This window comes from Ruegeria sp. AK4 (genome assembly GCF_056541025.1).
This window is the reverse complement of record NZ_JBQFXS010000009.1, coordinates 1-54836: the sequence shown is the minus strand read 5'-3', so window position 1 is coordinate 54836 and position 54836 is coordinate 1. Positions and strand designations below refer to the sequence as shown.

Here is a 54836-nt window from a genome sequence, read left to right as displayed (position 1 = left end):
CTGATCGGCCTGTCCAGCAAGCCCGAAAGCACGCTGATGAAACAGGCCGATGTGCATCTGCTGATCCCGTCGCTGGGCGAGGCCTGCGGCTTTGGCATGGTGCCCTCGATCTCGACCACGCTGACGCTGGCGATGGGGGATGCGCTGGCAATTGCGCTGATGAAACATCGCGACTTCAAGCCGGAAGATTTCCGCGCCTACCACCCCGGCGGCAAGCTGGGGGCGCAGCTGTCCACCGTGCGCGACCTGATGCATCAGGACCTGCCGCTGGTCCCTGCCGGTACCCCGATGAGCGAGGCGCTGCTGGTCATGAGCCAGAAAAGCTTTGGGGTTGTCGGCGTCACCGATGAGGCGGGCCGCCTGCTGGGCATCGTGACCGATGGCGACCTGCGCCGGAACATGGATGGCCTGCTGGAAAAACGCACCGAAGATGTGATGACCGAGAACCCTCTGACCATCGCGCCCAATGCCATGGCGGAAGAGGCGGTGGCGATCATGAATGACCGCAAGATCACCTCGCTGTTTGTCGTCGACCCTGAAACGCAGGGTCCGGCACAGGGCTTGCTGCACATCCACGACTGCCTGCGCGTCGGTCTGGGCTGAGGGGAGGGCCGCCGGTGGACCGCCATTCCCGATGGGTGCAGTTCCTGAAAGTGGTGTTGCCTCTGGCCGCCATTCTGCTGCTGTCCACCGTCTTCCTGCTGTCGCGCAGCATCGAAACCAACGTCTCGGTGCCCTTCACGCAAACGGACATCAATGAGCGTCTGGCCGAACAGGTGGTCACGCAGCCGAATTATCGCGGCACCACGCGCAAGGGCGAAGATGTGCGGATCGAGGCCGTGCAGGCGACCCAGGGCGCCAGCGGTTCGATTCCCACGGCCTCGGAATTCCGGGGGCGGTTCGGGTTGCTCAATGGCGGGGTGATTACGCTGGATTCGAACTCGGGCCTGATCCGGCCCGACAAGGCAACGGCGACCTTTGTGGGCGATGTGGTCATCACCACCACCGATGGCATTCAGGTGACGACCGATTTGCTGAACACCGCGCTGGACGAAATCCGCGGCGATACGCCCGGTCAGGTACAGGGGACCGGGGTGATCGGCAATTTCTCCGCCGGGCGCATGACCTTCGGCACGGAAAAAAAAGATGGCCCGGTCCATATTCTTTTTACAGATGGTGTGAAGCTGGTATATGAGCCAGCAAAAGCAGAAAGATAACCTGTGTTTGATTTTCGATGTGTCCTTTTGTGTATCGCCCTGACAGCGGGTTCCGTTTCTGCAAACGCGCAGGAAGCGCAGGTCGCGTTCGGCTCGGTCAAGGCAGATCCCAGCCTGCCGGTCGAGGTGACATCGGACACGCTGAACGTGAATCAGGAAGACGGGTCCGCTGAATTTGTCGGCAACGTGCTGGTCGTGCAGGGCGAAATGCGCCTGACCGCCGCGCGGGTGCTGGTGATCTACAATCAGGAACGCTCGGCCATCGAACGGATGGAAGCGACCGAAGATGTGGTTCTGGTCAGCCCACCCGACGCGGCCGAAGGCGACTGGGCCGAATACACCATCGATTCCGGCGTGATCGTGATGCGGGGCAACGTGCTGCTGACGCAAGGCCCCAGCGTGATCAGCGGCGATCAGCTGAACGCCAACCTGACAACCGGCACCGCGACCATGACGGGCCGGGTCAAGACGATCCTGCAGCAGGGCAACAACTGATGGCGCGCCCCAACCTGTCTGTTGCCGAAGGCGACTCGGGCCTCAGGATCGAAAAGCTGCGGAAGTCTTACAAGAAAAAGACGGTGATCCGCGACGTTTCGATGACGCTGAACCGGTCCGAGGTGGTGGCCCTGCTGGGGCCGAACGGATCGGGCAAGACCACGACCTTTTATTCCGTGGCCGGTCTGGTGTTCCCAGAGGCGGGCACGGTCACGATCGACGGGCAGACGGTCACGACCCTGCCGATGTACCGCCGCGCGCGGCTTGGCATCGGTTATCTGCCGCAGGAAATGTCGATTTTCCGGGGCATGAGCGTCGAAGACAACATCTCGGCCGTTCTGGACATCACGGTAAGCCACGTTCACCGCCGCAAAGAGCGTCTGGAAGAACTGCTGTCGGATTTCTCGATCGAGCACCTGCGCCGCGCCCCCGCGCTGGCTTTGTCGGGCGGTGAGCGGCGGCGGGTGGAAATCGCCCGCTGTCTGGCGGCAGACCCGAAATACCTGTTGCTGGACGAACCTTTTGCCGGTGTCGATCCGATCAGCGTGGGCGATATCCGCCATCTGGTGGCCGATCTGAAGAAACGCGGCATCGGCGTTCTGATCACCGATCACAACGTGCGGGAAACGCTGGAAATTGTCGACCGGGCCTATATCCTGCATGACGGGCAGGTTCTGATGTCCGGGACGCCGGACGAAGTGGTCGAAAACGAAAACGTGCGTCGGGTTTATCTGGGCGAAAACTTCCGGATTTCATAAGGTTGCGCGGAAATGCGCCAGCGTCATGGCGGAAATCGCGTATATACACACCTGTTTTGATTGACTCTGCCGCCGTCTCTTGCCTCAATTGAGTCATGGCGTTTCTTCGGTTCCAGTCTGGATCTCGATGTCCCTTCTTCGAAGGGCCGGGTCAGGGGCAATCGCGGATCGCGCCACTATCCCCCACCCTATAAAAACACGTATGTTGCGCGACGCAACGTCAGAATGGGTGTGAATTGTGAAGGAGATCACATGCGTTACCAAATCAGCGGAAAACAGATCGACATCGGCGCGGCCCTGCAGACCCACGTGCAGACCGAGCTGGGCGAGGTCGTGGGCAAATATGCCCAGCGGCCGACAGACGCCAACGTCGTCTTTTCCCGTTCAGCGCATGAATATGTATGCGAAACCACCGTGCATCTTTCCACCGGCCTGACGGCGCAGGCCAAGGCCCATGCGGTCGAAATCTATGCTGCGTTCGAGGCATGCTGCGACAAGATGGAAACACAACTGCGGCGGTACAAGCGCCGTCTGAAGGACCACCACAAGGATCGGTCCGAGCCGGTTGAACTTTTCGGGGCGTCCTCCTATATCCTCGCCTCTGACGAATCGGACACGGCAGCCGAACCTGAATCGCTGCAGCCCATGATTGTGGCTGAGATGGAAACAAAGATCCCATCCCTCAGCGTCGGTGAGGCCGTCATGCAAATGGAACTTGCCGGTGCCCCGGTGCTGGTGTTCAGAAATGAAAACAAAGACGGGTTGAATGTCGTTTATCGTCGGGATGACGGTAATATCGGATGGATTGATCCGTAACAGGCAAGGATAACAATACGGGTCCCGGCTGATGCCGGGACGTCGTCATGGAGCGTGATGATGGAGCTGTCGAGCATACTCAAGCCCGAAGCAGTGCGTGTACTGTCCGCTGCTTCCAGCAAGAAGCGGCTGTTTCAGGAAATCGGCGACGTGGCCGCGGCGACCCTTGGTCTGGCGCCGCAATCCGTGGTCGACAACCTGTTGGAGCGCGAAAGCCTGGGCCCCACCGGCGTTGGCCATGGCGTGGCGCTGCCCCATGCGCGGCTGACCGAGATCGAAGTGGTTTCGGGCGTGTTCGTGATGCTGGAAAAGCCGATCGATTTTGGATCGGTTGATCGCCAGCCTGTGGACATTGCCTTTGCCCTGTTTGCCCCGGAAGAGGCAGGCGTGGACCATCTGAAAGCGCTGGCACTGGTGTCGCGGACGCTGCGCGACACGACGGTGTGCTCGAAGCTGCGTGCGAACCCCGATCCGGTCAAGCTTTACGCGATTCTGACCGAAGCACAGTCGATGCAGGCGGCGTAAACAAAAAAAGCCCCCGAAAAGCGGGGGCTTTGAACTTTGGCGAACTTGGGCGGATCAGCCGCCGGTTCCCATCTCCAGCGTCCACCAGATTTTCCCGCCGCCTTCCTGATGCCAGGCAAAGCCCATCTGCGTGGCCTTGGGGTCCATTATCACCGAGCGCGGTCCCGGTTCCTGCATCCAGGCGGCCAGGGTTTCGGTCTCGGTCTCGTAGGTTTCCGAGATGGCCTCGCCAATATATGTCCCGAAATATCCGACGCGCTGGGCGCGTTCTGGCGGTGACGATCCGTCGGACCCGAAATGCCAGGGGCGGTTCTGCCGGGCCATATCCTTGGAATGGGTGGCTGCCGCCGCATTCAGCTGTGAATTCAACTGCACCGGCTGCAGGCCCTGCGCCTGCCGCAGCGCGTTGACCGAATCAAGCATGCGGAACTGCAGCTTTTCCGGGTTGCCGCGAATTTTGTAGACCGTCGGCAGCGGGCGGCCATCTGCCCCCAGTGACGTGGGCCGGGTATCGGTGCATGCCGCCAGGGCGACAAGGCAAGCAAACAGTAAAGAAACGAGACGCGTCATGATCGACCTGATTATTGTATCGCAACCGGGCATAGCGTGCCTGACGGTTCTGAGCAAACGCACAATGGCCACAGCCCGCGTGAATCTGCCGGTTTGATTTGCGACTGAAGCATTCTGGCAATAATATGCCCTAGATTTTTAAGTTCGCCATAGCAAAGGACCGGTTGTCATGGTCAAGAAACGCATTCCTGCATCGACCCGCCGTGGATTTCTGGCTGGCGCGTCGGCTATGCTGGCCTCGCCCGCGATTGCGCAATACATCCCGGGCGACCCCCTGCGCCCCGCGCCCGAGCCCGAGCCGCCGGTGCGCCGCAATGTATCGGGCTTCCGTGCGCAGGACTGGCGGCCCTACTTCTCGAACACCAATAACGGGGCCATTCTGGTCGATACCGTCTCGCGCGCGCTGCATTATTGGTCAGATGATCAAACAATCTACAAACTTTACCCCTCATCGGTGCCTCTGACCGAGGAAATGACCCGCCGCGGACGCACCAGCGTCATCCGCAAGGTCGAAGGGCCAAGCTGGTCGCCGACGCCTTCGATGAAGAAACGAAATCCCGAATGGCCGGATTATATTCCGCCGGGTCCCGATAACCCCTTGGGAACGCACGCTTTGTACCTGAGCTGGAAGTATTATCGCATCCACGGCACCCATGATACGCGCAAAATCGGGCGCCGGTCGTCAAACGGCTGCATCGGCCTGTTTAATGAGGACATCCAAGAGCTGTTCTCGATGGCGAAGGTTGGCACGCAAGTGTTGCTAATATGACGACATTTTCGCGCGCGAACCCGCTTAGCGGCGAAGTTGCAATTGCAATCCCGCCGCATTGCTGCTTAGAAAAAGTCACGAGGTAAGTCTTAGATGTGTGGTTCCGGGAATTGGAACTGCGCAAATTCTGGAGGTTAATATGAAAAAACTCGTTCTCGCCGCTGCACTGACCGCTGCTGCTTCGACCGCATATGCGGGCAACCTGGAAGAGCCGGTTGTTGAGGCACCTGTTGTTGTTGAAGAAACTCAGGGTTCCTCGCAGGGCATCATCCTGCCGCTGATCCTGCTGGTCGTTGTTGCCGCAGCTGTTGCAGCAAGCTAATTCGACGAGATTTATCCAGGAAAAAGGCGGTGGAGTTTTCCACCGCCTTTTTTCATGCCTGATCGGCAGCGCAATTCGACAGGTCTGGCCCGGCTAACAAGCCTTAGTCCAGCCAGCCGCGCAGATTGTCTTCGATCACCTTGCCCAGTGCGGCGATGTGCGAATCATCGTCGTTCAGACAGGGAATGTAGGTAAAGCTTTCGCCGCCTGCCTCTTCGAAGCTTTCCTTGATCTCTTCGTTGATCTCTTCCAGCGTTTCGATGCAATCGGCGGAAAAGGCCGGTGCGATCACGGCGATGTTCTTTTTCCCCTGCCGCGCCAGATCGGCCACGTGATCGACGGTATAGGGTTTCAGCCATTCCTCGGGGCCAAAACGGGACTGGAAGGTTGAAACAAGCTGGTCGTTCGACCAGCCTAGGCGATCCTTCAGCAAGCGGGTCGTTTTCGCGCATTGGCAGTGATAGGGGTCTCCCTGCTGCAGATAGCGCTCGGGCATCCCGTGGTAGGAGCAGACAAGAATGTCCGGCTTCGTCTCCATCGCCGCATAGGCGTTTTGCACCGACCCGGCCAGCGCGTCGATATAGGCGGGCTCATCGAAATAGGCCGGAACGGTGCGGGCCGCGGGTTGCCAGGTTTCCTCCATCAGCGCGCGGAAGAACTGATCGTTGGCCGTTGCGGTCGTGGCCCCGGCGTATTGCGGGTAGAGCGGGAAGAACAGCAGGCGGTCACAGCCCTCGCCCACCATCTGCCGCACTTTCGATTTGGTCGAGGGATTGCCGTAGCGCATGCAGAAATCGACCATCACCCGGTCGCCATAGCGCGCCTGCATCGCCTCGCGCAGTTTGGCGGTCTGATCCTTGGTGATCGTCATCAGCGGGCTTTCGCCCTTGTCGTGGTTCCAGATCGACTTGTAGGCCTCGCCCGAGCTGAAGGGGCGTTTCGAAAGGATGATGCCCTGCAGAATCGGTTGCCATTTCCATTTCGGATAGTCGATCACCCGCTGGTCCGACAGAAACTCATTCAGATAGCGCCGCATCGGCCAGTAAGAGTAATCGTCCGGCGTGCCCAGATTGGCCAGCAGGATACCGACGCGTCCCATTTTCACTTTGGGATGGTCGGCGGGCGCATGTGCTGGGCGGGTGGCGTCAAACATGTGGGCTGTCCTGATGTTAGCTGTTCCGGCCTGAGATAACGGGAAATGCCCGGTCGTCAATCGGGCAGTTTGCCCTCATCCGTGCCAAGGGCTTCCGCAAGGCGCATCCGGGCCGATCCGGGGCGCAGCGGTTTCGGCTGGCTGTCATCGGGAGACCAGCCCGTCAGGCAGATCAACTCGAACGTGGCGGGCAGCCGCCCCTCGGGTGTTGCGAAGTGATTGCTGTAAATTTGCTGCGCGCGGTCGAACACATGGCGGCGGGTCGGTGTTTTCAGGCGGTTTTCCAGCGCGTTGGTTTCCGCCATGGCGCGCAGATCGTGCATCAGGTGGAAGATGTCGCGATACTCCGCTGTCACCGGCAGGGCATCCGCCACGGGCAGGGTCAGCCCGGCCCGTTGCAGCAACCCGCCCAGATCGCGCAGCTCGCCCATCGGCGCGATGCGGGGGCTGAGCCCGCCTGTGACCTCGATCTCGGCCTGACCGAGTGCTGCGCGCAACTGATGCAGAGTCTCACCACCCAGACAGACCGCCAGCATCAGCCCGTCCGGTTTCAGCGCGCGGCGACATTGGATCAACTGGCCCACCGGGTCGTTGGCCCAGTGCAGCGCCATGGCGTGAATCACCAGATCATGCGCGCCTTCGGTCAGGGGCAGCGTGTCGTCATCACCTACGATGGCCGCGTCAGGCAGCACCCCCTGCCAGATCCGCGGAAAGGGGGTCACAATCGCAGGTGCTGTAAAGGGTCTGTTAACCAGCGACAGCCGATCCTGCACCTCGTCAACGGCGGCGCGGTGCAGGAACAGCGCCTCATCTTTCGCGCGGGCGCGGCGGCGGCTCAGGGCCGCGCGGTCAAACAGAGAGGGTGCAGTGGGTTCAGGCAGTTTCATAGGCCGCAACTACCGCATTTGGCGGCGCGTTCAAAGCGCTGTCGAACTGATCTATCCGCCAAGATGTCTAAGCTGCGGCGAACTGACCGAGTCTGACTTTGGCCTGTGCGGTCCCTGCTGGCGCGACACGCCCTTTATCGGCGGTACCGTATGCGACAGTTGCGGCATGCCCGTACCGGGCGAGGCGGATGGCCACCGGATCGAATGTGACGACTGCCTCAAGACCCTGCGCCCCTGGCGCGACGGGCGCGCGGCGCTGCTGTATCAGGGGCGCGCCAGATCGCTGGTCCTGGCGCTGAAACACGCGGACCGGCCCGAACTGGCCCGCCCCGCCGCACGCTGGATGGCGCAGACGGGGCGCGCGCTGATTCGACCGGGCATGCTGATCGCGCCGGTGCCGCTGCATTGGTCGCGCCTGATCAAGCGGCGGTACAATCAATCGGCGCTGCTGGCGCACCACCTTAGCCGCGAAACCGGCCTGCAGACCTGCCCCGACCTTCTGGTCCGGCGGGCGCGAACGCCCGTGCTGGACGGCAAGACGGCGGCCGAGCGCACGCAGACGCTGGCGGGGGTGATCCACCCCCATCCCAAACGGGTGGACCGGCTGCGGGGGCGGGATGTTCTGCTGGTGGACGACGTCATGACCTCGGGCGCGACTTTGTCTGCCTGCGCGCGGGCCTGCGCGGATGCAGGGGCAAATCATATTTTCGTGTTGGTACTGGCACGCGTTGCCAAGGATGCCTAATTCGCGGAAGATTACGCGAAACCCGAAGGGACGGAATATGAAACCGGTAGAAATCTACACCTCTCCGCTATGCGGATACTGCCATGCGGCCAAACGGCTGCTGAAGCAGAAGGGCGTCGAATTCAAGGAAATTGACGTGTTTCTGCACCCCAAACGCAAACCCGAAATGATCCAGCGCGCAGGCGGCAAACGCACCGTGCCGCAAATCTTCATCGGCCCGGACCACGTCGGCGGCTGCGACGATCTTTATGAACTGGACCGTCAGGGCAAACTAGATCGCCTGCTGGCGGCCTGATGAAAACGGCGCTGCTGCAGATCACCTCGTCCGATGATCCGGCTGAAAATCTGAGCATGGTGCGCGCCCTGATGGCCGATGCGGCGCATCAGGGCGCGCGGTTCATTCTGACGCCCGAGGTGACGAATTGCGTCTCGACCTCGACCACGCGGCAGCGCGTGGTTCTGCAGCACGAAGAAGACGACATCACGCTGGCGGGCCTGCGCGAACAGGCGGCGGCGCTGGGCGTCTGGCTGTTGATCGGCTCGCTGGCGATCAAAACCCACGATGCCGACGGGCGCTTTGCCAACCGGTCCTTCATGATCGACCCGACCGGTCAGATCGTGGCGCGCTATGACAAGATCCACATGTTCGACGTGCAGGTCACGGAGACCGAGACATTCAGCGAATCGAAGAACTACCGTCCCGGCGACCGGGCGGTCATCGCGCAGACCGATTTCGGCAAGGTGGGCCTGTCGGTCTGTTATGACCTCCGGTTCCCGCATCTTTATGCCGCGCTGGCGCAGGCGGGTGCGCGCATCCTGACGGTTCCGTCGGCGTTTTCGCCAGTGACGGGGGCGGCCCATTGGGCGTCACTGCTGCGGGCGCGGGCGATTGAGACCGGTTGCTGGGTACTCGCCCCGGCCCAGAGTGGCGAGCACCCGAAAACGCGCGGCAAAACGCGGTATACCTACGGTCACAGCATGGTTGTCGCCCCGTGGGGAGAGGTGCTGATCGACGCAGGCACCGATCCGGGCATTCACATTTTCGATTTGGATGATAGTTCTGTGACAGAGGCGCGCCGCCGCGTGCCCTCCCTGACGCACCTGCGGCCCTTCGAGGGGCCCTGATCCAGAACCGGACCATGACGGACGAAAAAAATGCCCTTGCGGTCACGCTGTTCAGCGAGATCCTGACCGCTGACCAACTGCTGCGCAACCGGCTGAGCCGGGTGCTTCCAAAGGGCATGGAAATCTCGCATTTCTCGGTGCTGAACCATCTGGTGTTCGTGGGCGACGAGCGTAGCCCGGCGCAGCTGGCCAACACGTTTCACGTGACCCGGGGGGCGATGACCAACACTTTGGCCAAGCTGGAATGGGCCGGATACATCCACATCCGCCCCGACTGGGATGACGCCCGCCGCAAGATGGTCGCCATCAGCCCCGCCGGTCGCCGCGCCCGCGATCAGGCGATTTCGTCGATTGCGCCGCTGATCAACCGTGTGGTCGGAGAACTGGGGCTGGAGCGGGTCCGCAGCACGTTGCCGGTGCTGCGGGATTTGCGGTTGCAGTTGGAGGGGGAATAAAATCACCCCGGCTTCACACTCGCCGTCACATAGTTCACGCTCAAATCCCGGTCCGAGATCGACCAGCTCCACAGGATCGGGTTGAAGACAAACCCCTTGCGGTCCACCGGGTCCAGACCGGCCTGGCGCAGCAGGTCGAACAGTTCATCGGGGGTGATGAACTTGTTCCATTCATGGGTGCCGCGCGGCAGCCAGCGCATGACGACCTCGGCCCCGAAGATGGCCATGGCATAGGATTTCGGATTGCGGTTGATGGTGGAGCAAATCTGCAGCCCGCCGGGTTTCAGCAGGTCCTGCGTGGCGGTCAGGTAGGACAGCGGGTCGGCCACATGCTCGACCACTTCCATGTTCAGCACCACGTCGAACTGTTCACCTGCGGCGGCCATGGCCTCGGCGGTGGTGTGGCGATAGTCGATCTGCAGCCCCGATTGTTCGGCGTGGATGCGGGCGACGGGCAGGTTGCCCTCGGCGGCATCTGCCCCCACGACGTCAGCCCCCAAACGGGCCATGGGTTCGCTCAGCAAACCTCCGCCGCAGCCGATATCCAGCAGGCGCAGGCCTTCGAATGGGCGCGAAGCGGTCAGATCACGGTCAAATTCCCCGGCTATCTGCTGGGTGATATAATCCAGACGGCAGGGGTTCAGCATATGCAGAGGCTTGAATTTCCCGTGAGGATCCCACCATTCGGCGGCCATCGCCTCGAATTTTGCGATCTCGGACGGGTCCACCGTGTTCGGATGCGCTTGCATTCCTGTCTCCGTATGCTCTTTTACGTTTCAAGGACTATATAGGGCCATAATGGACAAGTACCCGGACCAAAAGCGCGCAGTTCAATATCTTTACCCGCCGATCGACCCGTTCGATCAGCGCATGGTGGATGTGGGCGACGGGCATCGCATCTATATGGAACAATGCGGCAATCCCGACGGGGTGCCCGTGGTGATCCTGCATGGCGGCCCGGGCGGCGGCTGCAGCCCCGCGATGCGGCGCTATTTCGACCCCGACATCTACCGGGTGATTCTGTTCGACCAGCGGGGATGCGGCAGATCGCGGCCGCACGCTGCGGTCGAAAACAACACGACGTGGCATCTGGTCGCGGATATCGAACGGCTGCGGACCGTGCTGGATATCGAGGACTGGATCGTTTTCGGCGGCAGTTGGGGCGCGACGCTGGCGCTGATCTACGCGCAGACCCATCCAGACCGCGTCAACCGTCTGGTTCTGCGCGGCGTCTTTCTGATGACACAGGCCGAACTGGATTGGTTCTATGGTGGGGGCGCGGGCAAGTTCTGGCCCGAGCAATGGTCGAAATTCACCGCGCTGCTGACCGAGGATGAGCTGTCCGACACCATCCGCGCCTATAACAAACGCCTGTTCTCGGGGGATCGCGCGACCGAGATCCTCTATGCGCGGGCGTGGTCCAGTTGGGAAAACGCGCTGGCCTCGATCCATTCCGGCGGCTCGACCGGGGAAAGCCCCGGCGAATACGCGCGGGCCTTTGCGCGGCTCGAGAATCACTATTTCATCAACAGCGGGTTTTTGAAGAAAGACGGCCAGATTCTGGATCAGATGGACAGGATCGCGCATATCCCCGGCCATATCGTGCAGGGTCGCTATGACATGATCTGCCCGCCGCAGGCCGCTTGGGCCTTGTCGGAACGCTGGCCCAATGCCGAACTGAAAATGGTGCGCAATGCGGGCCACGCCCTGTCCGAACCGGGCATCAGCGCCGAACTGGTGCGGATCATGGACCGCGTGGCCGAGGGGGTGGCATGACACGTATCGACCGTCGCGCTCTGTTTGCCTCGGGTGCCGCCGCCGCGCTGCTGGCGGCGACGGGGGCGTCGCTGGCCGACACTCCGAAAACCGGCGGCACTTTGCGTCTGGCGGTGCCGCGCGATGACAGCCTGGAACAGGTCGCGCGCGGCGCGGTATTCGATACGCTGACCGAGATTGCCCCCGACGGGACCTTGCGCGGCGAACTGGCCACTGGCTGGCAAACCGATGCCACCGCGCGAGTCTGGACATTCGATCTGCACCCCGACGCCGTGTTCCACGATGGTTCCGCGCTGGATGTGCAGGATGTTCTCGCCGTGCTGTCCGGTTTTGGCCGGGCCGAGGCGCTGGGCCCGGAACGCCTGCGTCTGGACCTGGCGCAGGCCAATCCGGGCCTGCCGTTCCTGCTGGCCGACAGCCGCTTTGTCATCACACGCGACGGGCAGGGCGTGACGCCCCTGAACGCCGCGAACGGCACCGGCTGTTACAAGGTCGAGCGCGCCGAAGATAACCGGCATTTTCTGGGGCGGCGCGCGCCGGATCACTACAAGACCGGTCAGGCGGGCTGGGTCGATGCGATCGAGATCATCGTGATCCCGGATGCGCATGTCCGGGCCGAAGCGCTGCGCGACGGCTATGTGGATGTCGCCGCGTTGCCGAACCCCGACGACATGCGCCGTATCCGCGGCTTGCGCTATCACCCGTCCGAGGCCGAGATGTCGCTGGCGGTTGCGCCTCAGGTGGGGATGCCGCGCCAGATCGGACGGGGCCGTGCGCTGGATGACGGGCGGATCGCCGAACGGTGGTGGATCGCCTGAGTCCGATCACGATTTGCGCTGGGGGTTGCAGACTCGGGAAACCCTGCGTATATGCATTTCCAACAGCGGCGCGTTGAACCTCTGGTTCAAGGCTCCACCGGAAGTTTCCACGGGCCGCGCGCCCGTTTTTTTGTGCCCGACGACAGGGTAGAGAACCTGATGACAAACGACCTGATAGCCAAAGCGGCGATTGACCGGCGACTGGCCGAGATCATCACCCCCGTGATCGAGGATCTGGGGTACGAACTCGTCCGCATCCGCCTGATGAGTGGCAAGCAGACCACGCTGCAGATCATGGCCGACAAGCCCGATGGCGGTATCGAAGTGGACGATTGCGCCGAAATCTCGAACGCGGTCAGCGCCACGCTGGATGTCGAGGACCCGATCCTTGACGCCTATACGCTGGAAGTCTCGAGCCCCGGTATCGACCGGCCCCTGACCCGCCTCAAGGATTTTGAGACCTTCGAGGGCTATGAGGCCAAGATCGAAACCGCCGAGCTGATCGACGGCCGCCGCCGCTTCAAGGGCGAACTGGCCGGGATCGAGGGCGATGAGGTTCTGATCAACATCCCCGAAGGGTCCGAGACGATCACCATCGGTCTGCAATTTGACTGGCTGAGCGATGCCAAGCTGGTTCTGACCGATGATCTGATCAAGGAAATGCTGCGCCAGCGCAAGGATGCCGGTGCCCTGAACGAAAACGCTTTCGACGAGATAGAGACCGAAGGGTCCGAAGAGGAGACGAACTGATGGCAATCACCTCTGCCAACCAGCTTGAGCTGTTGCAAACCGCCGAGGCCGTGGCCCGCGAAAAGATGATCGACCCCGGTCTGGTTGTCGAAGCGATGGAGGAATCGCTCGCCCGCGCCGCCAAGAGCCGTTACGGCGCGGAAATGGACATCCGCGTGTCCATCGACCGCAAGACCGGCAAGGCGACCTTTACCCGCGTGCGCACCGTGGTCGAGGATGAAGAGCTTGAGAACTACCAGGCCGAGATGACTGTCGAGCAGGCGAAACAGTACATGGAATCGCCCGAGGTGGGTGACGTCTTTGTCGAAGAAGTGCCCCCCGTTGAAATGGGCCGCATCGCGGCACAATCCGCCAAACAGGTGATCCTGCAGAAGGTCCGCGAAGCCGAGCGGGATCGTCAGTACGAAGAATTCAAGGATCGCGCGGGCACCATCATCAACGGTGCGGTCAAGCGCGAAGAGTTCGGCAATGTCATCGTCGATCTGGGCGGGGCCGAGGCCGTTCTGCGCCGCAACGACAAGATCGGCCGCGAAAGCTATCGCCCGAACGACCGCGTGCGCGCCTATATCAAGGAAGTGCGTCGTGAGGTGCGTGGCCACCAGATCTTCCTGTCGCGTACCGCGCCGGAATTCATGGCCGAGCTGTTCAAGATGGAAGTGCCGGAAATCTATGACGGCATCATCGAGGTCAAGGCCGTGGCCCGTGACCCCGGCTCGCGCGCCAAGATTGCCGTGATTTCCTATGACGGCTCGATTGATCCCGTCGGCGCTTGTGTCGGTATGCGCGGCAGCCGTGTGCAGGCGGTTGTGAATGAATTGCAGGGTGAGAAAATCGACATCATCCCGTGGAACGAAGACCAGCCGACCTTCCTTGTGAACGCGCTGCAGCCCGCCGAAGTGTCGAAGGTGGTTCTGGACGAAGAAGCCGGCAAGATCGAAGTTGTGGTGCCCGAGGAGCAGTTGAGCCTCGCCATCGGCCGCCGTGGTCAGAACGTGCGTCTGGCCAGCCAGCTGACCGGTCTGGACATCGACATCATGACCGAGGCCGAGGAATCGGCGCGCCGTCAGAAGGAATTCGAGGCGCGGACGCAGCTGTTCATGGAAAGCCTGGATCTGGACGAGTTCTTTGCCCAGCTCCTGGTCTCGGAAGGCTTCACCAACCTCGAAGAGGTGGCCTATGTCGAGATCGACGAACTGCTGGTCATTGATGGCGTCGACGAAGGCACCGCGCAGGAACTTCAGGCGCGGGCGCGTGATTTCCTCGAGGCACAGGCCAAGGCGGCGCTGGATGCGGCGCGCGCGCTGGGTGCCGAGGACAGCCTTATTGAATTCGAAGGCCTGACACCCCAGATGGTAGAGGCACTGGCCAAAGACGACGTGAAGACGTTGGAAGATTTTGCCACCTGTGCCGACTGGGAACTGGCCGGTGGCTGGACAACGGTCGATGGCGAACGCATCAAGGATGACGGAGTGCTCGAGCCTTTCGGCGTGACGCTGGAAGAGGCTCAGGATCTGGTCATGACCGCACGGATCATGCTGGGCTGGGTTGATCCGGCCGAACTGGAACAGGCCGAAGACGAAGACGGCGAAACCGTGGAAGAGGAGGCCGAGGCCTGATCTCAGGCCTCGGGTGGCGCGTATGGGTCGCGGCGGCGTCCATAAGGATCGGTCCGAAGGACCAGAGCGGAAGTGCATCGCCACGGGCGAGGTGCAGCCGAAGTATGGTCTGATCCGTTTTGTCACGGGTCCGGATGGTCAGGTCTATCCGGATGTCGCGGCGAAACTGCCCGGGCGCGGGGTCTATGTGGCGGCGGACAAGGCGGCGCTGGACAAGGCGGTTGGAAAGAAGCTGTTTGCGCGCGGTTTCAAGGCGCAGGTGGCGGTGCCAAACGGTCTGGCCGAAGAGGTCGAACGCCAGGTATCGCGCCGTGTGGTCGAACTGCTCAGCCTGGCGCGCAAGTCCGGTGACGCGGTTGCGGGCTATGAAAAGGTCAAAACGTGGCTGGACCGGGAAGAGGCGCAGGTGCTGCTTCAGGCCAGCGACGGCTCGGGGCGCGGCAAGTCGAAACTCAGCACGCCGCATTTCGGAAAATATATCGGCTGGCTGACCGCGGACGAGCTGGGACAGGCATTTGGACGCCAAACGGTGATTCATGCGGCGCTGGCCTCTGGCGGACTCGCCAAACGTGTTGTAGAGGAAGCGCAGCGCCTGCGTGGCTTGCGCGAAACGGATGACGGCGGCAGGGGCCGCGCGGAAGGGTAAGAAGCTTTATGAGCGAGAATGACGGCAAAAAGACATTGGGTCTTCGTGGCGGGGCACGCCCCGGAAATGTGAAACAGAGTTTCAGCCACGGACGCACCAAGAATGTCGTGGTGGAAACCAAACGCAAACGCGTTGTGGTTCCCAAGCCGGGTGCGGCCAAGCCAAGTGGCGGGGCTGCGCCTTCGGGTGATCCGTCGCGTCGTCCTGCGGGGATCTCTGACGCGGAAATGGCGCGCCGGATGAAGGCGTTGCAGGCTGCCAAAGCGCGCGAAGCCGAAGAGGCCGCCGCGCGCGAGGCACAGGAAAAGGCGCGGGAAGAAGAACGCGCCCGCCGCCGCGCCGAGCAGGAAGCCAAGGAACGCGAGCAACGCGAAGCCGAAGAGCGCGCCCGCGCCAAGGCCGAGGAAGAAGAACGCAAGCGTCAGGAGGCCGAAGAGGCCGCCAAGCGCGCTGCCGCCGCGCCGCCGCCGGAAGAACCCAAAGCCGCCCGTGCCCCGGCCAGCAAACCTGCGCCCGCCGCAGCGCCGCGCAAGCAGGACCGCGAACGCGAACAGCGCGGCCGTGGCAAGGGTCGTGAGGATAACCGCCGGTCCGGTAAGCTGACTCTGGGTCAGGCCACCGGTGGCGAGGGCAACCGCCAACGCTCGATGGCCGCAATGAAGCGCAAGCAGGAGCGTGCGCGCCAGAAAGCCATGGGTGCCCCGGTTGAACGGGAAAAGGTGATCCGCGACGTGCAGCTGCCCGAGGCGATCATGGTCTCGGAACTGGCCAACCGTATGGCCGAGCGCGTGGCTGACGTTGTCAAATCGCTGATGCAGATGGGCATGATGGTCACACAGAACCAGACCATCGACGCCGACACCGCCGAACTGATTATCGAAGAGTTCGGCCACAAGGTCACCCGGGTGTCCGATTCGGATGTTGAAGACGTCATCAAAGAGGTCGAAGACAGCGAAGACGAATTGCAGCCGCGTCCGCCGGTCATCACCATCATGGGTCACGTTGACCACGGCAAGACCTCGCTGCTGGATGCGATCCGCGACGCGCGCGTTGTGGCCGGTGAGGCCGGGGGCATCACCCAGCATATCGGTGCCTATCAGGTGAAAACCGATGGCGGCACCACGCTGACCTTCCTGGATACGCCGGGCCACGCGGCCTTTACCTCGATGCGCTCGCGCGGGGCTCAGGTCACGGATATCGTGGTTCTGGTGGTTGCTGCGGACGATGCGGTGATGCCGCAGACGATCGAGGCGATCAACCACGCGAAAGCGGCCGAAGTGCCGATGATCGTGGCGATCAACAAGATCGACAAGCCCGAGGCCAACCCGGACAAGGTGCGCACCGATCTGCTGCAGCATGAGGTGATCGTCGAGAAAATGTCCGGTGAGGTTCAGGATGTTGAAGTGTCCGCCGTCACCGGTCAGGGTCTGGACGAACTGCTGGAAGCCATCGCGCTGCAGGCCGAGATTCTGGAACTGAAAGCCAACCCCGACCGCGCTGCCCAGGGTGCCGTGATCGAGGCGCAGCTGGATGTAGGCCGCGGCCCCGTGGCCACCGTTCTGGTTCAGAACGGCACGCTGCGTCAGGGCGATATCTTCGTTGTGGGTGAGCAATACGGTAAGGTCCGTGCGCTGATCAACGACAAGGGCGACCGCGTCAAGGAAGCTGGCCCCTCGGTTCCGGTCGAGGTTCTGGGTCTGAACGGCACGCCCGAAGCGGGCGACGTTCTGAACGTGACCGAGACCGAAGCGCAGGCCCGCGAGATTGCCGCTTACCGTGAGCAGGCCGCCAAGGACAAACGCGCCGCCGCCGGTGCCGCGACCACCCTTGAGCAGCTGATGCAGAAGGCCAAGGAAGACGAGAACGTGGCCGAGCTGCCGATCCTCGTCAAAGCCGATGTGCAGGGCTCTGCCGAGGCCATCGTTCAGGCGATGGAAAAGATCGGCAACGACGAGGTGCGCGTGCGCGTGCTGCATTCGGGCGTGGGTGCGATCACCGAGACAGATATCGGCCTTGCCGAAGCCTCGGGCGCGCCGGTCATGGGCTTCAACGTCCGTGCCAACGCCTCGGCCCGGAACACGGCGAACCAGAAGGGTGTCGAGATCCGCTATTACTCGGTGATCTACGATCTGGTGGACGACGTGAAAGCCGCCGCCTCGGGCCTGCTGAGCGCCGAGATTCGCGAGAAGTTCATCGGGTATGCCGAGATCCGCGAAGTCTTCAAGGTCACCGGTGTCGGCAAGGTTGCCGGTTGTCTGGTCACCGAAGGCGTGGCGCGGCGTTCCGCGGGCGTCCGCCTGCTGCGCGACAACGTGGTGATCCACGAAGGCACGCTGAAGACGCTCAAACGCTTCAAGGACGAAGTGGCCGAGGTCCAGTCTGGTCAGGAATGCGGTATGGCGTTCGAAAACTACGACGATATCCGCCAGGGCGACGTGATCGAAATCTTCGAACGCGAAGAGGTCACCCGCACGCTGGACTGATCCGGTTCTGTATAGAGATTGAAAACAGCGGTTCTTCGGGGCCGCTGTTTTTTTGTGCGTTGTCGGGTGCCACATTGTCCCGGGTCCACTTGTAAGCCGGGGTGCCAGCATGCATTGCCCGACCGGCAAGGGGCGAAAAAAGCTAGGAAATATGGTAGGCTTGCACATCGTCCAGAAAGGAAAGCGGATGACGGAAGCAGACAGTTTCGCGGCGCTTGAAAAGCGCGAGTGGTCGGATGCGGATGTGGCGCACTCCTATGCGCATGTCTTTGCCGAGGCGGCCAACATGGTGGTTCCCCATCTTGTCGCGGCGGTCGCGTCCGCGCCGGGCATCAAAGCGCTGGACCTGTGCTGCGGACATGGAAATGTGACCACCGGGTTGGTCAATACCGGGGCAAACGTGACCGGCGTCGACTTCTCGCCCGCCATGCTCGAAATGGCGCGGGCAGCGGTGCCGCAGGCGTGTTTTGTCGCGGGCGACGCGGTGCAGCTGGAGTTTGCGGATGGGGAATTCGACGCCGTGACCATCGGCTTCGGAATCCCGCATGTCCCCGATCCACCGGCGGTGTTGCATGAGGCGCGTCGCGTGTTGCGCCCCGGTGGGAGACTGGCTTTTTCTGTCTGGTGCGGACCCGAGGTGGATACGGCGCTTGGGTACGTCTTCGACGCGATTGCGATGCATGGGCACCCTGAAATCACGTTGTCTCCGGGACCCGGGGCCAATGACTATGCCGATCCGGGGCTGTCCTTTCCGGTATTGGACGCCGCCGGGTTTCAGGACTGCTCTTGCACAACCGTCGCGTCGATGTGGCGTGTCGAGGATCCCGGTGCGCCGTTTGACTACTTCCGCGACGGCACAGCACGCGGTGGCGCGCTGTTGCGTCCGCAACCGGAAGAAAACGCCACGGCAATCCGCAACGCCGTTGTGGCCCGGGTGCTGGAAAAGCACGGCGCCGGGCCTGTCTGGGATGTGCCGATCCCGGCTGTGGTGACCAGCGCCGTAGCGGCTTAGGACGTCAAAGCACCTCGAAACGTTGGCGCTTCATCGGGTGCTCAACTCCTACGATACAGGCAAAAATGTCCCCGGATGCATGATGATATCGAAATGCTGCATCCCCTTTTGCAGATCGAAACTGACCGAATGCCCGCCCTTGCGCAGCCGTTCCGCATAATCCCGGCTCTGGCGGACGAACTCGGGCGTGTCGCGCTCGGCCACGGTCACGCGGTAGCGCGGGCCGGGGGCGGGCAGGTGCAGGTTGGGGGACAGGTCGTGCACCTCGACCGGGGTCAGTTGCAGCGGATCGTTGACCGGGGTCAGGCTGATCGGTTCCAGATCGTAGATCCCGCTGATCAGAATGACATCGCGCACCCGCAACCCGGCCCGCGCCAGCGCATCGGCCGAGGTTGCCATGACCATGGCCGAAAGATGCGCACCCGCGCTGTGCCCCGACAGGGTGATCCGCGAGGGGTCGAACCCCAGCGCACCGGCCTGCGAGGCCAGCCACAGCAGCGCATCGCGGCATTCTTCGACCATGTCCCCAATGCGCGCATCGGGGGCGAGCGTGTAGTTCAGCGTGGCAAAAGAGTGTTCAGCCTCAATCAGCGCCGGGGCCATCATGGCCGACTCGCGCTGGCTGAGGGCCTGCCAGTACCCGCCGTGGATAAAGACATGCAGCGGAGCGCCCGCGCCTTTTGCCGGAAAGAAATCCAGCACCTGCGCGGGGCTGTCGCCATAGGCCAGATTCTCGTGGCAGGTCATCTGCGCCCGGTGCTGCGCGCTCAGCGCGGCGTAGCTGTCGATATAGGGCGTCAGGTCGCCGCCGATCATAGACCGGGGGGAATATTCCTGATCCAGTTCGTCCTGTGAAAATCCGCGATACAGCATGGAACGCCCCCTTTTTGCGATAGGGTATTCCTTGTGCAGCCTGTGCGCGAAATCAACCGCTTTCAGGTCCAGTCCAGCACAACCTTGCCGGATTGGCCGGATTTCATCGCGGCAAAACCTTCGGCGAAGTCATCCACCTTCATCTGATGGGTGATCACCCGGCTGACATCCAGACCGTTCTGCAACATGGCGATCATCTTGTACCAGGTCTCGAACATCTCGCGCCCATAGACGCCTTTGATGGTGATGGCCTTGAACACGATGCGCGACCAGTCCACGGGAGATTTGCCGGGCGGAATCCCCAGCAAGGCGATCTTGCCGCCCATCACCAACGCCTCGACCATCTGGTCCAGCGCGATTTGCGAGCCCGACATTTCAAGCCCCACGTCAAAGCCTTGGGTCATGCCCAATTCGGTGATGACGTCCTGCAGATCCTCTTTCGAAACATCCACTGTGCGCACCGTCGGCACCACATGTTCGGCCAGTTTCAGACGGTCGGGGTTGATATCGGTGATCACCACATGCCGCGCGCCTGCGTGGCGGGCGACGGCGGCGGCCATGATGCCGATGGGGCCCGCGCCGGTGATCAGCACGTCCTCACCCAGCAGATCGAAGCTGAGCGCGGTGTGGACGGCATTGCCCAGCGGATCAAGAATAGCTCCGATCTCATCCGGAACATCATCGGGCAGGGGCACCACGTTGAAGGCGGGCAGCTTGAGGTATTGCGCAAATGCACCCTGCTCGTTCACCCCGATCCCGCGCGTGCCCGGGTCCAGATGAAATTTGCCCGCGCGGCTCTGGCGGCTATCGGTGGTGATCAGGTGCCCCTCGCCCGAGCAACGCTGCCCGATTTCGAGGCCGGTCACATTTCGCCCGATCTCGACAATCTCACCGGCAAACTCGTGTCCGGTGATCATCGGAACCGGAACCGTGGACGCGGCCCACTCATCCCAGTTCCAGATATGGATATCTGTGCCGCAGATGCCGGTCTTGTTGACGCGGATCAGAACCTCGTCCGGGCCGATCTCGGGCACCGGGGCCTGCACCATCCACAGGCCTTCCTCGGGTTTGGATTTCTCCAGCGCTTTCATGGTGTTGGGTCGCATCAGATCACCCCCAAATCCTTGCCGACCTTGCCAAAGGCCGCCAATGCGCGGTCCAGTTCATCGCGGGTCAGCGCCGCATTCATCTGCGTTCTGATCCGGGCCTGCCCGCGCGGGACCACGGGAAAGAAAAAGCCCGAGACATAGACGCCTTCGTCGAACAGCTTTGCGGCCATGTCCTGTGCCAGCGTAGCCTCGCCCAGCATGACCGGGATGATCGGATGCTCGCCCGGCAGCAGGTCAAAGCCCAGCTTTTCCAGCCCGGCGCGCCAGTATTTGGCATTGCCGAACAGTTGCGCGCGCAGCATGTCGCCTTCTTCGACCAGCCGGATCGCCTCGAGCCCGGCAGCGACGATGGAGGGTGGCAGCGAGTTTGAGAACAGATAGGGCCGCGCCCGCTGCCGCAGCAGGTCGATCACTGGCTGCGGCCCGGCGATATAACCGCCGATTGCCCCCCCAAGTGCCTTGCCCAAGGTTCCCGTCAGAATGTCCACATCGACACCGAAATGATCCGGCGTTCCGGCCCCGTTCGGTCCCATGAAGCCGGTGGCGTGGCAGTCATCGACCATGACGATGGCATCATACTTGTCGGCCAGCTCGCGGATTTTCGGCAGGTTGGCCAGATAGCCATCCATCGAGAACACGCCATCGGTGGCGATCATGATATGCCGCGCCCCATCCTCGCGCGCCTGTTTCAGCCAGGCTTCGAGGTCGTTCATGTCGTTGTTCAGATAGCGATAGCGCTTGGCTTTGCACAGCCGCACCCCGTCGATGATCGAGGCGTGGTTCAGACTGTCTGAAATGATGGCGTCCTCGGGGCCCAGAAGGGGCTCGAACAGGCCGCCATTGGCATCGAAACAGGCGGCGAACAGGATCGCATCGTCCTTGTTCAGAAACTGCGCCAGCTTCTGTTCCAGCTCGCGGTGAATGTCCTGCGTGCCGCAGATGAACCGGACCGAGGCCATGCCGAACCCCTTGGGCTCCATCGCGCCTTTGGCGGCGTCGATCAGCGCCGGGTGGTCGGCCAGACCCAGATAGTTGTTGGCGCACAGGTTGATGACCTGTTTGTCGCCCACCGTGATCTCACCGCCCTGGGGCGAGGTGATCATTCGCTCGCGCTTGTACAGACCTTCAGCTTCGATCTGGGCGAGTGTGTCCGTGATGTGGGACAGGAATGCATCGGCCATGGCGGTCTCCTTTATCTGAGTCGCATATCTAACATAACGGATGTAATTCCCAAATAGGGGAATGACAAGATTACGGAGAAATTTCCGTGAAGGCGGAAATCTGCCGAGCTCAGGCGTTTTTGACGATCAGAAACACGCGGGCCGGCCCCCCTGTGGAGCTGATCGAATGCAGGACGTCCGCCGCATACCGGGCGGTGTCGCCCTTGTTCAAATCTGTCGTGGCAGAACCCGAGGTCACGCGTACCGACCCGTCCAGCACCGTCAGCTGTTCCTGCGCCCCGCGCGCGTGGGGCTGGCTGTTCAGCGCGCCGTCCGTGTCGAAGCGGATGTCATAGACTTCGTGGCCCCCGGCCTCTTCCGGCGGGGACAGGATCTGGATGCGGCAATGCTTGCCCATATTGTCGATGCTGGGCACTTCGGATTTCCGCAACACCTCGATCTGGTCCGCCGTGTCGTTGTCTTCCAGTAATCCGGCAAAATCGACCTGCAAGGCGCGGGTCAGGTTCCACAGGGTCGAGATCGTGGGGCTGCTTTCGCCCCGCTCGATCTGGCTGACCATCGAACGGGACACGCCGCTCAGGTTGGCCACAGCTTCAAGCGACAGGCCGCGCGCGCGGCGGGCTTCTTTCAGGCGGGCGGGCAGGCGTGTCAGAATATCGTCAGTGTTTTCCGTCATGACGGAATTTCATGCGCGCTGAGCGGGCGGATGTCAATTCCGGGCGTGACAGTGAGTCCTCTGGGCAGATCATGCTGCAGGTGCATAATGCGCGCATATTCTGGAGGAGAAACAGATGACTGACGTGGTGATTCTGGACGGTGCGCGCACCGCCATCGGGACTTTTGGCGGCGCGCTGGCCTCGACCGCTCCGATTGATCTGGCGACCGTTGCCACCGAAGCGGCGCTGGAGCGGTCCGGGGTCGAAGGCGGGCAGATCGGGCATGTCGTGTTCGGCCATGTCATCAATACCGAGCCGCGCGACATGTACCTGTCGCGCGCCGCGGCCAAACAGGCCGGTATTCCGGATGAGACACCGGCGATGAACGTGAACCGGCTGTGCGGATCGGGCGCGCAGGCGATTGTGTCGGCGGCGCAGTCCCTGATGCTGGGCGACGCGGAATTTGCCGTCGCGGGCGGGGCCGAGAGCATGTCGCGCAGCCCCTATGTCGTGCCACAGGCGCGGTGGGGGGCGAAGATGGGCGACGTGACCGCGCTGGACATGATGCTTGGGGCGCTGAACTGCCCGTTCGGCACCGGGCATATGGGTGTGACCGCTGAAAACGTCGCCGACGAGCATCGGATCACCCGCGAGCAGATGGACGCCTTTGCCGTCACCAGCCAGACCCGCGCTGCCGCAGCGATTGAGGCCGGGTATTTCGACAGCCAGATCGCGCCGGTTCAGGTGAAGGTCAAGCGCGACATGGTCGATTTCAAGGTCGATGAGCATCCCAAGGCCACCACCGCCGAGGTTTTGGCCGGTCTGCGCCCGGTCTTCAAGAAAGAGGGCCGCGTGACGGCGGGCAATGCCTCGGGCATCAACGATGGCGCGGCGGCGATGGTTCTGGCGACGGCGGATGCGGCCGAGAAAGCAGGGCTCAAGCCCAAGGCGCGGATTTTGGGTTATGCGCATGCTGGCGTGCGGCCCGAGGTGATGGGAATCGGTCCGGTTCCGGCGGTGCAGAACCTGCTGGCCAAGACAGGTCTTTCGATTGCTGATTTCGACGTGATCGAAAGCAACGAGGCCTTTGCGGCGCAGGCGCTGGCCGTGAACAAGGAACTGGGTCTGGATGCGGGCAAGGTGAACCCCAATGGCGGTGCGATTGCTCTGGGTCACCCGGTTGGGGCAACCGGTGCGATCATCACGCTGAAGGCGCTTTATGAGCTGGAGCGTACCGGCGGGTCCAAAGGGCTGATCACCATGTGCATTGGTGGCGGTCAGGGGATCGCTATTGCCATCGAGCGGCTCTGATCGAAACCGTGGCAGGGGGGGCTGTCTGGCCCCCATCGCGCCGCTGGCGCGATTCCCCCCGAAGATATTTTTGGCCAGATGAAGGGGCGGACCGGGTTTAGCTGATTGCCGTCAGGATCAGAACGACCGCCGCGCCTGCGGCCGCGCCGAGGATTGCGGGCAGGGCCGAGGACCTCAGCAAGGACTGATCCGCGTCATCTTTCCGGGTCTGGGCAATCAGGGCGCTTTCCACCAATGCAGGCAGGCGCGGGCCGAAGCGGGCCAGCACCAGAGCGGTCTTGCCGAAATCGCGCAGGGCCGCGCGGGGGCCGATGGATTGCTTGATGTAGTCCTCGACCACCGGGCGGGCGACCTCCCAGATGTTGATATGCGGGTCGAGGGACCGCGCGACGCCTTCGACCACCACCATGGTCCGTTGCAGCAGGATCAGTTCGGTGCGGGTTTCCATGCCGAACCGCTCGGTGACTTCGAACAGGTAGTTCAGCAGGCGGCCCATCGAGATGTGGGTGGCGTCCATGCCGAAGATCGGCTCGCCCACCGCGCGCAGGGCGCGGGCGAATTCGTCGACATCCTGGTTGGCGGGGACGTATCCGGCCTCGAAATGCACCTCGGCCACGCGCTTGTAGTCGCGGCGGATGAAGCCGAAGAGGATCTCGGCATAGACCCGGCGGGTGTATTCGTCGATATGGCCCATGATGCCGTAGTCATAGGCGATGATATCGCCGTTGGCGGCGACCTTGAGGTTGCCCTGATGCATGTCGGCATGGAAATAGCCGTCGCGCAGGGCGTGCAGCAGGAACATGCGCAGAACCCGCTCAGCAAGGTCCCGGCGGTTGTGCCCGGCGGCGTCCAGCGCGTCATTGTCGCCCAGCGGGATACCGTCGGCCCAGCTGAGCGTCATCACCCGGCGCGCGGACAGGGACCAGACCACTGGCGGCAGCCAGAACCCGGCGTCGTCCTTGGTGTTGGCGGCGTATTCCGAAGCGGCGGCGCTTTCCAGCCGCAGATCCAGTTCACCGCGCACGACACCGTCGAAATGTTCGATCACCTCCATCGGACGCAGACGGCGCGCGCCGGGGGCGCAGAGGGCGACGATGCGGGCGGCGAAATAGAAGGCATCGACATCTTTGCGGAAGGCGCGTTCGATGCCCGGGCGCAGGACCTTGACGGCCACCTCCTCGCCGGTGCTGGTCAGCTTGGCCTTGTGGACCTGCGCGATCGAGGCGGCGGCGATGGGTTCGCTGAATTCGCTGAAAATCTCGTCAACGGGCTGGCCAAGTTCCTTTTCGACCTCGGCCATGGCCTGAACGCGGGGGAAAGGCGGCAGCTTGTCCTGCAGCACCCGAAGCTGTTCGGCCAATTCGTTTCCGACGACATCCGGGCGGGTCGAAAGCACCTGACCGAACTTGATATAGGCCGGACCCATCGCGGTAAGGGCGCGGGTTGCGGGCGGCATATCAGGGTCGCCCTTGTAGCCCAGCCATTGAAACGGCTTGCCAAGCGCATGCGCCACGATGCGCAGGGCGCGCGGGGCTTCGAATGCGTCCAGCACCACGTTCATGGCACCCGTGCGCTCGAGCGTGGCGCCTGTGCGGATCAGGCGGATGATGTTGTGAGGGCCGCGCATCTAGATTTTCCAGCCGGAATGAAGCGCTGCGATACCCATGCTCAGGTTGCGGTATTTGGCGTTTTCGAACCCGGCACTGCGGATCATGTTCAGAAATGTCTCTTGGTCGGGAAATTTGCGGATCGATTCCACAAGATACTGATAGCTGTCGTAGTCATTCGCGATCAGCTTGCCCATGCGCGGGATGACGTTGAAGCTGTAGAGATCATAGAGCTTCTGCAGCCCGTCATCGGGCAGCTGGCTGAATTCCAGCACCATCAGGCGGCCGCCGGGTTTGAGGACCCGGAACGCCTCGTTCAAAGCCTCTTGCGGGCGGGTCACGTTCCGGATGCCGAAGGAAATGGTGTAGACGTCGAAGGTGTTGTCCTCGAACGGCAGGGCCATCGCGTCGCCCACCACCCAGTTCAGGCTGTCGGCCATCTGGTCGGCTTCGGCGCGCTGGCGGCCTTCGACCAGCATCGGCTCGGTCAGGTCCAGCACGGTGGCGTGGCCATGGCCCGCGCGTTTCAGGAAGCGGAAGGAAATGTCGCCGGTGCCGCCCGCCACATCCAGCAGCCGCTGGCCGGGGCGCGGGGCGAGCCAATCCATCATCGCGTCCTTCCAGACCCGGTGGATGCCCATGGACATGACATCGTTCATCACATCGTATTTCGAGGCGACCGAGTTGAACACGCCCTGTACGCGGCCCGCCTTGTCGGCCTCGCGCACGGTTTCGAACCCGAAATGAGTGGTCTTGTCGCTGTTGTCGGACATTTGCCTTGCCGTTCGTCGAATTTCGCCTCTGTTATAGGGCCATAAGAGGCGGGCACAATGCGGCCCTTTGGAATAGGAGCCATCTAATGCCCGAATTGCCCGAGGTCGAGACAGTAAGACGCGGCCTGAGCCCTGCGATGGAGGGGGTGGTGATCGAACGGGCGGATGTGAACCGGCCCGATCTGCGCTGGCCGTTCCCGGATCGGATGGCGGAACGGCTGACCGGGCAGCGGGTGGATCGGTTGCGGCGGCGGTCGAAATACATCCTTGCCGATCTCAGCAGCGGAGAGAGCCTGCTGATCCATCTGGGGATGTCTGGGCGGATGACGGTGTCGGGGGATCCGCTGGGGCAGTTCGTTCACGATCATCCGATGCCTGAAAAACATGACCACGTGGTGTTTCACATGGCCAATGGCGCGCGCATCACCTTCAACGATCCGCGCCGGTTCGGGGCGATGGACCTGCTTCCCACGGCCACGGCGGAACAGCACAAGCTGCTGTCGGTTCTGGGGCCGGAACCGCTGGGCAATGACTTTCATGAGCAGCACCTGATCGCTGCGTTCAAAGGCAAAAACACCCCGGTCAAATCGGCGCTGCTGGATCAGGGAATCGTTGCCGGTCTGGGCAATATCTACGTCTGCGAGGCGCTTTATCGCGCCCATGTGTCGCCACGTCGCAAAGCCGGGCAGATTTCTGCGGCGCGGGTCGCAGCCCTGGTTCCGATCATCCGGCAGGTGCTGCGGGACGCGATCGAAGCAGGCGGTTCATCCCTGCGCGACTTCCGGCAAGCCGATGGAGAGCTTGGATATTTTCAGCACAGCTTCGATGTCTATGGCCGCGAAGGCGAGCCCTGCCGCACCGAAGGATGTGATGCGGTGATCAAGAGAATCACCCAGTCCGGTCGCTCATCCTTCTATTGTGCGCAATGCCAAAGATAACTTGATCCAGCGAAATCGCGTGGTAAGGAATCGTAGCTGAACTGAACAACCGGAAGCTTACACCTCATGGCTTTTGAGACGATCATCGTCGAAACCGAAGACCACGTCGCCCTTATCAAGCTGAACAGACCGGACGCTATGAATGCGCTGAACACCCAGCTGATGGCTGAGCTGTGCACGGCGCTGGAAGAGGCTGACGGAAACGACAAGGTACGGTGTATCGTCATCACCGGGTCGGACAAGGCCTTTGCCGCAGGTGCGGACATCAAGGAGATGTCCGAGATGAGCTTTGTTCAGGTCTATGGCCAGAACCTGTTCGGCGACGCAAACGACCGGATCACCGCCATCCGCAAGCCGATCATCGCGGCGGTTGCGGGCTATGCGCTGGGCGGCGGATGCGAGTTGGCCATGATGTGCGATTTCATCATCGCGGCGGATACCGCCAAGTTCGGTCAGCCCGAGATCAATCTGGGCGTCATTGCCGGTTTGGGCGGAACCCAGCGCCTGACGCGGTTCGTCGGCAAGTCCAAGGCGATGGACATGAACCTGACCGGTCGCTTCATGGACGCGGAAGAGGCCGAGCGGTCCGGGCTGGTCAGCCGTATCGTCCCCGCCAAGAAGCTGGTGGAAGAGGCCGTGGGCGCGGCGCAGAAAATCGCCGAGAAATCGCAGCTGACCGCCATGGCGGCGAAAGAGGCGGTGAACCGCAGCTATGAACTGCCGCTGAGCGAAGGGATGTTGTTCGAACGCCGGGTGTTCCATTCGATGTTCGCCACCGAAGACCAGAAAGAGGGCATGGCGGCGTTTCTGGAAAAACGTTCTGCCCAGTTCCGCGACAAGTAAAGCAGACAGGGACAGGCGGGCGCGGCCCGCCTTTTTCATGGCCGCTATGCGCTGGCCAAGAATCGGCTTGGCAAACCCCCAAAACTTGGATAGGTAGCGCCGCTATACATGCGCGTGCGGCCCGCCTGGCCCGACTCACACTCGTGATTTCTGATCCGGTGCGGATAATTCCGTGGCGCGCAACCCTAGATAACCGTACCGAACAAAAGGTCAGAGACACATGGCAAATTCGCCCCAGGCAAAGAAGCGCGCGCGTCAGAACGAAAAGCGTTTCGCCGTTAACAAAGCACGCCGTTCGCGCATCCGCACCTATCTGCGCAAAGTCGAAGAAGCAATCGCCTCGGGCGACAAGGACGCAGCGACCGCAGCCCTGCGCGCGGCTCAGCCCGAACTGATGCGCGGCGTCACCAAAGGCGTCTTCCACAAGAACACCGCTTCGCGCAAAATGTCCCGCCTGTCGGCGCGCGTCAAAGCGCTGGGCTAAGTCTTTTGATTGACCTTAGGTCACGTCAGAAAGGCTGAACCAATTTGAAAGGCGCCGCGAGTAGCGGCGCCTTTTTTCACCTGTTGCCAGAATACCGCGCCTTCACAAAACCGAGAGATTCTTTCGGGCGGAACCGCGAGTCAATATCAGAGTTTCGTTGCCGCGCCCTGTCTCGTCTTGTTACCACTATTCTAGCGATTCACTCGCTTGGGGGGACAGGCTGTTTCCGGGATCGGACTGACGGGCATCAGGATGATCGTGGAACCAAAGTCGTCATCCGGCGCAAGCCGGGGCTGCCGATCTGCTACTGGTCGCGGTGTAACCGTTGGCCTTGGCCCTGTCAAAAAATGCGATTGTGACGTGCGCCCCGGTTTACCGGGCGGCCCCTGCTATGGGTCGCTTCATGTGCCGGCAAGCACCGAACTTTACTTGGGACAGACCCGCCGAACCGTCAGGTCCGGCGCTGGGATACCTTTGCGCGTGTGAATCCATAAACCGGGCGACCGGGACATAGTCAATAAGGCCGACAGGCCAATAAAGAATGGGATGCGTGAGGCGCTGAATGACACAAGAGAAATGGGGACTACTGCGTAACAAGTTGCTCAAGGTTGTTGGTCGGAACAACTACACCACCTGGATCGAACCCCTGGAATTTAAGGAGTTGCAGGATGGTGTGGCGGTGTTCTCGGTGCCGACGAATTTCATGGGCAACTATGTCAGCCAAAATTTTGCGGACCTCATTATATACGAGCTGAACACCTCGGGTGAGGCAGTGCAGCGTCTGGATTTCCGTGTTGCCGCCAATTCACCGGCGCGGCCCTCACCCGTTGCCGATGCCGTGCCCGAGTTCAACTCTGCCGTACCGACTGCGCCGCAGACAGATGCTGGGCCGGATGCGTTCGAGTCGCTGCAGGCGGCGCCTTTGGACAAGCGGTTCACCTTTGACAGCTTCGTGGTGGGCAAGCCCAACGAACTGGCCCATGCCGCCGCGCGCCGTGTCTCCGAGGGCGGGCCGGTCACCTTCAACCCGCTGGTTCTGTATGGCGGCGTCGGATTGGGTAAGACCCACCTGATGCACGCGATTGCCTGGGAGCTGAAAACCAAGCATCCAGACCTGAACGTGCTGTACCTGTCGGCTGAACAGTTCATGTACCGCTTTGTCAAAGCCCTGCGCGAGCGCCGGATGATGGATTTCAAGCACCTGTTCCGCTCGGTCGATGTGCTGATGGTCGATGACGTGCAGTTCATCGCCGGCAAGGATTCGACGCAGGAAGAGTTCTTTCACACCTTCAACGCGCTGGTGGACCAGAACAAACAGATCATCATCTCGGCCGACCGCGCGCCCGGTGAAATCAAGGACCTTGAGGACCGGGTGAAATCGCGCCTGCAATGCGGTCTGGTGGTGGACCTGCACCCGACCGACTACGAGCTGCGTCTGGGCATCCTGCAGAACAAGGTCCAGCATTACAGCAGCACATATCCCGACCTGACCATCGCCGACGGCGTGCTGGAATTCCTGGCGCAGCGCATCTCGACCAATGTGCGGGTGCTGGAAGGGGCGCTGACCCGTCTCTTTGCCTTCGCCTCGCTGGTCGGGCGCGAGATCGATATGGATCTGACGCAGGATTGTCTGGCAGATGTGCTGCGCATGTCCGAGCGCAAGATCACCGTCGAAGAGATCCAGCGCAAGGTCTCTGAATACTACAACATCCGCCTGTCCGACATTATCGGCCCCAAGCGCCTGCGGTCCTATGCCCGCCCGCGTCAGGTGGCGATGTATCTGTGCAAGCAGCTGACCAGCCGGTCCCTGCCCGAAATTGGCCGCCGTTTTGGCGGTCGTGACCACACCACCGTGATGCATGGCGTCAAGCGGATCGAAGAGTTGAAGCTGACCGACGGCCAGATTGCCGAAGATGTCGAGATGCTGCGCCGGTCGCTGGAAGCCTGAGTCACATCCCCAAACCACTCAGTGACGCCCCGGACCATCGGCCCGGGGCGTTTTCTTGTGCGCATTTCTCCACGGTCGGGGAATGAACTGTGTCGGAACGATCACGCGACCCTTGACGGTTGCGGTATTCCGACCCAGAAATCGGTAAAAAATCCTTGTGCCTCAGGGCGGAACCGCTAACGTGCCAGTCCCGCCCATTTCGGCACGCAAGTCAGAGGAATTGAGGGTATGAAGATCAGCATCGAACGCGGCACCCTTCTCAAGGCCGTTTCGCAGGCCCAATCTGTTGTCGAACGGCGCAACACCATTCCCATACTTGCCAATGTGCTGATCGAGGCCGAGGGCGACCAGGTCCAGTTCCGCGCCACCGATCTGGACATCGAAGTGGTCGACAAGGCCCCGGCGCAGGTCGAGAAAGCGGGGGCAACCACCGTCGCCGCAACCACCCTGCACGAGATTGTACGCAAGCTGCCGGACGGGGCGCTGGTTACGCTGACCGCCGACAGCGCGGCAGGGCGTCTGACGGTTGAGGCGGGGCGGTCGAATTTCTCGCTGGCGACCTTGCCGAAAGAGGATTTTCCGGTGATGGCGTCCTCGGAATATCAGTCGAACTTCACCGCCTCGGCAGCTCTGCTGCGGCGGCTGTTCGACAAGTCGAAATTTGCGATTTCGACGGAAGAGACGCGGTATTACCTGAACGGCGTCTATATGCATGTGACCGATGGGTCCGATGGCAGCAAGGTGCTGCGCTGCGTGGCCACCGATGGCCACCGTCTGGCGCGGATCGATGCGGATTGCCCCGAGGGGGCGGCGGATATGCCCGGCGTGATCGTGCCGCGCAAGACCGTGGGGGAACTGCGCAAGCTGCTGGATGATGACGAGATGGACATCGCCGTTTCGGTCAGCGAAACCAAGGTGCGTTTTGCCACGCCGGATATCACGCTGACCTCGAAAGTGATCGACGGAACTTTCCCCGATTACACGCGGGTCATTCCGCAGGGCAACACGCGCAAGCTGGAAGTGGATGCGGCGGAGTTTGCGCAGGCAGTGGATCGGGTGGCGACGGTATCGTCCGAGCGGTCCCGCGCGGTGAAGCTGCAACTGGATGGCGACAAGCTGGTGCTGTCGGTCAATGCGCCGGATAGCGGTGCGGCTGAGGAAGAACTGGCCGTGGCCTATGGCGATGAGCGGCTGGAGATCGGGTTCAACGCCAAGTACCTGCTTGAGATTGCCTCGCAGGTGGATCGCGAGAATGCGGTGTTCCTGTTCAATTCGGCGGGGGACCCGACCCTGATGCGCGAAGGCAATGATCAGAGCGCGGTCTATGTGGTCATGCCGATGCGCGTCTGATCGCGCTGGCGCGCGATGCCTCCGGCGGGAGTATTTTTGAAAAGATGAAGGGAGGGGTCATGGGATTGGCCCTGACCGAGCTTACGGTCTCGCATTTTCGGTCTCATAAGCTGGCGCGGTTGTCGTTGGACGGGCGGCCGGTGGCGATTCACGGGCCGAACGGGGCCGGGAAGACCAATATTCTGGAAGCGGTGTCGTTGTTTTCGCCGGGGCGCGGGATGCGGCGGGCCAGCGCGGCCGAGATGACCCGGCGGCCCGAGGCGTTGGGGTGGAAGCTGTCCGGCCTGTTGCGGACGCAGGGGCAGCGGTATGAGGTCGAGACCTGGTCCGAAGGCGGCGCGGCGCGGCAGGTTCGGATTGATGAGAAAGCCGCCAGTCAGATCGATCTGGGCAAGCTGGCGCGGGTGGTCTGGCTGATCCCGTCGATGGACCGGCTTTGGATCGAAGGGGCCGAGGGGCGGCGGCGGTTTCTGGACCGGATCGCGCTGAGTTTTGATCCGTCGCATGCCGAAGCCTCGCTGACTTATGAAAAGGCGATGCGGGAACGGAACCGTTTGCTGAAAGAGCAGGTGCGGGATGCCCATTGGTATGCGGCGTTGGAGGGGCAGATGGCCGAGACGGGCCATCGTATTCATGCTGCCCGGCTGGCGGCGCTGGGGCATCTGCGGGTCGCGCAGGATCAGGCGGAAACAGCGTTTCCCTCGGCTGATCTGGAACTGGTGCAGACCGAGGGCGCGATGCCCGAAACCGCGCAGGACTTGCGCGAGGCGTTGGACGAAAGCCGGTTTCGCGATCTGGCCGCAGGACGGACCTTGGTGGGGCCGCATCGTTCGGATCTGTACGGGGTCTTTGCCGCCAAGGGCGTGCCGGCCAAGGATTGCTCGACGGGTGAGCAGAAGGCGTTGCTGGTGTCTCTGATCCTGTCGAACGCGCGCGCGTTGGCCGGGATGGTGGGGGCACCGCCGATTGTCTTGCTGGACGAGGTGGCCGCGCATCTGGATGCGGAGCGGCGCGCGGCGCTGTATGACGAGATTTGCGCGCTGGGGGCTCAGGCCTGGATGACGGGCACCGGGCCTGAGTTGTTTGCCGAATTGGGAGACCGGGCCCAGACGCTGACTGTCACCGAAGGCGATGAGGGCTCGGTCGTGACGGCTTAGGCCGGTTCGCTGATTTTGCGTTCCCACAGGAAGCCGCGCATGACCTCGTCAACCGGGGTCTGGGCCATGTGGTTGACGTAGTTCGACATGGTTTTCTGCGCAAGACCCAGAACCACGTCCAGAACCGCGCGGTGGGAATAGCCGGCGTCGAAGAAGGCTTGCAGTTGTTCTTCATTCGGGTTTCCGCGGCTTTGCATCACTTGCAGAGTGAACGTGCGAAGCGTTTCCAGTTTTGCAGTCGGCAGCGGCGTTTCGTTGCGCAGCGCTTCGGTGATCTCGTCCGAGACCTTCATCATCTTGGCGATGCCGGTATGGGCGGGCACGCAGTAATGGCATTCGTTTTCCACGTTGATCGTCTGCCAGACCACGGTTTTCTCGTCATTGTCGAAATCGGTCTGCAGGAACAAGCCGTGCAGGACCTGATAGCCCTCAAGATGCTGCGGGCTTTCCGCCATCACCTTGTGCAGGCCGGGCAGACGGCCAAAAGCGGCCTGTGACTTTTCCAGCAGCGGTTTCGACCCTTCCGGGGCGGTTTCGAGGTCATGAGAGGGGAAGTTTGCCATGTCAAAGCTCCTGTTTCTGGCGCGATGAGTCGTATTTAGGCTTTTTTGAGCGATCACTCAAGTATATATTTGAGCGAACGTTCAAGAATTGGTGAAGCCGATGCCCCGCAAGCCTTCATATGACCGCGACGCGCTGATTGCGCAGGCAAGGGATCTGTTCTGGCGGCAGGGCTGGGCCGGAACCTCACTGAAAGATCTTGAGCGCGAGTTGAACCTGAAACCCGGCAGTTTCTATGCGGCCTTCGGGTCCAAGGATGCGCTTTATGCGCTGACGCTGCAGCGATACGCGCAGGATGGCGTTGCCCGTCTGATGGCGATGGCGGATGAAATGGGGCCGTTGAGGGCGCTCAAGGCGCAGCCGCATGTGGTGATCGACGAAGGCGAGATGCCCGCGCGGGCCTGTATGCTGGCCAAGACCTATGCCGAACTGCAGGCCAAAGGGCACGAATTGGCCGACAGGGCCGGGTGCCATATGGCCGAGATGAAGGACTGTTTCGCGACGCTGTTTCGCCGCGCGCAGGAGGCTGGCGAAATCGGACCCGACCACGACCCGGACCGTCTGGCCGCGCGCTATCAGTCCGACATTCTGGGCCTGCGATTGTCGGCAGAGCGAAGCGATGTGAACGCGGCGGAAATTGCCGCTGATATCGCGGCGGATCTGGATCGGCTTTGATCTGTGCCAACCCTCAGATTCCGGCACAAAATGTTGGGGGATCGCGTGACAATCCCCACCAGAAAACGTATAAGTTACCAAAATAATATAGGTACTGACTGAATGTCCGAAGACGCACAGGCACCCCAGGAATACGGCGCGGATTCCATCAAGGTTCTCAAAGGTTTAGAAGCGGTTCGCAAACGCCCCGGGATGTATATCGGCGATACCGATGATGGCTCGGGTCTGCACCATATGGTGTACGAGGTTGTGGACAACGGAATTGATGAGGCACTGGCCGGTCATGCGGACCATGTGACCGTCAAAATCCATGCGGATTCCAGCGTTTCGGTCAGCGATAACGGGCGCGGAATTCCGGTGGATATTCACCCTGAAGAGGGGGTTTCAGCGGCCGAGGTCATCATGACCCAGCTGCATGCGGGCGGTAAGTTCGACAGCAACTCGTACAAGGTGTCGGGCGGTCTGCACGGTGTGGGTGTCTCGGTGGTGAACGCGCTGTCGGACTGGCTGGAGCTGCGCGTCTGGCGCAACGGCAAGGAACATGTGGCGCGTTTTGAGGGGGGCGAGACGGCGGAACACCTGAAGGTGGTTCAGGACTGCGGCGACCGCACCGGGACCGAGGTGCGGTTTCTGGCCTCGACCGATACGTTCTCGAACCTCGAATACTCGTTTGAGACGCTGGAAAAGCGTCTGCGCGAGCTGGCTTTCCTGAACTCGGGCGTGCGCATCATTCTGATCGACGAACGCCCCGCCGAACGGCTGGAGACCGAGCTGTTCTATGAGGGCGGCGTCAAGGAATTTGTCAAATATCTGGACCGGTCGAAAACTCCGGCGATGCCCGAACCGATCTATATCAAGGGTGAGCGGGACGATATTGGCGTCGAAATCGCGATGTGGTGGAATGACAGCTACCATGAGACGGTTCTGCCCTTTACCAACAACATCCCTCAGCGCGATGGCGGGACGCACGTGGCTGGCTTCCGGGGCGCGCTGACCCGGACGATCAACAATTACGCCCAGTCCAGCGGGATTGCGAAGAAGGAAAAGGTCAGCTTTACCGGCGATGACGCGCGCGAAGGTCTGACCTGTGTGCTGTCGGTCAAGGTGCCCGATCCGAAATTCTCGTCGCAGACCAAGGACAAGCTGGTCAGTTCCGAGGTGCGTCCGGCAGTCGAAGGTCTGATGAACGAAAAACTGGCCGAATGGTTCGAGGAAAACCCGAACGAGGCCAAGACCATCGTCGGCAAGATCATCGAGGCCGCTCTGGCCCGCGAGGCTGCCCGCAAGGCGCGCGAACTGACCCGCCGCAAGACGGCGATGGATGTGAACTATCTGGCCGGGAAGTTGAAGGATTGTTCCGAGAAAGACCCCTCGAAGACCGAAGTGTTTCTGGTCGAGGGGGACTCGGCAGGTGGATCGGCCCAAACAGGTCGCGATCGTCTGACACAGGCCGTTCTTCCCCTGCGGGGAAAGATTCTGAACGTCGAACGCGCGCGGTTTGACCGGATGCTGTCGTCTCAGGAAATCGGCAATCTGGTGATGGCCTTGGGCACCGGCATTGGCCGGGACGAGTTCAACATCGAGAAGCTGCGCTACCACAAGATCGTCATCATGACCGACGCCGACGTGGACGGTGCGCATATCCGGACGCTGCTGCTGACCTTCTTCTACCGGCAGATGCCGGAGCTGATTGAGGGCGGGTTTCTCTATATCGCGCAACCGCCGCTTTACAAGGTTTCGCGCGGCAAATCAGAGGTTTATCTGAAAGACCAGGCGGCGCTGGACGACTATCTGATCAATCAGGGCGTCGAAGGCGCGGTGCTGAAACTGGGGTCTGGCGAGGAAATCATCGGTCAGGACCTGACCCGGGTGGTTGATGAGGCGCGCCAGCTGAAACGCGTGCTGGATGCCTTCCCGACCCACTACCCGCGCCACATTCTGGAACAGGCCGCCGTGGCGGGCGCATTCGTGCCCGGTGCCGTGGATGCCGACCTGCAGGGCGTCGCCGACAAGGTTGCCGCTCGTCTGGACCTGATCGCGCTGGAATACGAACGCGGCTGGCAGGGCAGGATCACCCAGGATCACGGCATCCGACTGGCCCGCATCCTGCGCGGTGTCGAAGAGGTGCGTACCCTCGACGGTCCTATGCTGCGCTCGGGCGAGGCGCGCAAGACCGGATCGTTCACGCAAAGCCTGCAAGAGGTCTATAACACCCCCGCCACCCTGATCCGCCGGGACCGGTCACAGGTCATCCACGGCCCGCTGGACCTGCTGCGCGCGATACTGGAAGAGGGCGAAAAGGGCCTTTCGCTGCAGCGCTACAAGGGCTTGGGCGAAATGAACCCCGATCAGCTTTGGGAAACCACCCTGGACCCGGATGCGCGCACGCTGCTGCAGGTGCGCGTGGACGACATGGTCGAGGCCGACGATCTGTTCACCAAGCTCATGGGCGACGTGGTGGAACCCCGCCGCGAGTTCATCCAACAGAACGCGCTGAGTGTGGAAAACCTGGATTTCTAGCGGCTGTAGGGGCGCCCATAGTTTTGCATTTCGCCTAAAGATTTGCATCTTTGGCCCAAAGCCTTGGGCGCAATAGCCACCCACTGATTTTCGAATTCAAAGCTAATTTCGCACAGTGCAAATTTTGGTTGGCCCAATGCTATGTGCGTGGCCCCGGTGAAGCTTGAGGACTGCTGCTTCCAGCCCAAAGCAGCTATTCAAATCCGAGCCTTGCAATTCAAGGTTAGCGGACTTTGCAAACACGCGCCCCCAATGCCCATGTCATTACGGCGCCCTGTTGACGAGGTTCTCTGATCCTGATGAAGGGTCGTGGGAAAATGAGCGGCACTTCCTGCCGACCAATCAAATTGTCGAAGCAGACAAAACGAACAAGTGTCGATGAGCCGAAATGCGTTCAGGCGGGTCATCCTCGTGTTGGCCCCAAATCAGTCCTGTGACTGTACAAGAAAGAATAGCGCACCATTCGGATCGTAAAAGACCCGACAGCGTGAGCGATCCGGATCATTCGTGTCGATCTTGGCCAGTTTTCCACCCAATCGTTCCACGTCATGACAGGCGGCGGTGACATCTTCAACTCTGATACTTGGAACCCAGCGAGCAACTTCTTGTTCCTGAGGCAGCCCGTGCAACTGCTCGGCAATTTCATCGCCGGACAGTAGCGAAATGGTGGTTGTTCGTTGTAGTTCGCTGTCGTACCCGGAAACCCATCCGAACAACTCCGAATAGAATTCACCAGGGAAATCTGCGGAACTCGATAGATACCCGTCTATTCCAAATTGCCGCTCCTGCACCGGATAGGAGTGTCTGGACAAGCAGATACCAACCAATGCTCCTAAAGGGTCCCTCAAAAGACAGTTGCGACCAACGCCCGGCACTTCGAATGGCGGTCTCACAACGGTTCCACCGAGTCTCTCAACTGCTGACGCGGATTGGTCCACATCTTCGACCTCCACATAGGCAATCCATCCGTCGTCGTAGTGTTGCGGTGTCTCGGCAATGCCTGCGCCAACCTCTCCGTGTGCTAAGGCGAGCACAAAGTCCTTCTCACCGCCGCCCCAGGCAAAATCCATCGCGTGCTCGGTCAAAAAGCTCCAGGAGGCAAGGTCTCGATAGAAGTCCATCGAGCGTGATCGGTCGCCTGTGAAGAGATCATGCCAAACGAATCTGCCGACCTTGTTACATGTCATGGCGGTGAGCTCCTATGATCCCCGCAATTTATACAATACTGGCCCGCGGTCGAATTGACCCAAGTCAACAGCCATGATCGCGTGTTTCTGAATCCCATGCTACCAATGGTGAGCCGCCATGCACGGCGGCCTGGCTTTCTGTCGGATTTGACCCTCAACAGACCTTTGCCGCTTTTTGTGTTCTATGTTGCTCGCGACTCGATCCAATCCTTAAAATCCGTGCTCTTTTGGTTCCAGCTTTTCGGGATCAAGCTAGCTTTTGGACAACGACTGCTTAAGCTGTTCTCAAAAAGGAATGTTCGATGGAGCCGAGTCTGATATTCGCACTGGTTGGAGCGACCGTTCTCCTCGTTGCAATTCCTGGGCCAAACGTAGCGTTGATTGCAGCAAATACATTGGCTTACGGATTTCGCTTCGGCGCAATTACGGTGTTTGGCACAACTATTGGCGTGGCTTTGCAACTTTTAGTCGTCGTCTTGGGTCTGGCCGCGCTCCTCGAATTTGCAGCCTACGCTTTTCTTTGGCTGAAATGGATCGGAGTGGCTTATCTGGTCTATCTCGGCGTGACCACATGGCGTAAGGGCATCGTGGACATCGAAAAACAAAGCGCCAGCAGTGAGCCGCTGACAGCACTCTTCTGGCAGGGTCTCCTACTCGCCACGATCAATCCAAAGACCTTAATATTCAACGCGGCATTCCTGCCTCAGTTTGTGGCTATCGGATCAGGTTCTTCTGCTTTGCTTTTTACCGCCGTGATCTATGTAGCCATCATCATGCTCGGTGATCTTGTGTGGGCCGCTTCTGCGCAGATGGCGCGACCAGCAATAGTTAAGCTCGGACGATGGCGTCACAGGCTAACTGGTGTTCTTTTTGTTGGGTCGGGTATCGGTCTCGCTTTGGCCCGTGTTGATCGGTAAACGAGTCTTTGGAACAGAAGTCAGTTGCTTTGCCTTGTCTAGAGATTAGCATGGGTTCAGAGGTGTCATTCTCTGCTTCGCTGGTCAGCGCTTGTTGGTGATCCGAACCGGACACTGGTCTAGCTGCCAGCATGCCTATCCGTCGCAGCAATACCAAAGCCCACCTGCGCCTCCGTGCTAAAAAGTCCAGATTACCGCTCGATGCGCTAACTCCTTCCTGCCTTCACTCGTCAGGAATGGCGACAGACCCTGCAAGGATACCTCCATCAATGTTAAGCTCAGCGCCGGTCATGTAAGGGGTTTCGTCGGATGCAAGCATAACAGCCAGTGCAGCTACTTCTGACGCGTCTCCAAATCGCCGCATCGGAGTATCAGCAACGATTGCTGCCTCTCGTTTTGCGCGGTCTGCACCTTCGCCTAACAGTGGCTCCCACATTGGCGTCATGATTGCCGCCGGATGGATAGAATTGCAGCGGATGGCAAGACCCTGACTTGCACAATACAGTGCGACCGATTTCGTGTGATTTCGGATAGCAGCCTTTGAAGCGGCATAAGCTGCCGCCATGGGCACACCTATGATGCCAGAGCGTGAAGAGATATTGATGATAGATCCGGTTTTAGCTGGGCGCATGGCACGAATAGCGTAGCGGCATCCGAGAAATGTCCCGTCACTGTTGGTCGCATGAACCGCTCGCCAGTCCGAAAGTGTTGCATTCTCGGGATCATGTGCGGGAGGTTGCCCGTCTAACGATTCTTCAAATCCGGTGATGCCCGCGTTGTTCACAAGCACATCCAGAACTGGGAATTGTGCTTCGATAGCCTGCCAGTCCTTCTCGGAAGACACGTCCAGTTTTGCAAACTCCGCGCCTATTTCTTTGGCTGTCTTTCGACCAAGATCGACGTCTTTGTCGGTCAGGATGACCTTCGCTCCCTCGTCACAAAAAGCGCGTGTGATTGCGGCTCCAATGCCGCGCGCACCACCTGTCACAAGGGCTGTCTTACTGTGCAATCTGGGCATGTTTTTTCCGATCATTTGTGCTGAAGCCGGTCAGGCGTACCTGCTCCTTACCACCGGTCTTCCAGGCTCATCGTCATGCTGCGCTTGAATACATTCATGCTATCAGTCCATCTCGATAGATTATTGTCTCTTTATGGGTACGTCGGAATTCCCAACAGCCTAAGGTTAGATCAGTGTGAGTGGGACCGACGCACCTCCTGTAGCGACTTCCAGTATCCATACATACACAAGGCAAAAATCGACACGTTGCCAACAAAGTCGAGCAGCATCCAATGGGTGAACATCTCAACTACAAAGACAAAATAATAGTTGAAGATGAAGAACGGGATCGAGCCCATCAATCCAAATACCAGGAAGGTGGTAGGCGTAAACCGCGCAAGGGCCATGATGGTGCCTGCCAGAACAGCTTGTGCGCCAAAGCAAGCCAACAATAGTCGGCTCGTTGCGTTGCCCACGAAGTAATTTGGTTTGAAAACAAGCTGCTCGACAGTACCTGGGAACATCAATGCCCAACCACCCAGTCCCAGAAATACACTCGCAAGCATGCGTTGAATGTTGAGAGCCGACATAGTTCGATTCCTACCTAGAGAGTATGAAAAAGCCATAGGCCTCGCCATGACCTGCTGCACTGATTGCGGGCTCTGACGCCGGGTATCCTGGAAGTTCCAGCTCGCACAAATTGCCGACCAGACACGCAGTTCAGATTTTTAATGACACTTACGTCAGTAACTTGTAGTTGGCAATAGGAGGTGATTGAGATTTCGGAACACACTACAAAAACCAAGCGCCGTCGTCGCAAAGAGCACCGACCTGGTGAGATACGCCAGGCTGCACTGGAAGAGCTTCGTGAAAAGGGTCTTGCGGGGAGTACTTTTCAGGGAATTGCGCGTCGTGCCGGGATTTCCCGGACAACGGTGTATCTATACTTCAATTCCAAGATGGACATCTTTGAGGCAGTGGCGCGCGACACCATGGAACGCGCACTTGACGAAGCGGCTCAGGCCATCGTCGAGTTTGAAGGACCCTATGAGGAACTCTTTGAGAAGGTTATCGACCGGTTATACGATCAGCTTGTTGCGGGTGATGCGCGCTACATTTTCAAGGTCATGGTGGCCGAAGGTCACGATCACTCAGACATTGTTGCGTTCTACCATCGTGAAATTTTTTCAAAAGGTAACGCGACCTTGCGCCGCCTGATCAGCGCCGGGGTGGAGCGTGGCGAACTCAGGCAACAGGCATCAGAATTGGACCCGCGGACCATTATTGCGCCAGCAATATTTGCAGGTATCTGGAGCCTGATCTTCAGCGAAATTGATCCCATGGATGTGGAAAAATTCAAGCGAGACCATGCAAGCATTTTTTTGCGGGGCTTGCTCAAGCGAGAGGACTAAAAATGAACTCAGGCACATTCCAGCGTGTATTGGTGAATCAAACGCCAAGGACACCGGTTGCGCGAGTCGATTGGTTAGAACAAGGACACTTTGGCGGATTAGGAGGCATGAAATGACGTACGAACTATGGTTGGTTTATTTGGCTGCTGCGGTTGGATTGTCCCTAACCCCTGGTCCAAATGGGTTGTTGTCGCTGACACATGGGGCCTGCTACGGCTTCCGCCCGACTGTTTCCACCGTTTTGGGCGGAGCGCTCGGGTTCTTCCTTCTGATCGCAATTTCTCTGGCTGGCTTTGGCACCTTGCTCGCTGCATCGGAGCGCGCTTTTCTCGTCGCGAAATGGATCGGTGCCGCATATCTCGTCTATCTTGGTATTCGGGTCTGGCGCTCCGCACCCCCCGATTTTGGGGCGGCGACCAGTTTGACAAGAACGAGTGATCTTGGGTCATATAAGATGTTCCAGCAAGGATTTCTTGTCGCCGTTTCTAACCCAAAGGGCCTCTTGTTCTTTGCTGCGTTCCTTCCACAGTTCATGGTTGCGGGATCGCCTTTCCTGCTACAGCTCGCTGTATTTGGCGGAACGTTCGTACTCGTTGAGGTTATCTACGAGCTGTTGCTCGCAGGATTTGCGCAACGCATTGCGCCCTTGCTTGCCCGAAGTGGACGATGGTTCAACAGGATTACCGGTGGCGCGTTTGTCGGAATCGGAGCGGCGCTCGCATCAGCGTCAAAGTAGCCATAAGTCTTTGGGTTGTTCGAGGCGCGGTTTGCAAACCATCAGGCGCGGCCGCACGATCACTTGGGTATTTCTATGAAGTCAAACGCGGGGATGCGCCAGTTTTTGGTCCCGGATTCCGTTGGGCCTGGCCCGATTCCAGTTGTGATGTTCTATCCCTGCGATACGAAAATGGCACCGCAGAAGGTCGGGCCTTTCGCGTTCACCGCAGCGCGGGATGGTGTGCCCGCACTTGTCAAAGCCCCGCTGATCGTGATGTCGCATGGCAATGGTGGATCGCCCTGGGTTCACCGGGACTTGGCCATGGGGCTTGCAGCGTTGGGTGCTTTTGTCATTTTACCGGAGCATGTGGGAAACAGCCGATCTGACAATAGTCTGGAAGGCACGCGGCAGAACCTCATCAACCGTCCTCGACAGCTGAAACTGTGTGTGGAGCACCTTTGCCGCTCCGAAGAGTTCGGGCCTTACATCACCGCGACGCACGCTATCGGACATTCCATTGGCGGCTACACCGTGTTGGCGGCCGCCGGTGCCAAGCCATATGCCGGATCACATGAAACACAATCCGGCAAAGCAGAAGAAATTGGTGTTGAACGTACATGCTTTGCATCGATTGTAGTTCTTGCGCCGGCAACTGCGTGGTTTAAGGGCGCGGATTCACTTGCGGGATTTGATACCCCAACACTGATGCTCACGGCTGAACTGGATGATGTCACGTCAGAGTTTCACGCAGGCATTCTTTCCTCACGCATGCAGAAACCGGATCTTCTCACGCACGAAGTTATTCCGGGGGCAGGTCATTTTTCATTCCAAAGCCCATTTCCTCCGCAAATGACCCACCCTCAGTTTCCGCCATCTCAAGATCCGTCTGGGTTTGACCGCAGTGTTTTCCAGTCTGAATTGCTTGCCTTGGTCAGTCAGTTCTTGAGGCTTTACCCATAGCAAAAGGCCTGCGCCACTACCTGCCAACGTGCTTATTGCCTTTGCCTGATGGGTTAGTCAGCGCAATCTGGGTCATGCGACCGAGAATGTCGAAAGATCAATGTCGCCACTCCAACGCCAAGCACCAAGAAATGGCTGATCCGTGGTCTTTCGACCATGAGGCTCCCACGCAGGATGGTGGACGAACTCCCCAGGTTTTCTTTTGATGTATCCTGAATCCCCCAAAACCCAGTCTGCAATTCCGGCAATGACCAGATAGGTTTCTTCACCAGAGTGGCTCGAAACCGGGTAATCGGTCCAAGCGTCCGATACCAGTAAACCAACGCGCAACTCTTCGACATAGATGTGACCATCTGGACCCAGCAATTCTGTCGTAAACAACCGGCTGGAGACTTCGGTCGCCAAACCTTCGCCCTCCCAACACGTCCATGACAGCAGATGTTGGCAGCGCGTTACCTGATCCAGAAGCGGCAAAGTGTCTGGCAACGTTTGCAGAGTCGCCAATACCTTGGACGGGTCTTGTTGGCGCGGTATCGTTCGATAGCATTCGACATCAGCATCCCGAAGTGCGTCAGCGGCTTTGCGACCTCCTTCGCGTTGTTCCCGCGAAAATATCTCTCCTAAGGCACCCATCAGAGAAGTGAGGTTTTCCCTGTCTGTACCGATCATGGCGCTGTCACCTCTCAACTGTACTGCGACCACTGCACTTACGCATGTTGCGCCGGACAAACCAACCTGTTGCGAGTTCTTGAGCCATTTGAGACGCAAGTAAGTGGTGACGCAAGACCTGGTTGGTGATTGTCTCGGGCGAGAAAGAAATGACAGCGTGTGTGTGGTCTATAGAAGAGGTTATTGCTCCTGTAGAGGTTCTATGATTGTCGGAGTGACGCGAATGAACTTGGCCCGGTTTTCGGAACGCCTGATGGGCATGAAGGATGCGGTATGGCTGCGTCACGCCAATCCTTGGTCTGTTTGGACGCGTGTACTGACGCCATTACCGCTTTTGGCGTTGGCGATCTGGAGCCGGGCTTGGATTGGTGGCTGGGCCTGGGCGGCTGTTGCAATCGTTCTTATCTGGATCTGGCTAAACCCGCGCGTCTTCCCGCAACCCAATCGTTTCGACAGCTGGGCGGCGCATGGCGTGCTGGGTGAACGTGTCTGGTTACGCCATCGGGAGAAAGTTGCCGAGCATCACAATCGTGTCGCGAACGTTCTGGCGGTTGGAAGCAGCTTGGGACTATTACCTTTCGCGTACGGTCTTTGGACATTTGACATCGGCTTCACATGCCTCGGAATCGTTATGATTGCGGGTGGCAAAATGTGGTTTGTGGATAGAATGGTCTGGGTTTGGCGCGACCTCCAGCGAGCAGGAGGATCGATGGAAGATTTGGAGACAGATCGATAAAGGTATGGCTCTGAGGAAATGACGCGTAACGAAATCAGGACCGTATGTGCAGCTCCATTCGTCGGCAGCACAGTGCCACCCCGAATAAATTCAGTTCTTGATTTCCATTTTATGCGCCATTTCGCACGGTTGGCTGGATTCAGCTATAAAGGCGGTTTTCAATACCGAGCCGCACAAATATCCCGATGCGGACATAGCGGGCATTGCGAAATACCCGTCGCAATCTATGACTAATGGGTATGAGTACAGGTGCAGTATCTACATGTCCCGGCTGCAAAGTGAAGCTGCCATTCATCGAGGGCCCGACCCACAATTACATGGAAGGTTCGGCGGCTTGCTTTGAACTATTCAATCAAGTCTTAGCCTGCGAATATAGTGATCGGACATTGCTGCAAACACATCGCATGACCGTCGATACATATGCAGTTCAGCATCCAGGCTGCGGCGATACCCGACGACAAATCCAATCGGTTGGGTTGCATCTCGCAAGGTTAGGTTTGCAACTCACGTCTCAGATACCGCCAAAAGAAACAAATGAGGTAATGCTTGGCCTTGGAAAATACAAACATACGCTCGAATACCTAGATCCTCCCGAACAGTATGCAATGACGGTCGCAGATGTGGCACCTTATGCGGGTTCCGGGGCCCACTCTAAATTGGTCCGAGAGTGGGCTAACGCGACTTGGGAAGACTGGTCGGCACATCACTCCTACATTCGCAGTTGGACTGCGAAATGGGTCTAGGATTAGCTTTTTTGCCTTTCGCATCTTTGGTTGCTCTAAGCCCAAGGCGGACATACAAAAGTAGACTTCACAGTCTCCTGATTGCGGAACAAGAGCGCCATTGGCTGTTTCGAAATGAAAATCCACCTCACAACTTCGTGCGGCTCGATGCAGATATAGCCGCCGCACTTTGCATATGGATTTGGATCAGTTTTGACGTCCATTCACCTAGCCGTCACGCTGGCCTGGCCCTCTCCAGAGCAAGTACAGCGTCTATGACATTTACTCTTTGACCATCAGGTCCTTTAGCTTCTCGTTGAAAGGGTCCGACAAAGACCTGACGCCATTCGGTTGGATCAAGGTCTATTTCAGCAAGGCGGTTTTCGGCTGTGATCTCTGGTTCGCTTGGATCGCTCCATGACCACGGCGCATAGGTTTGGTGCGTGGCGATTAGCAAAAGCCCGGATGGCCGCACCAACGTTGCGGCGGCCTGCAAGACTGCCGTGCGCGGAAAGTCGAACGGGGTTTGCAGGAAAAGCGCTGAGACAAGGTCGAAAGAACCCACCGGGAAGCTTCTGGACAAATCGTGCTGTTCGAACGTGACACGATCCGACACTCGGTTTCGGGCAGCATTTTCTGATGCAATGTCCAGAGCTGCTTTGGAGATGTCGACACCCAGAACTTGCCATCCTTGCTTCGCCAGCCAAACGACGTCGTCTCCTTTGGCGCAGCCCAGATCAAGCGCCTGGCCCGGTGCGAGTCCTTTGGCGAATTGTTCGAGAATCTTCGAAGGAACACCGGATGTTTCAGGTGACGCATTGCCATAGATCTCCTCCCAAAATTCTACAGGCGTTTTCGATCCGAGATCAGGCTGCTGCATTTCCGTTTTCCTTTGATGTCAGTTTCAATGAGACGAGACTCAGCCCCGCGAAAAGCGCGAACGGCACCCAGAGCGCGACTTTCAAGGCTTCGATGTATGTTGAAGCGTCAGGGGCTTTGCCCAACGCGACGACAAATACTTGCCCAACAAGGGCAATGCCCAAGGCTATTCCGATCTGCTGAAAAGCCTGTAGCGCACCAGAACCTGCCCCGGCCTCGGTCTGCGGCACTTCCTTTAGAACCAGTTGGTAGAGAGCCACGGAGGCTGTCCCGACCCCGGCACCGACCAAGACCAAGGGCCCCCAGATCATGAGGAGGGGCACACCGGGGATAACGGCCAGATGAAGCCCAATCATGCCGCCAAGCAATGAGACAAGGCCGAGTGTGACACGGCTCTCAAGGAACCGATTGCCTAAACGACTCGACAGGATGGATGCAACCATGATGCTGAGGGGGTGCGCAGCGAGCGTGAGGCCAGCACGGTCAGGCGACATCCCAAGCCCGAGTTGCAGGACCATGGCCAAAACCACGATTGGTCCGGCAATTCCAGTGAACATGAGCGTGACGATCCCAACCCGCACGAGAAAACGGGTATTGGTCATCAGTGAGACAGGGAGGAGTTGCGGCTGGCCCATCTGTGCGCGGATAAACTGGAGTCTCAGCAAAGCGAACCCGCTTCCGACGGACAATGCAATCAGGCCAACAAGCCATATGGGCCATCCCAAAGCCTGCCCTTCGATCAAGGGATAAAGCAGCGCTAGAGCTACAATTGAAAAGAGTGACGCGCCCAGCCAATCGACGGTTTGTTCGCTGGCTTTCGGGCTTGTAGGAACAAACGCGTACGCTCCTGCGAACGCGATCAGACCGATAGGCAGGTTTATCAGAAAAATCATTCGCCATCCCAGTCCCCATAGGTCGGCCGAGATCAGGAAGCCGCCGATCAGGGGGCCCGCCATAGCCCCTAAGGCCGTCACCATACCGAAGAGGCCAATCGCCTTGGCCTTCTGCTCTTCCGGAAAGCTCTCGTGCAGGATTGCAAGCACTTGCGGCATCATCATCGCCGCCATCAGACCCTGAAAGAACCGCGCGAGGATCAGCACTCCAATCGAGGGCGCGAAGCCACACGCAGTCGAGGCAATAAGGAAGCCAAGAAGCCCGATCAGGAAAAGTTGGCGCCGTCCCAGAGCATCGCCGAAACGACCGAATGGTAGTAGGCCAGCGGCAAAGGTCAGGACATAGGCCACCAGTGTCCATTGCAGACCGCTGTGCGAAACAGAGAACTCTGTCTGGATCGCGGGAAGCGCGAGATTGATGATCGTGGTGTCCAGCATATTGATGAAAGCCGCAGCGAACAGGAACGCTGCTGCCAGCCAGTGCCGCGAAAGAACCCCATCGTTAGACGGTGTAATGAGCGCGTATGCCATGGTGGTGACTCCTGCTACGGAAGAACGAAGTAACGTAACTTTATAAGTAACGTGATTTGTCGTGTCAATATCATGTGCTTTTATTTGTCACATGACCGTACTTGCCGTAAACTGCTTGGTGGGGAGGAACCGATGAGAACCGACAGCCGACTATCCCGCGTTTTGCACGTCCTGATGCACCTTGGTGAGACAGAGGAACCGATGACATCGGAACTGATCGGGCAAATGTTGAACACCAATCCTTCCCTAGTCCGGCGCACGATGGGGCTTTTGCGCAAGGCAGGTATCGTTGGTTCGTCGAAAGGGCATGGCGGCGGTTGGTATCTTGAGAAACCGCTGGCAGATCTGTCGCTAACAGATGTCTACTCTGCCTTAGGCGAGCCCAAACTCTTTGCAATCGGCGCGTCTGATGACACGCCAACTTGCTTGTTAGAGCGATCAGCAAATGCCGCGACGCAAAGGGGACTTGATGCGGCACGAGAGAGTTTCTTGCAAACCCTTGCCAGTCAGAGCGTTGCAGACCTCATCGAACTTTCGCGCGCCGAAATCGCAGCATACCAGGCGCGGGCATCGGCCGGATCAGAATAACAGGTGGCCAAGAAAACGTGTTGGCAATCGAGGTTCGCTGTCCCAAGTCACACACATTGATCACGCATCGATGAATGCCAGAAGATGGACACTTCACTTGATCCTTTGAACTCGGATTGTGCTTGTGCTGGCGCGAAGCACGGCATCAAAGCAGCGGCCGATACAGAGGTTGCCGCCGCCCCAGTTCGGCAAAGCTTGGGTGGGTGCAAAGGGTGTCATGGACTTGTCTTTCGTTGGCGGATGTCAGGCAACCACTTGTACCACCATCTCCACCTCGATCTGAAGCTCAGGACCTGCAAGAGCGGTTACTCCAATGCCGGTCAGGCTCGGCTTTGCGCCGTTTAGAAAGCGCAGGATGGCGCCCATTGCGATCTCTTGTGTCTCATCCCGCAGGTCGGTCATGTAGACGCGCATCTGGATGATGTCGTCAGACGTTGCCTGAAGCGCATCGAGCGCTCCTTGCAGGTTCTCGATGACGATAGCAGTCTGCTCCGCTAACGATGTGGGCGCTGGTGTCCCATCAGGCCGCCAAGCCACCTGACCAGAAACAAAAGCAAGTGCACCGGGATGCGCGATGGAGATTTGCGAATACCCGACCTTGCTCGCATCCGGCAACATCGGAGGGTTCATACGATCAATTGCTGTGGACATGTCTTTCTCCTTTTATGGACTGTCTTGGCGAAAGACTTAAGCTTTACAAATGACGAATGGAGATCGCTTCAGCTGCGAATTTCATGCTACAAAAGGTAATGATTGGATCGAAAGTAAATGACATCCTCCTGTTTCTCACGGTTGTCGAGACCGGGAGCTTCGTCGCCGCTGGTAAGATGTTCGGACTGTCACGGTCCACGGCTGGAAAAGCCATCGCGCGACTGGAGGATGGATACGGTGCTCGGCTCTTGAACCGAAACACGCGCGCAATGGACCTGACCGAAGAAGGCAAGCGCCTCTATGAACACGGGCTAGCTATTCGTGAAGCCATCGAGGCCGCCGACGACAGCATCGCCAGTGATAGCGGTGTGCCGCGCGGCGTCTTGAGAATAACGGCTCCGGACGCGCTTGGGCGAATCCTCTTGCTGCCAACGGTGCGCCGATATCTAAACACATGGCCTGACACCCAGATCGAGATGTCGCTCTCTGATCGGGTCGACAACATCATCGAAAAGGGGTTCGACCTTGCTATCCGGATCGGTGTGAGCTCTCCCGATCAAGGCTTCATCGCGCGTACGCTTCTGCGGGATAAAGCAATCTTATGTGCCTCGCCGACCTATTTCGCCGGACGCGAAAGACCGGTGAACGTTGAACAACTTACGCGCCACGATCTGCTTCAGTTCGCAAGCCGGAACGAACGGCAGGGTTGGCATCTGCAAGAAGATGACTGCACTTGGGTTCGCGCTCAGGGGCAAGTCCGCCTCCGTCTCGACAGCGCAGAGGCCCTGCGCGCGACGGCATTAGAAGGCCTTGGCATCGCATTATTGCCGCAACTTCTGGTCGGCACCGACATTGCAGAGGGTCGTCTTGAGAAAGTCCTGCCCCACCTCGACCACGGTCAGCTTCCGATCCTGGCACTTTATCCACACAAGCGTCTGCTGGAACCACGTGTGCGACGCTTCATCGACATGCTGAACGAGGATCTCCAGAGGCTTCGTTCTAGCAGAGGAAGTTAATCCAACTTTCCAACGTTCGTTGCGATGCCGAACTCTGGAAGCAAGAGCTCTGTGTCGCCGTTATTTACATTTGGCGTAAGTGACCGGTCGCAGCCCAAACCGGACATTCAATCCAGGACTTTGCAATTCCGGCTTAGCGGGACGGAACGGCCATTCATCTACGCGCATTGAGTGACCGCTTTTCCGCGAAACTCAACGCTAGTGCTATTTTGTCAGCGAGCAATCCGGGCTGATCGACACTCGCCCAATGGGTGGCGTTTTCGAGAACGACCCGATCCATAGGGTTTTCACTAAGCCATTCGAGAGTGGTTTTCGGGCAGTTTTCAGGATTGTAGAGATAGATCACTTTTGCAGCGTTTTGCAAAACCATTCCGGGCTCATATTTCGCGGAGAAACGTCTCGCATCTGCACCAAGCTGCCATAGTGCCACCGGATTAGCTTCCGATACAGCCTGTCGATATCGATGTATGATCGGTGCTGTCGTGGACATTTCGTCCAGCCGGTCGAGAAATGCTCTTCGAAATGAAGCTGGGTCATCATAGTCGGCTGCTGTCCCTGAGAAATACGCGTCGTCCGCCGTTATATTCCCCTCCAATGAAAGGATTGTCGTGAGGGAGCATCCGGGTTTCCCGGCAGCGAGCGATGCGATGATCGAAGCAACCGAATGTGCCAAGATGATTTCAGCCTCACACTCGTTCGCCCGATCTGCAACAAACTGGGCAAGAGCACTGAGGGTGGTTCTACCTGATAGCGGTGGCGCTCCAAATCCCGGAAGATTGAAGGGCAGCAATCGATAGTTTTCAGCAATATGGGTGTCAGCCAGACCTTCGAACATGCTTGCGTTGTCGCCAAAGCCTCCAATGCAGAGAATTACGGGGCAATTACCCACAGTTTGGTCAGGTCGTTCCGATGCTGTTTCAACCATCCGGTTCTCCTAGCGTCTCATTTAGCGAACTTTAGTGCTAACTCACAGTGTCAAACAAGTTGGACGGATCAACGTTTCTTGCGCTTTCGAAACCCCGCGATGTTTTCTCCGGAATGTTTGATGAAACCTTCACTTATTCTGATGGCCCAATCTGTCGGTTCCGTCTGCAATGGCTCTTTAGTGGTTGTGTCAAACGCGGTTCGCCCTGTGCAGGACAAGCCTCGGTCGGGCTTTGGCGTGCCGCTTATTTCGGCCTCGCTCGGAAAGCGCATGTTTCGGGTCGAAACAGTGCCGCGCTCATGTAGTTACAGGTGCAGGAATTCAAGTAGGAGAGTGAGATGCGCGGACGTGCTGCCCTGTTCCCCGGTTTTGACGAGCTGGTTGCCGCTGAGAATGCCCTGACGGCAAAGCTGGACATTGTTCGCCGGAACTTTTCAAGCCGCAAGGCAAATGCCGAGGAACCATCTACGGAATGGCTGAGCGAGCTCGGGCGAAAGCGGTTTGACGAGGCCGAAGACCTGGAACCCCTAATGGATTGGGTGATGGATGCGCTGGACACCGGCGGTGTTCAGATGACCCATCCCGGTTATCTTGGCCTGTTCAATCCGGCCCCAACTTTTGCGTCGGAATGTGCGGACCGCATTGCCTCGGCCTTCAACCACCAGATTTGCGTTTATTCGCATGCTCCGGCCGCCGTTGAGGTCGAACAGCACGTCATCAACGAAATGGCCCGCCATGCGGGGCTTCCAGCGGGATCAGGCGGCCACTTCACCAGCGGCGGGGCCGAGGCCAACTCGGCGGCTGTCCTTTGTGCGCTTCAGGCCAAATGCCCGGAATACAGCGATGAAGGGGTCGGTGTGTTTAATGGCCAGCCGACTGTCTATGTCTCGAAAGAGAGCCATCTCGCGTGGCTAAAGATGGCCCACTCCGCCGGGATCGGGCGCAGCGCAGTACGCCTTATCGCCACCGACGGCAAGGGCCAGATGAGCGTCGCGGCCCTGGAAGCTTCGATTGCGGCTGACCTTGAGGCTGGGTGTGTTCCGGTTCTGGTCGTCGCCACTGCCGGTACGACCAATGCCGGGATGGTTGACCCGTTGAACCCGTCGGCCGATCTCGCCGAGAGATACGGCATGTGGTTTCACGTGGATGCGGCTTGGGGCGGGGCGCTGATTGCCAGTAATGACCGCCGTAGTGCATTGGAAGGAATTGAACGTGCGCACTCCATAACGATTGACGCGCATAAGTGGTTTGCCACGACCATGGGGGCTGGCATGTTCCTGACCAGCCGTCCGGACATTCCCGCACAGGTCTTCCGTGTGACCGCGAGCTACATGCCCGAGAGCGATGCGAGCAGGGACTTCTACCTGAACTCCACCCAATGGTCCCGGCGGTTCGTGGGCCTGCGCCTGTTTCTCGCGCTCGGAGCGGCAGGCTGGGGCGGCTATGGCGACCATGTGGAGCGCTCCATCGACCTGACCGACCGGTTGACGAACCGGTTGAAGGAGGGTGGCTGGATACACGCCAACAGCTCGGCAATGGGCGTAAGCTGCATGGTGCCGCCTGAAGGGCATGATGCCGTCCAGCGGTATGTAGATGCCATTCACGAAGACGGTCGATACTGGATTTCCAAGGCCGTTTATGAGGGCAAGCCCGTCTTGCGGGCCTGCGTCACCAATGGCCGGACGGATGAAAACGTCATCGACGGTCTCGCTGACTTGCTTCTGGATCTCTCCTAGCCTGGAGGCATCCACAAATTTGAACCAAGGGGAAAACTCATTTGCGCAGATCGTGCGACGACCGCTGTCCGCAGCCGGATCATGGCCAGCATCGGCAGCAAGGATACCAAGCCGGAACTGAAGATACGGTCGCTCCTGCACCGACAGGGGTTTCGCTTTCGCCTTCACCGCAAGGACCTGCCCGGAAAACCGGACCTTGTGTTCCCGAGATACCGGGCGGTTATCTTTGTGCACGGTTGCTTCTGGCATGGCCATGACTGCCATCTCTTCAGCATGCCAAAGTCGCGGAAGGAGTTCTGGTGGCAAAAGATCGGTCGCAACAGGGAGCGTGACGAAGTGCAGCGGGAAACGCTGACAGATTTAGGCTGGCGCGTGGCAACTGTCTGGGAGTGCGCCCTAATGGGTCGGTCACGGCTTAGTATCGATGACGTTGGCGAGCGCTGCATGGCGTGGCTTCAGTCCGGTGAAGCAGCATTGGTGTTGAGGGGACGCGAGGAAGGAGAGATGAAGCCTAAGAAAAGGCTATAGCGAACAGTTTCCGGTCATTTGAGCAAAGCGCAGCATTGGTAAAATTGGGCTCGATGCGGCCATTCTCTGCGGCTTGCATGATTGGCTGGTCGCAGCCCGAAGCGGACATTCACAACTGGACTTTGTAGTTCCCGAGATCGGGGCAAAGCACAATTTCGGCTAGAGTTCACATAGGATTGCTTTCGGGCAGGCTAAGAATATCTCTTTTCGCCGCTGAAAGAGACGCGTCTGTCTTCTCAAAACCCGCTAGAACTTTCCGTTGTCGTTCTTCCATTCGTTGCGCGGAGGAATGGGCGTGCAAGTGGTCCAGTGCTCGACGATCTTGCCATCGGCTAAACGAAACAGGCTGAATAGGCCTGCATGTTGTCCATCCCGTTGGCCTTCAATCATGCAAAGGGCGAAGTTCCCCTCGGCCAGGACACGGTGGAGTTTCTGATGGGCGATTCTAGGCGCGCCGTTTTGCTCTTCATTAAGTGCGGCGCGCAGCGAAGCGATCCCGTCAGCGATCTCTGGATCGTGCTGGATAAGGTCGGTTGCGAGATATGTCGCCATCAACTCGAATTTCCGTTCAATCAGAACGCGTTGAGCAAATTCCCGGACCAATTCCCGATTGCTCTCAGTCTTGTCGAGTTCTGTAATTTCGGTGTCCCCATCCAACATTGTTCGGCCTGATGGATTCGGGGATTGGATCTCTTGAATATTGTCCCAATGTTCAACCGCCTTCCCGTCTTCAAAGCGAAAGACTTCAAATGCAACTTCCACGCCGTTGAAGTCATACTCATTGTGCGCAAATGCAAAATCACCGTCTTGGAAAACCCGGAAAAAAGTGACGCGCGGATTTGTCTTGGCCAAGCGCGCAAATAGTTCTGCTAGTCCAGGGCTTCCTTCGCCAGTACGTGGGTTATGCTGAATATACTTGCTTTCGTTGACGACAGCGGCCGCCTCTGGATCGCCGGTTTCGATACCCTTGAGAAGCTTCATGAGTAACTGTTTTTGGGATGTCATAATGCGTGCTTCTATTGGTTCTTTCGTCGCTAGAAGTAGACCATGCCAACCAACGCGGGAACAAGGCAGGTTCTTCTGACAAGGCCGTAAGTGTTGCGGTTCTCCGCAGCAAGCATGATTGGCTGGTCGCAGTCCAAAGCAAGCCGTGTGTTGAAGTGGTATCAATGGAACCCAACCACAGCTAGAACTAGAGCATTGGATAAAGTTCGCTAAGGCGCTGGATATGGTCAAAAAGATAGTGATTTGCTGCGATGGAACTGGCAACGAGATAAAGGAAAATCAGTCTAACGTTCTCAAATTCTACCGTGTGCTGAAGGAAAATAGAAACCAAATCGGCTTTTATGATCCAGGTGTTGGAACTATCTCCAACAGCGGGGCATGGAGCAGAATAAAGAACCAAGCAAAAGGTGTATTTGCGCTAGCGACAGGATATGGACTCGATGGGAACGTACTCGACGCGTACCGCTTCCTAATCCGGCACTACCAAGACGGGGACCAGATTTATCTGTTCGGTTTCTCGCGAGGCGCGCATACGATCAGGGTCCTCGCCGGCTTCATCAATATGGTGGGGTTACTTCATTCGCACCAAGAGCATCTCTGCTCTTATGCTCTAACCGCTTACAAACAATCCAGTTCAATGGACGAGTTTGACATTGCTTGGCGGGTACAAGAGGTATTGGACACGAGGCGTACAACAATTCGCTTCATGGGCTGCTGGGACACAGTAGCGTCTGTCATCGTGCCGCGTCCCTGTCCGTTGTCAGGGATTTTGGGACAGATGGCTGCCTGAGCTAAGAGAGGATCTGGCGCATCTGGTTGGTTTGATTATGCGGCGGATTTGC

General features: G+C 59.3%; 59 protein-coding genes (1 of these 59 running past the window's edge). 39 read left to right on the top strand and 20 right to left on the bottom strand.

All coding sequences use genetic code 11. The features are described from left to right. The 6 genes from ACR0EZ_RS16355 to ACR0EZ_RS16330 form a co-directional block, all read left to right on the top strand. A protein-coding gene (locus ACR0EZ_RS16355) for a KpsF/GutQ family sugar-phosphate isomerase (protein ID WP_480615061.1) crosses the window boundary here: on the top strand, window positions 1-603 show its 3' portion. Its footprint begins 360 nt before the window's first position; 603 of the gene's 963 nt are visible here — the last part of the coding sequence; the start codon falls outside the window, past its left edge; it ends in the stop codon at window positions 601-603. A gap of 14 nt (window positions 604-617) precedes the next feature. After that, window positions 618-1217 carry an LPS export ABC transporter periplasmic protein LptC gene (locus ACR0EZ_RS16350; protein WP_480615059.1) on the top strand — a complete coding sequence of 200 codons (600 nt, stop codon included), beginning with the start codon at window positions 618-620 and terminating at the stop codon, window positions 1215-1217. 27 nt (window positions 1218-1244) lie between these two features. After that, the gene (locus tag ACR0EZ_RS16345; protein ID WP_480615057.1) at window positions 1245-1712 is read left to right on the top strand and encodes an LptA/OstA family protein; all 468 of its coding nucleotides are present in this window, start codon (window positions 1245-1247) and stop codon (window positions 1710-1712) included. Next, the gene (gene lptB, locus ACR0EZ_RS16340; protein WP_480615055.1) at window positions 1712-2470 is read left to right on the top strand and encodes an LPS export ABC transporter ATP-binding protein; all 759 of its coding nucleotides are present in this window, start codon (window positions 1712-1714) and stop codon (window positions 2468-2470) included. The genes ACR0EZ_RS16345 and lptB overlap by 1 nt, the downstream gene beginning before the upstream one ends. A gap of 252 nt (window positions 2471-2722) precedes the next feature. Next, entirely contained in the window at window positions 2723-3286 is a 564-nt protein-coding gene (hpf, locus tag ACR0EZ_RS16335; RefSeq protein WP_480615053.1) for a ribosome hibernation-promoting factor, HPF/YfiA family, read from the top strand. A 60-nt stretch (window positions 3287-3346) separates the two neighbouring features. Continuing rightward, window positions 3347-3811, top strand: coding sequence for a PTS sugar transporter subunit IIA (locus ACR0EZ_RS16330; protein ID WP_480615051.1), 465 nt, complete (start codon window positions 3347-3349; stop codon window positions 3809-3811). Between the two features lie 54 nt (window positions 3812-3865). Here the strand turns inward: ACR0EZ_RS16330 and dalA are convergent, their stop codons facing one another. Continuing rightward, window positions 3866-4381, bottom strand: a complete 516-nt coding sequence (dalA, locus tag ACR0EZ_RS16325; RefSeq protein WP_480615050.1) for a divisome-associated lipoprotein DalA — start codon at window positions 4379-4381, stop codon at window positions 3866-3868. Window positions 4382-4550: 169 nt separating this feature from the next. On the opposite strand from dalA, the gene ACR0EZ_RS16320 reads away from it, so the two are divergent. Beyond that, window positions 4551-5150, top strand: coding sequence for a L,D-transpeptidase (locus ACR0EZ_RS16320; RefSeq protein ID WP_480615048.1), 600 nt, complete (start codon window positions 4551-4553; stop codon window positions 5148-5150). Window positions 5151-5289: 139 nt separating this feature from the next. Continuing rightward, a complete protein-coding gene (locus ACR0EZ_RS16315) occupies window positions 5290-5472 on the top strand; it encodes a hypothetical protein (protein WP_010442520.1) in 183 nt (60 codons plus the stop codon). 103 nt (window positions 5473-5575) lie between these two features. On the opposite strand, the gene hemH is transcribed toward ACR0EZ_RS16315, so the two are convergent. Both hemH and ACR0EZ_RS16305 read right to left on the bottom strand, forming a co-directional pair. Beyond that, on the bottom strand, window positions 5576-6625 hold the full coding sequence (hemH, locus tag ACR0EZ_RS16310; protein ID WP_480615046.1) for a ferrochelatase: 1050 nt from the start codon (window positions 6623-6625) through the stop codon (window positions 5576-5578). A 56-nt stretch (window positions 6626-6681) separates the two neighbouring features. Next, window positions 6682-7512, bottom strand: a complete 831-nt coding sequence (locus tag ACR0EZ_RS16305) for a methyltransferase domain-containing protein (RefSeq protein WP_480615044.1) — start codon at window positions 7510-7512, stop codon at window positions 6682-6684. On the opposite strand from ACR0EZ_RS16305, the gene ACR0EZ_RS16300 reads away from it, so the two are divergent. From ACR0EZ_RS16300 to ACR0EZ_RS16285, 4 genes are read left to right on the top strand one after another with little or no spacing between them, the layout of a single operon-like run. Then, window positions 7493-8257 (top strand): double zinc ribbon domain-containing protein, encoded by a 765-nt coding sequence (locus ACR0EZ_RS16300; RefSeq protein WP_480615042.1) that lies wholly within the window; start codon window positions 7493-7495, stop codon window positions 8255-8257. The genes ACR0EZ_RS16305 and ACR0EZ_RS16300 overlap by 20 nt on opposite strands. Before the next feature lie 37 nt (window positions 8258-8294). After that, complete coding sequence (gene grxC / locus ACR0EZ_RS16295; RefSeq protein ID WP_480615040.1) at window positions 8295-8552, top strand: glutaredoxin 3; 258 nt, start codon at window positions 8295-8297, stop codon at window positions 8550-8552. Continuing rightward, window positions 8552-9382 (top strand): carbon-nitrogen hydrolase family protein, encoded by an 831-nt coding sequence (locus tag ACR0EZ_RS16290; protein ID WP_480615038.1) that lies wholly within the window; start codon window positions 8552-8554, stop codon window positions 9380-9382. Before grxC ends, ACR0EZ_RS16290 begins: the two co-directional genes overlap by 1 nt. 14 nt (window positions 9383-9396) lie before the next feature. Next, window positions 9397-9837 carry a MarR family winged helix-turn-helix transcriptional regulator gene (locus ACR0EZ_RS16285; RefSeq protein WP_010442526.1) on the top strand — a complete coding sequence of 147 codons (441 nt, stop codon included), beginning with the start codon at window positions 9397-9399 and terminating at the stop codon, window positions 9835-9837. Window positions 9838-9839: 2 nt separating this feature from the next. Here the strand turns inward: ACR0EZ_RS16285 and ubiG are convergent, their stop codons facing one another. After that, complete coding sequence (gene ubiG, locus ACR0EZ_RS16280; protein ID WP_480615036.1) at window positions 9840-10586, bottom strand: bifunctional 2-polyprenyl-6-hydroxyphenol methylase/3-demethylubiquinol 3-O-methyltransferase UbiG; 747 nt, start codon at window positions 10584-10586, stop codon at window positions 9840-9842. 49 nt (window positions 10587-10635) lie between these two features. Between ubiG and pip the strand changes: the two genes are divergently transcribed. The 7 genes from pip to ACR0EZ_RS16245 all read left to right on the top strand — a co-directional run bounded on the left by pip (window position 10636) and on the right by ACR0EZ_RS16245 (window position 18938). Beyond that, on the top strand, window positions 10636-11613 hold the full coding sequence (pip, locus tag ACR0EZ_RS16275) for a prolyl aminopeptidase (protein ID WP_480615034.1): 978 nt from the start codon (window positions 10636-10638) through the stop codon (window positions 11611-11613). Next, window positions 11610-12431: an ABC transporter substrate-binding protein gene (locus ACR0EZ_RS16270; RefSeq protein ID WP_480615032.1), complete on the top strand. Its 822-nt coding sequence runs from the start codon at window positions 11610-11612 to the stop codon at window positions 12429-12431. The genes pip and ACR0EZ_RS16270 overlap by 4 nt, the downstream gene beginning before the upstream one ends. 159 nt (window positions 12432-12590) lie before the next feature. After that, complete coding sequence (gene rimP, locus ACR0EZ_RS16265; protein ID WP_170386826.1) at window positions 12591-13181, top strand: ribosome maturation factor RimP; 591 nt, start codon at window positions 12591-12593, stop codon at window positions 13179-13181. Then, on the top strand, window positions 13181-14797 hold the full coding sequence (gene nusA / locus ACR0EZ_RS16260; protein ID WP_480615030.1) for a transcription termination factor NusA: 1617 nt from the start codon (window positions 13181-13183) through the stop codon (window positions 14795-14797). Before rimP ends, nusA begins: the two co-directional genes overlap by 1 nt. A 22-nt stretch (window positions 14798-14819) precedes the next feature. Next, window positions 14820-15443: an RNA-binding protein gene (locus tag ACR0EZ_RS16255; protein ID WP_480615241.1), complete on the top strand. Its 624-nt coding sequence runs from the start codon at window positions 14820-14822 to the stop codon at window positions 15441-15443. A gap of 8 nt (window positions 15444-15451) precedes the next feature. Further along, window positions 15452-17926, top strand: coding sequence for a translation initiation factor IF-2 (infB, locus tag ACR0EZ_RS16250; protein WP_480615028.1), 2475 nt, complete (start codon window positions 15452-15454; stop codon window positions 17924-17926). A 187-nt stretch (window positions 17927-18113) separates the two neighbouring features. Further along, window positions 18114-18938, top strand: a complete 825-nt coding sequence (locus ACR0EZ_RS16245; protein WP_480615026.1) for a methyltransferase domain-containing protein — start codon at window positions 18114-18116, stop codon at window positions 18936-18938. A gap of 48 nt (window positions 18939-18986) precedes the next feature. Here the strand turns inward: ACR0EZ_RS16245 and ACR0EZ_RS16240 are convergent, their stop codons facing one another. The 4 genes from ACR0EZ_RS16240 to ACR0EZ_RS16225 form a co-directional block, all read right to left on the bottom strand. Next, window positions 18987-19811 carry an alpha/beta hydrolase gene (locus ACR0EZ_RS16240; protein ID WP_480615024.1) on the bottom strand — a complete coding sequence of 275 codons (825 nt, stop codon included), beginning with the start codon at window positions 19809-19811 and terminating at the stop codon, window positions 18987-18989. A gap of 62 nt (window positions 19812-19873) precedes the next feature. Continuing rightward, window positions 19874-20902, bottom strand: a complete 1029-nt coding sequence (gene tdh / locus ACR0EZ_RS16235) for an L-threonine 3-dehydrogenase (protein ID WP_480615239.1) — start codon at window positions 20900-20902, stop codon at window positions 19874-19876. Window positions 20903-20916: 14 nt separating this feature from the next. After that, entirely contained in the window at window positions 20917-22101 is a 1185-nt protein-coding gene (locus ACR0EZ_RS16230) for a glycine C-acetyltransferase (protein ID WP_480615022.1), read from the bottom strand. 109 nt (window positions 22102-22210) lie between these two features. Next, window positions 22211-22777, bottom strand: coding sequence for a helix-turn-helix domain-containing protein (locus ACR0EZ_RS16225; protein ID WP_480615020.1), 567 nt, complete (start codon window positions 22775-22777; stop codon window positions 22211-22213). A 115-nt stretch (window positions 22778-22892) separates the two neighbouring features. Between ACR0EZ_RS16225 and ACR0EZ_RS16220 the strand changes: the two genes are divergently transcribed. Then, on the top strand, window positions 22893-24068 hold the full coding sequence (locus ACR0EZ_RS16220; protein ID WP_480615018.1) for an acetyl-CoA C-acyltransferase family protein: 1176 nt from the start codon (window positions 22893-22895) through the stop codon (window positions 24066-24068). 97 nt (window positions 24069-24165) lie between these two features. Here ACR0EZ_RS16220 and ubiB read toward each other — a convergent pair whose 3' ends face one another. Together ubiB and ubiE are read right to left on the bottom strand one after the other, a co-directional pair. Then, window positions 24166-25695: a 2-polyprenylphenol 6-hydroxylase gene (gene ubiB, locus ACR0EZ_RS16215; RefSeq protein WP_480615016.1), complete on the bottom strand. Its 1530-nt coding sequence runs from the start codon at window positions 25693-25695 to the stop codon at window positions 24166-24168. After that, the gene (gene ubiE / locus ACR0EZ_RS16210) at window positions 25696-26448 is read right to left on the bottom strand and encodes a bifunctional demethylmenaquinone methyltransferase/2-methoxy-6-polyprenyl-1,4-benzoquinol methylase UbiE (RefSeq protein ID WP_480615014.1); all 753 of its coding nucleotides are present in this window, start codon (window positions 26446-26448) and stop codon (window positions 25696-25698) included. It abuts the gene before it with no gap. Window positions 26449-26534: 86 nt separating this feature from the next. Here ubiE and mutM point away from each other — a divergent pair, with 86 nt between their 5' ends. The 6 genes from mutM (at window position 26535) to recF (ending at window position 33168) form a co-directional block, all read left to right on the top strand. After that, window positions 26535-27386, top strand: a complete 852-nt coding sequence (gene mutM, locus ACR0EZ_RS16205) for a bifunctional DNA-formamidopyrimidine glycosylase/DNA-(apurinic or apyrimidinic site) lyase (RefSeq protein WP_480615012.1) — start codon at window positions 26535-26537, stop codon at window positions 27384-27386. A gap of 66 nt (window positions 27387-27452) precedes the next feature. Beyond that, window positions 27453-28229 (top strand): enoyl-CoA hydratase, encoded by a 777-nt coding sequence (locus tag ACR0EZ_RS16200; protein WP_480615010.1) that lies wholly within the window; start codon window positions 27453-27455, stop codon window positions 28227-28229. A gap of 220 nt (window positions 28230-28449) precedes the next feature. After that, entirely contained in the window at window positions 28450-28713 is a 264-nt protein-coding gene (gene rpsT, locus ACR0EZ_RS16195) for a 30S ribosomal protein S20 (RefSeq protein ID WP_142638226.1), read from the top strand. Window positions 28714-29275: 562 nt separating this feature from the next. Further along, window positions 29276-30661, top strand: coding sequence for a chromosomal replication initiator protein DnaA (dnaA, locus tag ACR0EZ_RS16190; protein WP_480615008.1), 1386 nt, complete (start codon window positions 29276-29278; stop codon window positions 30659-30661). A 228-nt stretch (window positions 30662-30889) separates the two neighbouring features. Beyond that, window positions 30890-32011, top strand: a complete 1122-nt coding sequence (dnaN, locus tag ACR0EZ_RS16185) for a DNA polymerase III subunit beta (protein WP_480615006.1) — start codon at window positions 30890-30892, stop codon at window positions 32009-32011. 59 nt (window positions 32012-32070) lie between these two features. Next, window positions 32071-33168 (top strand): DNA replication/repair protein RecF, encoded by a 1098-nt coding sequence (recF, locus tag ACR0EZ_RS16180; RefSeq protein ID WP_480615237.1) that lies wholly within the window; start codon window positions 32071-32073, stop codon window positions 33166-33168. Here the strand turns inward: recF and ACR0EZ_RS16175 are convergent. Continuing rightward, entirely contained in the window at window positions 33165-33731 is a 567-nt protein-coding gene (locus ACR0EZ_RS16175; protein ID WP_480615004.1) for a carboxymuconolactone decarboxylase family protein, read from the bottom strand. The two genes, recF and ACR0EZ_RS16175, sit on opposite strands and share 4 nt — an antisense overlap. 100 nt (window positions 33732-33831) lie before the next feature. Here ACR0EZ_RS16175 and ACR0EZ_RS16170 point away from each other — a divergent pair, with 100 nt between their 5' ends. After that, window positions 33832-34404 (top strand): TetR/AcrR family transcriptional regulator, encoded by a 573-nt coding sequence (locus ACR0EZ_RS16170; RefSeq protein ID WP_480615002.1) that lies wholly within the window; start codon window positions 33832-33834, stop codon window positions 34402-34404. Window positions 34405-34506: 102 nt separating this feature from the next. Continuing rightward, entirely contained in the window at window positions 34507-36924 is a 2418-nt protein-coding gene (gene gyrB, locus ACR0EZ_RS16165) for a DNA topoisomerase (ATP-hydrolyzing) subunit B (protein WP_480615000.1), read from the top strand. A 425-nt stretch (window positions 36925-37349) separates the two neighbouring features. Here gyrB and ACR0EZ_RS16160 read toward each other — a convergent pair whose 3' ends face one another. Then, the gene (locus ACR0EZ_RS16160; protein ID WP_480614998.1) at window positions 37350-38111 is read right to left on the bottom strand and encodes a VOC family protein; all 762 of its coding nucleotides are present in this window, start codon (window positions 38109-38111) and stop codon (window positions 37350-37352) included. A gap of 302 nt (window positions 38112-38413) precedes the next feature. On the opposite strand from ACR0EZ_RS16160, the gene ACR0EZ_RS16155 reads away from it, so the two are divergent. Beyond that, window positions 38414-39028 carry a LysE family translocator gene (locus ACR0EZ_RS16155; protein WP_480614996.1) on the top strand — a complete coding sequence of 205 codons (615 nt, stop codon included), beginning with the start codon at window positions 38414-38416 and terminating at the stop codon, window positions 39026-39028. A 223-nt stretch (window positions 39029-39251) separates the two neighbouring features. Here the strand turns inward: ACR0EZ_RS16155 and ACR0EZ_RS16150 are convergent, their stop codons facing one another. Together ACR0EZ_RS16150 and ACR0EZ_RS16145 are read right to left on the bottom strand one after the other, a co-directional pair. Continuing rightward, window positions 39252-40061, bottom strand: coding sequence for an SDR family oxidoreductase (locus tag ACR0EZ_RS16150; RefSeq protein ID WP_480614994.1), 810 nt, complete (start codon window positions 40059-40061; stop codon window positions 39252-39254). A 155-nt stretch (window positions 40062-40216) separates the two neighbouring features. Continuing rightward, window positions 40217-40615, bottom strand: a complete 399-nt coding sequence (locus ACR0EZ_RS16145) for a hypothetical protein (RefSeq protein WP_480614992.1) — start codon at window positions 40613-40615, stop codon at window positions 40217-40219. A gap of 180 nt (window positions 40616-40795) precedes the next feature. Here ACR0EZ_RS16145 and ACR0EZ_RS16140 point away from each other — a divergent pair, with 180 nt between their 5' ends. The 3 genes from ACR0EZ_RS16140 (at window position 40796) to ACR0EZ_RS16130 (ending at window position 43115) form a co-directional block, all read left to right on the top strand. Continuing rightward, window positions 40796-41437 (top strand): TetR/AcrR family transcriptional regulator, encoded by a 642-nt coding sequence (locus tag ACR0EZ_RS16140; protein WP_480614990.1) that lies wholly within the window; start codon window positions 40796-40798, stop codon window positions 41435-41437. A gap of 112 nt (window positions 41438-41549) precedes the next feature. Next, window positions 41550-42173: a LysE family translocator gene (locus ACR0EZ_RS16135; RefSeq protein ID WP_480614988.1), complete on the top strand. Its 624-nt coding sequence runs from the start codon at window positions 41550-41552 to the stop codon at window positions 42171-42173. Between the two features lie 63 nt (window positions 42174-42236). Next, the gene (locus tag ACR0EZ_RS16130) at window positions 42237-43115 is read left to right on the top strand and encodes an alpha/beta hydrolase family protein (protein WP_480614986.1); all 879 of its coding nucleotides are present in this window, start codon (window positions 42237-42239) and stop codon (window positions 43113-43115) included. A 72-nt stretch (window positions 43116-43187) separates the two neighbouring features. Here ACR0EZ_RS16130 and ACR0EZ_RS16125 read toward each other — a convergent pair whose 3' ends face one another. Further along, window positions 43188-43784, bottom strand: a complete 597-nt coding sequence (locus ACR0EZ_RS16125; protein ID WP_480614984.1) for a dimethylsulfonioproprionate lyase family protein — start codon at window positions 43782-43784, stop codon at window positions 43188-43190. A gap of 223 nt (window positions 43785-44007) precedes the next feature. On the opposite strand from ACR0EZ_RS16125, the gene ACR0EZ_RS16120 reads away from it, so the two are divergent. After that, on the top strand, window positions 44008-44520 hold the full coding sequence (locus ACR0EZ_RS16120; RefSeq protein ID WP_480614982.1) for a DUF6653 family protein: 513 nt from the start codon (window positions 44008-44010) through the stop codon (window positions 44518-44520). 233 nt (window positions 44521-44753) lie between these two features. After that, on the top strand, window positions 44754-45263 hold the full coding sequence (locus ACR0EZ_RS16115) for a DUF5946 family protein (RefSeq protein ID WP_480614980.1): 510 nt from the start codon (window positions 44754-44756) through the stop codon (window positions 45261-45263). A gap of 214 nt (window positions 45264-45477) precedes the next feature. Here ACR0EZ_RS16115 and ACR0EZ_RS16110 read toward each other — a convergent pair whose 3' ends face one another. Together ACR0EZ_RS16110 and ACR0EZ_RS16105 are read right to left on the bottom strand one after the other, a co-directional pair. After that, window positions 45478-46122 (bottom strand): class I SAM-dependent methyltransferase, encoded by a 645-nt coding sequence (locus ACR0EZ_RS16110; RefSeq protein ID WP_480614978.1) that lies wholly within the window; start codon window positions 46120-46122, stop codon window positions 45478-45480. Then, window positions 46109-47545 (bottom strand): MFS transporter, encoded by a 1437-nt coding sequence (locus ACR0EZ_RS16105; RefSeq protein ID WP_480614976.1) that lies wholly within the window; start codon window positions 47543-47545, stop codon window positions 46109-46111. The genes ACR0EZ_RS16110 and ACR0EZ_RS16105 overlap by 14 nt, the downstream gene beginning before the upstream one ends. A gap of 132 nt (window positions 47546-47677) precedes the next feature. Between ACR0EZ_RS16105 and ACR0EZ_RS16100 the strand changes: the two genes are divergently transcribed. Beyond that, window positions 47678-48133, top strand: coding sequence for an RrF2 family transcriptional regulator (locus tag ACR0EZ_RS16100; protein WP_480614974.1), 456 nt, complete (start codon window positions 47678-47680; stop codon window positions 48131-48133). Window positions 48134-48376: 243 nt separating this feature from the next. Here the strand turns inward: ACR0EZ_RS16100 and ACR0EZ_RS16095 are convergent, their stop codons facing one another. After that, the gene (locus ACR0EZ_RS16095; RefSeq protein ID WP_480614972.1) at window positions 48377-48784 is read right to left on the bottom strand and encodes a RidA family protein; all 408 of its coding nucleotides are present in this window, start codon (window positions 48782-48784) and stop codon (window positions 48377-48379) included. 56 nt (window positions 48785-48840) lie between these two features. On the opposite strand from ACR0EZ_RS16095, the gene ACR0EZ_RS16090 reads away from it, so the two are divergent. Continuing rightward, window positions 48841-49800: a LysR family transcriptional regulator gene (locus ACR0EZ_RS16090; protein WP_480614970.1), complete on the top strand. Its 960-nt coding sequence runs from the start codon at window positions 48841-48843 to the stop codon at window positions 49798-49800. 154 nt (window positions 49801-49954) lie between these two features. Here ACR0EZ_RS16090 and ACR0EZ_RS16085 read toward each other — a convergent pair whose 3' ends face one another. Beyond that, on the bottom strand, window positions 49955-50725 hold the full coding sequence (locus ACR0EZ_RS16085; RefSeq protein ID WP_480614968.1) for an alpha/beta fold hydrolase: 771 nt from the start codon (window positions 50723-50725) through the stop codon (window positions 49955-49957). 338 nt (window positions 50726-51063) lie between these two features. Between ACR0EZ_RS16085 and ACR0EZ_RS16080 the strand changes: the two genes are divergently transcribed. Both ACR0EZ_RS16080 and ACR0EZ_RS16075 read left to right on the top strand, forming a co-directional pair. Next, complete coding sequence (locus ACR0EZ_RS16080) at window positions 51064-52461, top strand: pyridoxal phosphate-dependent decarboxylase family protein (RefSeq protein ID WP_480614966.1); 1398 nt, start codon at window positions 51064-51066, stop codon at window positions 52459-52461. A 9-nt stretch (window positions 52462-52470) separates the two neighbouring features. After that, window positions 52471-52989, top strand: a complete 519-nt coding sequence (locus ACR0EZ_RS16075; RefSeq protein ID WP_480615235.1) for a very short patch repair endonuclease — start codon at window positions 52471-52473, stop codon at window positions 52987-52989. Between the two features lie 246 nt (window positions 52990-53235). Here the strand turns inward: ACR0EZ_RS16075 and ACR0EZ_RS16070 are convergent, their stop codons facing one another. Beyond that, a complete protein-coding gene (locus ACR0EZ_RS16070) occupies window positions 53236-53994 on the bottom strand; it encodes a nuclear transport factor 2 family protein (protein ID WP_480614964.1) in 759 nt (252 codons plus the stop codon). A gap of 223 nt (window positions 53995-54217) precedes the next feature. Between ACR0EZ_RS16070 and ACR0EZ_RS16065 the strand changes: the two genes are divergently transcribed. Further along, the gene (locus ACR0EZ_RS16065; protein WP_480614962.1) at window positions 54218-54784 is read left to right on the top strand and encodes a phospholipase effector Tle1 domain-containing protein; all 567 of its coding nucleotides are present in this window, start codon (window positions 54218-54220) and stop codon (window positions 54782-54784) included. Window positions 54785-54836: the final 52 nt, after the last annotated feature.

Coding starts and splice junctions, on each gene's coding strand:
- ACR0EZ_RS16100 (WP_480614974.1), top strand. CDS start 47,678: ATGAGAACCGACAGCCGACTATCCCGCGTTTTGCACGTCCTGATGCAC.
- ACR0EZ_RS16170 (WP_480615002.1), top strand. CDS start 33,832: ATGCCCCGCAAGCCTTCATATGACCGCGACGCGCTGATTGCGCAGGCA.
- ACR0EZ_RS16305 (WP_480615044.1), bottom strand. CDS start 7,512: ATGAAACTGCCTGAACCCACTGCACCCTCTCTGTTTGACCGCGCGGCC.
- ACR0EZ_RS16160 (WP_480614998.1), bottom strand. CDS start 38,111: ATGACATGTAACAAGGTCGGCAGATTCGTTTGGCATGATCTCTTCACA.
- ACR0EZ_RS16240 (WP_480615024.1), bottom strand. CDS start 19,811: ATGCTGTATCGCGGATTTTCACAGGACGAACTGGATCAGGAATATTCC.
- ACR0EZ_RS16070 (WP_480614964.1), bottom strand. CDS start 53,994: ATGACATCCCAAAAACAGTTACTCATGAAGCTTCTCAAGGGTATCGAA.
- ubiG (WP_480615036.1), bottom strand. CDS start 10,586: ATGCAAGCGCATCCGAACACGGTGGACCCGTCCGAGATCGCAAAATTC.
- ACR0EZ_RS16175 (WP_480615004.1), bottom strand. CDS start 33,731: ATGGCAAACTTCCCCTCTCATGACCTCGAAACCGCCCCGGAAGGGTCG.
- dnaN (WP_480615006.1), top strand. CDS start 30,890: ATGAAGATCAGCATCGAACGCGGCACCCTTCTCAAGGCCGTTTCGCAG.
- ACR0EZ_RS16315 (WP_010442520.1), top strand. CDS start 5,290: ATGAAAAAACTCGTTCTCGCCGCTGCACTGACCGCTGCTGCTTCGACC.
- ACR0EZ_RS16150 (WP_480614994.1), bottom strand. CDS start 40,061: ATGATCGGAAAAAACATGCCCAGATTGCACAGTAAGACAGCCCTTGTG.
- ACR0EZ_RS16120 (WP_480614982.1), top strand. CDS start 44,008: ATGAACTTGGCCCGGTTTTCGGAACGCCTGATGGGCATGAAGGATGCG.
- ACR0EZ_RS16225 (WP_480615020.1), bottom strand. CDS start 22,777: ATGACGGAAAACACTGACGATATTCTGACACGCCTGCCCGCCCGCCTG.
- nusA (WP_480615030.1), top strand. CDS start 13,181: ATGGCAATCACCTCTGCCAACCAGCTTGAGCTGTTGCAAACCGCCGAG.
- ACR0EZ_RS16155 (WP_480614996.1), top strand. CDS start 38,414: ATGGAGCCGAGTCTGATATTCGCACTGGTTGGAGCGACCGTTCTCCTC.
- gyrB (WP_480615000.1), top strand. CDS start 34,507: ATGTCCGAAGACGCACAGGCACCCCAGGAATACGGCGCGGATTCCATC.
- ACR0EZ_RS16255 (WP_480615241.1), top strand. CDS start 14,820: ATGGGTCGCGGCGGCGTCCATAAGGATCGGTCCGAAGGACCAGAGCGG.
- ACR0EZ_RS16065 (WP_480614962.1), top strand. CDS start 54,218: ATGGTCAAAAAGATAGTGATTTGCTGCGATGGAACTGGCAACGAGATA.
- lptB (WP_480615055.1), top strand. CDS start 1,712: ATGGCGCGCCCCAACCTGTCTGTTGCCGAAGGCGACTCGGGCCTCAGG.
- ACR0EZ_RS16105 (WP_480614976.1), bottom strand. CDS start 47,545: ATGGCATACGCGCTCATTACACCGTCTAACGATGGGGTTCTTTCGCGG.
- ubiB (WP_480615016.1), bottom strand. CDS start 25,695: ATGCGCGGCCCTCACAACATCATCCGCCTGATCCGCACAGGCGCCACG.
- dnaA (WP_480615008.1), top strand. CDS start 29,276: ATGACACAAGAGAAATGGGGACTACTGCGTAACAAGTTGCTCAAGGTT.
- recF (WP_480615237.1), top strand. CDS start 32,071: ATGGGATTGGCCCTGACCGAGCTTACGGTCTCGCATTTTCGGTCTCAT.
- ACR0EZ_RS16290 (WP_480615038.1), top strand. CDS start 8,552: ATGAAAACGGCGCTGCTGCAGATCACCTCGTCCGATGATCCGGCTGAA.
- pip (WP_480615034.1), top strand. CDS start 10,636: ATGGACAAGTACCCGGACCAAAAGCGCGCAGTTCAATATCTTTACCCG.
- rpsT (WP_142638226.1), top strand. CDS start 28,450: ATGGCAAATTCGCCCCAGGCAAAGAAGCGCGCGCGTCAGAACGAAAAG.
- rimP (WP_170386826.1), top strand. CDS start 12,591: ATGACAAACGACCTGATAGCCAAAGCGGCGATTGACCGGCGACTGGCC.
- ACR0EZ_RS16270 (WP_480615032.1), top strand. CDS start 11,610: ATGACACGTATCGACCGTCGCGCTCTGTTTGCCTCGGGTGCCGCCGCC.
- ACR0EZ_RS16230 (WP_480615022.1), bottom strand. CDS start 22,101: ATGGCCGATGCATTCCTGTCCCACATCACGGACACACTCGCCCAGATC.
- ACR0EZ_RS16330 (WP_480615051.1), top strand. CDS start 3,347: ATGGAGCTGTCGAGCATACTCAAGCCCGAAGCAGTGCGTGTACTGTCC.
- ACR0EZ_RS16220 (WP_480615018.1), top strand. CDS start 22,893: ATGACTGACGTGGTGATTCTGGACGGTGCGCGCACCGCCATCGGGACT.
- ACR0EZ_RS16090 (WP_480614970.1), top strand. CDS start 48,841: ATGGAGATCGCTTCAGCTGCGAATTTCATGCTACAAAAGGTAATGATT.
- hemH (WP_480615046.1), bottom strand. CDS start 6,625: ATGTTTGACGCCACCCGCCCAGCACATGCGCCCGCCGACCATCCCAAA.
- ACR0EZ_RS16135 (WP_480614988.1), top strand. CDS start 41,550: ATGACGTACGAACTATGGTTGGTTTATTTGGCTGCTGCGGTTGGATTG.
- hpf (WP_480615053.1), top strand. CDS start 2,723: ATGCGTTACCAAATCAGCGGAAAACAGATCGACATCGGCGCGGCCCTG.
- ACR0EZ_RS16095 (WP_480614972.1), bottom strand. CDS start 48,784: ATGTCCACAGCAATTGATCGTATGAACCCTCCGATGTTGCCGGATGCG.
- ACR0EZ_RS16285 (WP_010442526.1), top strand. CDS start 9,397: ATGACGGACGAAAAAAATGCCCTTGCGGTCACGCTGTTCAGCGAGATC.
- ACR0EZ_RS16080 (WP_480614966.1), top strand. CDS start 51,064: ATGCGCGGACGTGCTGCCCTGTTCCCCGGTTTTGACGAGCTGGTTGCC.
- ubiE (WP_480615014.1), bottom strand. CDS start 26,448: ATGTCCGACAACAGCGACAAGACCACTCATTTCGGGTTCGAAACCGTG.
- grxC (WP_480615040.1), top strand. CDS start 8,295: ATGAAACCGGTAGAAATCTACACCTCTCCGCTATGCGGATACTGCCAT.
- ACR0EZ_RS16200 (WP_480615010.1), top strand. CDS start 27,453: ATGGCTTTTGAGACGATCATCGTCGAAACCGAAGACCACGTCGCCCTT.
- tdh (WP_480615239.1), bottom strand. CDS start 20,902: ATGAAAGCGCTGGAGAAATCCAAACCCGAGGAAGGCCTGTGGATGGTG.
- mutM (WP_480615012.1), top strand. CDS start 26,535: ATGCCCGAATTGCCCGAGGTCGAGACAGTAAGACGCGGCCTGAGCCCT.
- ACR0EZ_RS16245 (WP_480615026.1), top strand. CDS start 18,114: ATGACGGAAGCAGACAGTTTCGCGGCGCTTGAAAAGCGCGAGTGGTCG.
- ACR0EZ_RS16320 (WP_480615048.1), top strand. CDS start 4,551: ATGGTCAAGAAACGCATTCCTGCATCGACCCGCCGTGGATTTCTGGCT.
- ACR0EZ_RS16125 (WP_480614984.1), bottom strand. CDS start 43,784: ATGATCGGTACAGACAGGGAAAACCTCACTTCTCTGATGGGTGCCTTA.
- ACR0EZ_RS16085 (WP_480614968.1), bottom strand. CDS start 50,725: ATGGTTGAAACAGCATCGGAACGACCTGACCAAACTGTGGGTAATTGC.
- ACR0EZ_RS16115 (WP_480614980.1), top strand. CDS start 44,754: ATGGGTATGAGTACAGGTGCAGTATCTACATGTCCCGGCTGCAAAGTG.
- dalA (WP_480615050.1), bottom strand. CDS start 4,381: ATGACGCGTCTCGTTTCTTTACTGTTTGCTTGCCTTGTCGCCCTGGCG.
- ACR0EZ_RS16145 (WP_480614992.1), bottom strand. CDS start 40,615: ATGTCGGCTCTCAACATTCAACGCATGCTTGCGAGTGTATTTCTGGGA.
- ACR0EZ_RS16110 (WP_480614978.1), bottom strand. CDS start 46,122: ATGCAGCAGCCTGATCTCGGATCGAAAACGCCTGTAGAATTTTGGGAG.
- infB (WP_480615028.1), top strand. CDS start 15,452: ATGAGCGAGAATGACGGCAAAAAGACATTGGGTCTTCGTGGCGGGGCA.